The following is a 56,762-nucleotide window of genomic DNA, read 5'->3' as shown; positions in this document are numbered from 1 at the left end:
TGATCGGCACCACCATCGAATTCTTCGATTTCTACATCTATGCCACGGCGGCGGTGCTGGTGTTCCCGCACCTGTTCTTCCCGGACAGCAGCGAACAGGCGGCGCTGCTGCAGTCACTGGCGACCTTCGCGGTAGCGTTCATCGCACGCCCGGTCGGCTCGGCGGTGTTCGGTCACTTCGGTGATCGCATCGGCCGCAAGGCCACGCTGGTGGCCGCATTGCTGACCATGGGCCTGTCCACCGTGCTGATCGGCCTGCTGCCCACCCATGCCCAGATCGGGCTGTGGGCCCCCGCGCTGCTGGCGCTGTGCCGCTTCGGCCAGGGCCTGGGGCTGGGCGGTGAGTGGGGCGGTGCGGTGCTGCTGGCCACCGAGAATGCACCGCCGGGCAAGCGCGCCTGGTACGGCATGTTCCCGCAGCTGGGCGCACCGCTGGGCTTTCTGCTGTCGGCCGGCATCTTCCTCGTGCTTGGTCGTTGCCTGAGCCAGGACGACTTCCTGCAGTGGGGCTGGCGCATTCCGTTCGTGGCCAGCGCGCTGCTGGTCGGCCTTGGCCTGTGGGTGCGCCTGAACATCCACGAGACGCCCGATTTCAAGAAGGCGCTGGAGCGCAAGGCGCCGGTGCGGCTGCCGATCTGGACGGTGCTGCGTGACTACCCGGTGCCGATGCTGCTGGGCACACTGGGCGCGTTCGCCACCTTCGTGCTGTTCTACCTGATGACAGTATTCAGCCTTGGCCACGGTACCGCCGTGCTGGGCTACAGCCGCGAGCAGTTCCTGTTGATGCAGATGGCCGGCATGCTGTTCTTCGCGCTGGGTATCCCGCTGTCGGCGCGCTATGGCGACCGTTGGGGCACGCGGCGCACGATGATCGTTGCCAGCGTGCTGATCATTGGCTTCGGCGTGCTGTTCGCACCGTTGTTCCAGCCGCACAGCCCGTGGCTGGTCACTGGCTTCCTGTGCCTGGGCCTGTTCCTGATGGGCCTGACCTACGGCCCCTGCGGCACCTTCCTGGCCGAGATCTACCCGGTGGAGGTGCGCTACACCGGCGCCTCGCTGTCATTCAACCTGGCCGGCATCCTCGGCGCGGCACCGGCGCCGTACCTGGCCACCTGGCTGGCCGAACGCTTCGGCCTTGTCGCGGTGGGCTACTACCTGTGCCTGACCGCGGTGGCGACCCTGTGCGCGCTGGTGGCACTGCACCGGCGCGCACTGAGACTCAACCAAAGAAGCGCTTGAGTGTGCGCCCCAGCCAACCGCCGCCCTGATGTTCGCGTGCGAACTGGTTCAGGTGCGCCTTGACCTGTTCGGCATAGGCCTGGTCATCACCACGGATGTGGTTGAACAGCCAGCGCGAGAGCATGGTGCGTAGTTCATCGCTGATGTCCTCGCCGGCCTGGAAGCGCATGCGGTATTCCGATACCCGCTTGATGAAGACCTCATGCACGCGCTTGTGCGCGGCACAGAACGGATAGCCCGCTTCCTCCATCAGCTCCTCTTCGAACGCGAAGTGCGACATGGTGTAGTCCACCACCTCGTCGATCACTTCACCCACTGCCGCACGCTGCATGCTGGTCTGTGCTACGTGCAGGTGGTTGAGCATCTCGATGATGCGGCGGTGTTGTTGGTCGATCACATCGATGCCGATGTTCAGATCGTCCTGCCAGACCAGTAGTGCCATCCCCGGCTCCCCTTCATGCCTATGTCGGCGCCGACTGTAGAACTGCCGCGCGCGTGCGGCGTTGATCTGGATCAAAGCAGGCCGGTCAGGGCAGGGCAGGCTCGCGCGGTCGCAGTGGGCTGGCCACTGTGGTGCAGCTGACCCGGTTGCGGCCACCGGCCTTGGCCAGGTACAGCTGGCGGTCGGCTTCGGAAATCAGCCGGTGCAGTGCGTCGCGCTGCGGGCGCAGGCAGCACAGGCCGATGCTCACGGTCATGCGCAGGGTGGCGGTACCGATGTCCACTTCCAATGCGGCAATGCGCTGGCGCAGCTCCTCGAAGTACAGCAGCGCCTCGTCCTGTTCCATGTCCGGTACCAGCAGGCAGAATTCCTCGCCGCCGAAGCGTGCGATCAGGTCCTGGCTGCGTGCATGTGCGGCCACCGCGCCGGCCACTGCCCGCAGTGCATCGTCGCCGGCTTCATGGCCGTGGGTGTCATTGATGTGCTTGAAGTGGTCGATGTCGATCATCGCCACCGCCACGCACTGGCCATGCAGCTGCAGCTGCGGCAGCTGGCGCTGGCTCTGCTCCAGGAAGCAGCGGCGGTTGGGCAGACCGGTCAGGAAGTCGCGTGTGGCAAGATCCTGCAGGGTGCCGATCAGTTCCAGCTGGTCCACGTTCTGCGAGACGCGGCAGAAGAATTCCTCGCGCGAGAACGGCTTGCGCAGGAAATCGTTGGCGCCGTTCTTCAGGAAGCGTGGGATCAGCGAGGCATCGGTATTGCCGGAAATGCCGATCACCGCCACCTTGTCGCGCGAGCGCAGGGTACGCAGGCGGCGGGTGAACTCCACGCCCTGCATGCCAGGCATTTCCTGGTCGACCACCGCCAGGCGGATCGCCGGATGTGCCTCGATCGCGGCAAGGCCCTCGTTGCCGTCGGCCGCTTCGTACACCTCATGGCCGTACATGCGCAGCAGGGCCGCGGCATAGCCACGCGCGGACGGCGAATCGTCCACCACCAGCGCGGCGATGCGACGGTTGCGTTCCAGCCGCTGCACCAGCCACACCAGGTAGTCGATGCTGCCGGGGGTGTTCTTCAGCACATAGTCGATGATCTGCTGCTGCAGCACGCGCTTGCGCAGGTCCTCGTCGTACACGCCGCTGACCACCACGGTTGGAAGGTCACGCTTGAGGAAGAACTCGACCACCGCATCGCGGTCGCCATCGGCCAGCACCAGCCCGGTCAGTACCAGGAACCAGCCGCCTCCTTCGCTGAGCAGGCGGTCGGCCTCGGCCAGGGTGGAGGCAATCACCACCGGCAATTCCAAGCGCTGCTCGATGGCCTCGCGCAGCATGCCGGTGAAGGCACGGGAATTTTCGACCAGCAGAATCCGTTGTGGCAGGGGATCAGCCAGGTCTCCATCGACGGCGACCTGCGGCAGGACGGGCATGAGGCGGTGGCTCACGAAGGAGGGCTCGGCACGGATAGCGGCGGTTTCGGGCGTAACTTTAGCCGGAGCCCTCGCTTGTGGACATATCTGCCCTGCGCGGTTCGAAGAAGTACATCGGGTATCTTTGGGACAATTGGGTCAGGTTCGAAGGCACTCCCTTCATGGCGCTCACAGTGCGGCATGGTTATGCTGGGGTGCGTCACCCCTACTGGTGCATTGGACACGGCTGCGTCGAACGAAGGAACCCTTCAAGCGAGGTCGCGCGCCATCCAGTCGTGGGGTGGCGAAACGGAATTGCCTGGAGCTGTCTTTCCAACCATCCATGGGGGTGAGCGTGAGATTTTCTGAACTGCGAGTGTTGCTTCCTGCCGCTGTCCTGCTTTCTGTGTCCGCTTTCAGCGCATCAGCGTGTTGCCCCAGTGGCGACAACGGAATCCATATGGCTCGGAGCGGTCTGGGAGAATCTCTGCCGACAGCCACGAATCTGAGTTTGAACCCAAACTGGCTTGTCTATGGGTTCGAGCGTGATGGGATCAGTTACTACCAAGTGAATGATCTCTCGGGTCAGGTCGTGCTGATCGTGGGAAATGTCGACGCCACGTTCTGGACGCTGCCGGCTGGTAAGAGTGCTGCAAAGGTGTCTTTGCCTTCGCATCGACTGAGTTTGCCCGAGAAGGTTGTCCGACGCGTGGTGTTCCAGAGTGCTCAGTTCTCGTTGGTTGTCTATGGAGAAGGTGCGAGCGCTGTATGGGTCGTCGAGTCTGTGGATACCGCAGGCTGAGAACACTCTCGTTGGCGCCTCGATTGCGCATATCTACGAAGCAGGAGCCGGGGAGCGGCTCCTGTCATGATCTGATCATCTGGGCCTTCGGTTCTAGTGGCTGGCGACAGTCAGGCTATGTCCGCTCGGCTTGTCCAGGCAGCCTGCATGCTGCTTTGCGCGCTGCCGGCTGCTGTCTCCAGGAGCAGCACACGTACGCAGTTCCCTTCGCAGTGCACTTTCCCTCCATAGGCTTGTGCGCGGGAGCTCAGACGTTCAATAGCCAGCCTTGTTGTGTCGACGAGCAGATCGCGATCAGGGTCCAGCAGTGCGATTCTGAGCAGAATTCCTTGTTGCCCCTTCAGTGTCCCGCAACGAGCACGTATCTGGATCTGTCCCTGTTCCTGCTTGAGCAGCAATGAGACGGCCTCGGTGAGAGTGCGGTAGGCCGCCAGCTGCAACGCAATACTCAGTCTGCAGGGATCCCCGGTCAGGAAGGGAGAAGTGACCCTGTGTGTCTGATTCCAGCTTTCACGAATGCCGCTGACCTGCAGGGCCAGGTAGAGACCAACGTGCTCGACCTCGGTCGGATAGACCATGCTGGTCAATTCGCGGAACTGGCGGGAATGTGCGGTGGATGTGAGAAGTAGATCCAGTGCCGGCGAGTGATGGCCATGTGTCTTCAACAGGTCGGCTGTCCTGCTCAAGGAGGCTTCAATGCCATCCGCGATTCTCCTGAGATCCAGGGCACGCTCCCGTAGATCCATTTCGCTCGCCATATGAGCGGACCTTGATAGTCGAGCGGCCTGGTGCCCGTCTACGTCTCTACGCCCCCGCTGATGATAGTGCCGGCTGATACGTGAGCCGAGTGCCAGTAGCCCGGTGCCTGCAATGGCAATCAGCTGCTGTGTTGTGAAGGTTCGTTCATCGTATGAGCCAAGCAGGCCGGATGTAGGAGTAACCACTGCAATGAGAATGTTCAACAGGGGAACGCCAATGGCTGCTCCCTGCCAGCCATGAATACATGTCAACACGATCACTGGCAGCGCCATGGTCAACTGCAGACTTGTCTTGCTTGCATCCGACAAGCCCGGCGCCATTGCGGTAATCAGACCCAGCCCCAGCATTACTGCAAGAGCGGCGACTGTTGGAGGAGAGCGCCAGCGTCCCCATTCGTCCATTGCATGTCGCCTGCTCCAGAGAACTGCCAGTGGCGCAACCGTCAGGATGGCGATGTAGTCACCAAGGACGAAGCGTACGGCCCTTGTCGCAACCGGCACGCTTGAAGGGTTCTCTGAGAGCAGGTGAGACAGTCCAAGTTTCAGGGCAGTGGCAATCACGGCGGCTGACACTGCGAGCGAAAGCAGCCATCCATCTGCCCTGGCAGTCATGAATTTTCGATGCGCATACACAACCAGAGCAACGGCTGGCAGCAGGAATGCCGAACCCAGGATTACCCATGCCAGCCCATACTCATCTATCAACGGGTAGCGCAATTGTGCGAAGTACGCGTATTCGCCAATTAGCAGATAGGGCCAGAGGCGAGGTGGACACACAAGCAAAGCTGCTACACGAATGCCGGCAGGCAGGTAAAACTGGTCCAGCGAGACCCGCCAAGCGGCCCAACACGTAATCGCGTACATCACGGCAATCGCCAGCCCCAAGGGCCGCACGCGGAACGTCAGTTCAATTCCCCTCTTCCACCAATTCAACCCAAGCCTCCATTGCTCGTGACATGGCGGCGGCCCCATTGCTTGTTTGAACGCGCCATTGGGTGACAGTATCCATAGAAGCACGGGGGCGCAATCACACGAGCTGGACCGCCTTGGCGGGGGCAGGAGGGGGGGGCGAACAAAGATCACCCTTGAGTAGTGATCTGCATCCCGTTTCTATGGGGGGTGTCAGGTCGAGGCCCGCGGAGCACCTGGATCGATGGAGCGTGTAAGTCCCCCCAAAGCTTCGGTAGCGCTCGCTTGGCCGGAATCTCCCGGCGCTTCCGTCAACACGATCCTGAGTCTGTTGCCACTCATGTCCATATGGCCACCATGCACAAGAATTCGGCCCAGCAACTGCTCATTTGCCAGCTCCGTGGTCCGGATTCCCAACGATTCGTTCCGACCCACGAGGGCTACGCAGATGAATACACCAGGCTTTCGGGCGAAATATCCGCAGCGGATACTGACCGAAATCTGTCCGGATTCGCATCTCAGTAGAAGTGATACCGCGTCAACCACGAGCCGGTAGGCCGCAAGCTGCAGGCCAACCCCGAGCGCGCAGGGATCACCCATCAACCTGGGTTGCCCGATTCGATGCGTGGCGTTCCATGCCTCACGCACCCCGCCGGCCTGCAAGGCCACATACAAGCCCAGCCGTTCCAGAGCGGCGGGATAGATCATGCTGGCCTGGGCCCGGAACAGGCGCGAATGTACCTCCGTGGTATGCCGCAGGCTGTCGGCTACTGCGTGATGGCCCTGCGCATGCAGCCAGTTCACCATTTCGTTCAGCGACAGGTCCATGCCGTCGCCCAGCTGGCGTAGATGGGCCGCGCGCTCACGCAGGTCCATCTCGCTGGCCAGATGCGAGTTCCGCGCAAGCTGCATGGCCGCTCTTCCATCTTCCTCGCGTAACCGGTGCTGGCTCTGGAAGTGGGTGATGCGCGCGCCCAGCAACAACAGGGCGATGCTGGCGATAGCCATGGCCTGCTGGGTGGCGAAGGTGGCCGGATCGAATGCCGTCGGGTGGTCGGCAGGGGTGCTCAGGCCAAGAATCATGTTCACGGCAGCGACACCGATGGCCGCGCCGCGCCATCCCAGCAGGCAGGTCAGGGCGATTGCGGGAATAGGCAGGATCAACAATAACTGCAGCGAACCAGGGGCTGTGATCGAGGCAGGTACCGGCGTCGCCTGCAGGCCAATGACCAGCATTGCTCCGAGTGCTCCGACTGTGGCCGCAACAGACCGGGCCGTCCATTTTTCCTCGGCGCGGCGGATCCATAGCAATGCCAGGGGCGCGAGGATCAGGATGCCGGTGAAGTCGCCCAGCGCATAGCGCAACACATTGGTGAGAAATGTCCCTTCACGCAACGGGGCCCAGAGCAGGTACGAGATTCCCAGGTTGAGCAGACTGATGACCATCGCGGCGCATGCCGCGATGGAGATCACGCCGACGATCGTGGTGCGTGCCAGCAGCTTTTGGTGCAGGCGCACGATCAGCATCACAGCAGGCATCAGGAATACCGAGGCGAGGATCACCCAGGTCAGGTTGTATTTGCTGATCAGGGGGATGCGCAGATGCGCGAAGTAGGCGTATTCACCAATCAGCAGGTAGGGCCACAGTCGAGGCGGGCACAACAGCAATGCGGCCACCCGTACGCCAGCAGGCAGGAAAAACTGATCCAGCGACAGCTTGCGCGCGCCCCAGCAGGCGAGGGCATAGATCAGTGCCAGCGCCAGCCCTTGGGGGCTGACCCGTATCCTCACCAACAGGCCGTCCTTCCACCACTGCATCCACGTGCTCCCCCAGCTCCTGCGCTGATTATGTGGCTGGGAAGGGTCCCGCTACCACAACGCATCCCGCAGCTTGTACCAGGACATCGCCGCCACCAGCAGTGGCGTGCGCAGCAGCCGGCCGCCGGGGAAGGGGGCATGCCGCAGGCGCTGGAACACGTCCAGGCGCTCGCTCTGGCCGGCAATGGCGGCGGCGATCACCTCGCCGGCCAGCCCGGCAGCGGCCACCCCATGCCCGGAGAACCCTTGTGCGAAGTACAGGTTGCCGTCCAGCCGGCCCCAATGCGGGGCGCGGTTGCGGGTAATGTCCACATAACCGCCCCAGATCTGCTCCAGGGCCACGTCGGCCAGCTGCGGGAATACCTGGTGCATGCGCCGCTGCATCACCCCGCGCAGGCCGGGTGGGGGCAGTGCCGAATAGCTGGCGCGGCCACCAAACAGCAGGCGGTGGTCGTGGCTGAGACGGAAGTAGTCCAGTGCCCAGGCGGTGTCGGCCACGGCCATGTTGTTGCCGATCAGGGCGCGGGCGCGCTCGGCACCCAGCGGCGCGCTGGCGCCGATATAGGTGCCGACCGGCATGATCCGCCGTTCCAGCTCGGGCAGCAGGCCCTGCAGCCAGGCGTTGCCGGCCACCACCAGATGCGCGGCGCGCACGCTTCCCTGCGCGGTATGCAGGGTGGGCTGCGGTCCGCGTTGCACGCGGGTCACTACGGAGTTCTCGTGGATCACCACGCCGGCCGCGCGCGCCGCATCGGCCAGTCCGCGGGCATAGGCCAGGGGCTGCAGGTGCGCGCTGAGCGGATCGAACATCGCGGCGCGGTAGCGCGGGCTGTCCAGCTGTGCGCGCAGGGCATCACGGTCCCACCACTGCATGGGGTAGTCGTAGTGGCGTTGCAGATGCTCGCAGTTGGCCCGCAGGTCGCGCTCATGGCGTTCGCGGATCGCGACGCTGGCGTGGCCCTCCAGCCAATGGCAGTCGATGCCATGACGATCGATGCGCGTGCGCATCGCCTGCACCGCGTCGCGCGACCAGTCGAACAGGTGGCGCGCATCATCACGACCGAGCTGACGCTCCAGTTCGTCCACCTCGCAGCCATAGCCGACCAGCGCCTGGCCACCGTTGCGACCGGACGCGCCCCAGCCGATCCGCTGCGCGTCCAGCACCACCACGCGCTGGCCACGTGCGGCCAGTTCCAGGGCTGCGGTCAGGCCGGTGTAGCCCGCGCCAAGCACTGCGACATCGGCCTGCACACTACCCTGCAACGAAGGCAGCGCGGGTGGTTCGGGCAGGCTGGCGGCATACCAACTGGGCGGGAAGGCAGCGCTCACCGCGCGCCTCGCGGGCGCAGTGCGGGAGGGGACGGCGGGGGAGGACGATCAGCATTCACCCGCACAGTTTCGCCGATGCGTGACCGCCATGGCGTGATGGCGAAGACTTGCCGCCTTCGTTGGCCGGCGGGTAACGTGTTCGCACGCCAAGGAGTTTTCCCATGCGCCGCCTGCCCTGGGTCGGCCTGCCCACCGACAGTACCGTGCTCGGCCATCACCGTTTCGCGGTGGCCGGCGAGAAGTACGTGCGCGCGCTGGCCGATGCCGCCGAAGTGACCCCGTTGGTGTTGCCGAGCCTGCAGCCTCCTTTGCCGGCTGGCGACTGGCTGCAGGGGCTCGACGGACTGTTGTTGACCGGCGCGGTCAGCAACATCGAACCGCAACACTACGAGGGCGGCCGCAGCTGGCCGGGCAATCCGCATGACCCGGCCCGTGATGCCAATGCCTTCGCGTTGCTGCACGAGGCTTTGGCGCTGGACCTTCCGGTACTGGCGATCTGTCGAGGCTTCCAGGAATTGAATGTGGCGCTCGGTGGCAGCCTGCACCCGCAGGTGCACGCGGTGCCTGGCCTGGCCGACCATCGCGAAGACCCGCAGGCGCCGGTGGAAGTGCAGTACGGGCCGGCCCACGCGGTCACCCTGGCCGCCGATGGCTGGTTGGCGCAGTGGCACGGCAATGACTGGGCGCAGGTCAATTCGGTGCACGGGCCGGGCATTGCCCGCCTCGCGCAGGGCCTGCAGGTCGAGGCCGTGGCCGATGATGGGCTGGTCGAGGCGGCACGCAGCCTGCACCATGGTTTCGTGCTCGGCGTACAGTGGCACCCGGAGTGGCGTGTCATGCAGGCGCCGTTCTATCACGCTATTTTCCGTGCGTTCGGCCAAGCTTGCCGGCAGCACAAACAGAACCGACTGGATTCCCGATGAGTTCCCGAACGCGCCCGCGCAAGACGGCCACGCCCCCCGCACCCCAGGAAAGCAGCCTGCTGCGCTGGCTGAAGGAGCGGCGCATCACCGAGGTTGAATGCCTGGTGCCGGACATCACCGGCAATGCGCGCGGCAAGATCATTCCCGCCGACAAGTTCTCGCATGACTACGGTACACGGTTGCCGGAAGGCATCTTCGCCACCACGGTTACCGGCGAGTTCCCGGACGACTACTACGACCTGACCTCGCCATCGGATTCGGACATGATCCTGCGCCCGGACCCGGATACCGTGCGCATGGTGCCGTGGGCCACCGATCCGACCGCGCAGATCATCCACGATTGCTACACCAAGACCGGCGAGCCGCACGAACTGGCGCCACGCAATGTGCTGCGACGGGTGCTGGATGCCTACACCGCGCTGGGCCTTCGGCCTGTGGTGGCGCCGGAGCTGGAGTTCTTCCTGGTGCAGAAGAACACCGACCCGGACTTCCCGCTGCTGCCGCCGGCCGGCCGCTCGGGACGCCCGGAAACCGCGCGGCAGTCGTACTCGATTGATGCGGTCAACGAATTCGATCCCATCCTCGACCTGATGTACGACTACTGCGATGCGATGAAGCTGGACGTGGACACGTTGATCCACGAGTCCGGTGCAGCGCAGCTGGAAGTCAACTTCACCCATGCCAACGCGATGGACCTGGCAGACCAGGTGTTCCTGTTCAAGCGCACCATGCGCGAATCGGCGATGCGTCACGGGGTGTATGCCACCTTCCTGGCCAAGCCGATGGAGAACGAGCCGGGCAGTGCCATGCATATCCACCAGAGCCTGCTGCGCATCAGCGATGGGCAGAACGTGTTCACTGGCGAGCACGGCGGTGAGGATTTCAGCCCGCTGTTCGCCCATTACCTGGCTGGCCTGCAGAAGTACGTGCCGATGGCCATGGCGTTCTTCGCGCCGAACGTGAATTCCTATCGCCGGCTGGTGTTCGGCGAAGTCTCGCCAAGCAACGTGCACTGGGGCTTCGACAACCGCACCTGCGGCCTGCGTGTGCCGTTGGATACGCCGGAGAACATGCGTGTGGAAAGCCGCTTCGCCGGTTCCGACGCCAACCCCTACCTGGCGATGGCCGCGACCCTGGCCTGCGGCCTGTTGGGCATCCGCGAGCAGCTGGCACCGGATGCGCCGGTGACCGGCAGCGCCAAGGAACTGGGCTACAACCTGCCGCGCTCGCTGGGTGAAGCGCTGGACGGGCTGGAGCAGTGCAGCGAGCTGCAGGCGCTGCTGGGCGAGCGCTTCTGCCGCGCCTACATCTCGGTCAAGCGCAAGGAATACGAGACCTTCTTCCGTGTCATCAGCTCGTGGGAGCGCGAGTTCCTGCTGCTGAACGTCTGAGCATCTGGAATAGAAAAATCCGTCGCCGGGGGGTAGGCTGGCACCCGTTGCCGGCCCCGCCGGCCTCCCTTTCCCGCATTACTGGAGCACCCGATGAAGCTGCGTATCCTCACGCTCGGCCTGGCCTCGGCCATGCTTGCCGCCTGCAGCGGTGGCAACGGTGGCGCTCAGGACAGCCAGGTCCTGAACGTCTACAACTACAGCGACTACATCGCCGAAGACACCATTCCGACCTTCGAAAAGGAGAGCGGAATCAAGGTGACCTACGATGTGTTCGACAGCGATGAGATGGTCGAGACCAAGCTGCTGGCCGGCAACAGTGGCTACGACGTGGTGGTGCCGACCCTGAACTTCTTCGGTCGCCAGATCCAGGCCGGCGTGTTCCTGCCGCTGGACAAGAGCAAGATCCCGAACCTGGCCAACCTCGATCCGGCGGTGATGAAGCGCATCGCCACGCAGGATGAAGGCAACCAGTACGGCGTGCCGTACATGATCGGTACCACCGGCATCGGCTACAACGTGGAGATGCTGAAGCAGCGCTTTGGCGGCAGCGCCGACATCGCCAACAGCTGGGATCTGGTGTTCAAGCCGGAAAACATCAGCAAGATGAAGGACTGCGGCGTGACCATTCTGGACACGCCGGCCGACATGATTCCGATTGCGCTGCATTACCTCGGCCTGGACCCGCACAGTGGCGACCCGGCCGAGCTGCAGAAGGCGGCGGACCTGCTGAAGTCGATCCGCCCGTACGTGCAGAACTTCCACTCCTCGCAGTACGTGGGTTCGCTGGCCAACGGCGGCACCTGCCTGGTGGTGGGCTGGTCGGGTGACATCATCCAGGCCCGCGACCGCGCCGAGGAAGCCAGCAATGGCGTGCACGTGGCCTATTCGATCCCGAAGGAAGGTGCCCCGCAGTGGTTCGACATGCTGGCGATCCCGAAGGATGCCAAGCACCCGGAAGCGGCCTACGCGTTCATCAACTACCTGCTGCAGCCGAAGGTCGCCGCGGCCAACACCAACTTCATCCATTACGCCAACCCGGTGCCGACCGCGACCCCGCTGGTGGATGAGGCGATCCGTACCGACCCGACCATCTACCCGCCGGCCGACGTGGCCGAGAAGATGTTCACCTATTCGATCAACACGCCGGAGACCGACAAGCTCTACACCCGGCTGTGGACCGAGGTGAAGACCGGTCGTTAAGCGGCTCCGTTAGCGCCGGGCCATGCCCGGCGGCTCCCTTACCCTGCGCCGGAGCCGGTACTCCCGCTCCGGCCCAGGTGCTGCAGGATGGCCGGCAGCAGGTCGCGTGCATCGCGGCCGCCGTTGCACAGGAACGACGAGCTCATCCGCTGCAGGTTGTGCATGCCGATGAAGAACAGCCCCGGCTGCGGGGAAATACCAAACTCGCCGAGCGGATAGCCGTGCGCATCCAGCGCGTCCTGCACGTCGAGCCAGGGCCATTCGGCGACGAAACCGGTGGCCAGCACCGCCGAGCGGATGCCTGTGGCCTGCAGATCCAGTTCGCCCGGCGACGGTTGCGGCTCCCAGTGCAGATAGACCTCTTCGGGAATGTAGCGGGCATCGTCGGTGCGCGGTTCGGGCCGTGTGGCGTAGTACGCGCTGGCCAGCGAATCGAGATAGGCGTATTCGGCGCGCGTCGCCGCGATTGCGGTGTGCAGCTGCGGGCGGACATCGGCGAAGCGGGCGATGTTTCCATTGAATTCCTGCAACCGGCCCAGCAGCCTGATGCCAGCGCGGTGCATCGCCAGCAGGCTGATCGAGCTGCCCAGGCCGGCGCTTCCCTTGCCGGAGATCAGCGGGAACTCCGCGGTGCGGGCCTTGCGCAGCGCATCCGGTTGTTCGGCCAGTACGGCGGCCGCTTCACTCACATGCTGGTGGATGCGCCCGGCCATGTCCCACCAGGTCATCGAGTCCTTGCCGCGCAGCCGGCGGGTATGCGAATGACGCTGGGCCAGTGACCAGTACACGTTGCGACCGCTGTCGCGCAGGTCCTGGGCAATCTGTGCGCCGGACTGGCCACCCCCGATGACCAGCACTGCGCCATCGGGCAGCTGGTGGGCGCTGCGATAGTCGCCGGAGTGCAGCGCCGTAAGGCTTGGCGCGGGTGCGAACGGGACCCGGGGCATCCGCGCGCGGCGGTATTCACCGGTGGCGACCACCACCGCGCGGGCATGGATCGGCCCCTGGCTGCTGTCGATGGCGTAACCGCCGGATTCAGGCCTGACCCGCTGTACCACGCATCCCTCGCTGATCGGCAACGAGCGCTCGTGGGCATAGTCGCGCAGCCGGCGGATCACCTCCGGGGCACCCATGAAGCCGTCCGGGTCATCGCCGGCATAGGCATGACCGTGCAGGGCCATCGTCGCGTTGGCGGTGTTGGTCTGGAACGAATCCCAGCGCCGCTGCCAGCTGGCGCCCACGGTTTCGGCCTCCAGCACGCAATGCTCGACGCCGGCCTCCTGCAGGAGCGCACTGAGGGACAACCCAGCCTGGCCGGCGCCGATGATGACCAACGGCAGCCTCGCAGGCAGCGAGTCCGGCAGGCGGGACGGGAAAGGGGAGGGGCTGTCCGGGGAAATCACCAGGGTGGGTCCATGCAAGGCCTTGATCCGGGCCATTGCGCGGGGAATGCCCCGGGCCTTCAACAGATCCCGTTCTGAAAAACGTTGCAGATCGGGCCAACGCCCGTGGCGCCTGGCCGGGACGGCCGCATGGGCGACCGGGGAGCCTGGGCCTTTGAGCGGACAGGCCACCATGGCGGGGGAAAACCGACACCCCTCGGGCCCCCGGGACCGGCCAGCGGCCGCTTCCACCCACAGCGGGTGCAGCCGCCTTCCCCAGCCGAGAATTCCCTGGAGCAGGGTACAGTGCCAAAAATGCTGGAAAATGGCGAGTGGATCAGTATTCGCTCGTCGATTTCTTGCATTTTTATTCTCATGTCACAGATGCTTGTTGTCCATGCACATCAAGGAAGTGAATAATGAAAGCCATATCCTGGATCGGTTCGGCAATCATATTTCTGGCCGGGGCTGCTTCCGCAAATGCGCAGTTGTCCGTGCAGATGAAGCAGGCAGCTGGAGCCGCCATGGCTGACGTCGTGGTCCACGTCACCTACATCAATTCCGGCGCAGTGGCGCTCAGCATTCCCGAGAGGGGGCTGCCCAGAGTCCTGCAGGATGGAAGGCTGTGGAATGATGCGTTTCTTGTCGTTTCGCAGGATGGAGATGCAGCCGCATATCGTGGAATCATCGCCCACCTGAGTACCGCAGCTCGGGAGAAAACGCTGACGCTGGAGCCTGGGCAGCGACTTGTTCGACAGGTCAATCTTTCCCTGAACTATGAGCTTCGTCCGGGTCAGACATATAAGATTTCCGCTCCGATTCTTAGATACAGGATTCTTGACGGTACGGAGGCCGCAGGAGCGACTGCGATCGACAAGGAGGCTTCCACCTCTCCCGTCTCGATGCTGATCGTCGCTCCGCTGCCTCGTGCAGGCCAGAGCGCCGAAACTGTGCTGCAGGAGGCATCCCGAGTGACATCCTGCCCGCCAGCCCGATTGAAGGAGGTAACGGCGGGGATTGCCGCCGCGGCGGGTATTGCCCGCAGTTCGAAGAACTATCTGGAGTCGCTTTATGGGTATGAGGTCGGAGAATCATCCATTCTCGTGACTTTCAAAGAGACTGCTCGCTACAGGTCGTGGTTCGGTGAGCATGGTGATCCCAACATCGCAAATCCGGTGAATGACCGGATCAGAAAGACAGTCTCGGGAGTCGCTACCCGGTTCGCATTGCTCAAGCCACCTTCTTGCGATTGCCCGGAAGAGATGGTTGGAGACACCAATGCCTGGATCTCCACTGCAGTTCCTTATGTTGTGAATTACTGCCCGCGTTTTTTCGATCTCCCGGTAGGTCCCAATGTGCCCTCTGGGTCAAAGGCGGCGACCATCTACCATGAGGCAACTCATTTTTCCGATACCTACGCACTTGGAACGACCGATTTGGACGAGCAGTTTCCAAGCCCGGAAGACGCGCGCTACGTCGCTAGGACGGCACGTGATCTGGCATCTGAGCACTCATACGGATACGAGTACTTTGCTGACAATCATGGCAATGAGAACTGATTGGCGGCGCGTGAAGGGTGGTGTTACTTTGTAACACTCGTATTGGTGCGTAGGTAGGGGCGGGAATGGCGGGGCCGCGGGCCAATGCCTCAGCGTCCTCTTGCCAGCTCCCGTCATATCCCCAGCGGCCCCCGGCCGTTAGAATGGCGGCCGCTGTCCACCGCCCGCTCCCGGAGCCCCCATGCCCGTTGAAGCCCAGCCGGTAGCCACCGTCGTCGACACGACCGGTGCGCCCGGCTATCTCTCCATTCGTGACCTGCGCAAGGAATTCGACGGTTTCGTCGCCGTCGACGACGTCAATCTGGACGTGCGCAAGGGCGAGATCTTTGCCCTGCTCGGTGGCTCCGGCAGTGGCAAGTCGACCCTGCTGCGCTGCCTGGGTGGCTTCGAGACGCCCACCAAGGGCAGCATCACCCTCGATGGCCAGCGCCTGGACGCGCTGCCGCCGTACCAGCGGCCGGTCAACATGATGTTCCAGTCCTATGCGCTGTTCCCGCACATGACGGTCGAGCAGAACATCGCCTTCGGCCTGAAGCAGGACGGCCTGGGCAAGGATGTGATCAGCAAGCGCGTCGGCGAGATGCTCGACCTGGTGCAGATGGGCCACCTGGGCAAGCGCAAGCCGCACCAGCTGTCCGGCGGCCAGCAGCAGCGCGTGGCGCTGGCGCGGTCGCTGGCCAAGGGGCCCAAGCTGTTGCTGCTGGACGAACCGATGGGCGCGCTGGACAAGAAGCTGCGCTCGCAGATGCAGCTGGAACTGGTCAGCATCATCGAGTCGTCGGGCGTGACCTGCGTGATGGTCACCCACGACCAGGAAGAAGCGATGACCATGGCCACCCGCATCGCGGTGATGGATGCCGGCTGGATCCAGCAGGTCGGCAAGCCCGATGAGGTCTATGAGCAGCCGGCCAACCGCTTCGTCGCCGAGTTCATCGGTTCGGTCAACCTGTTCGACGGCGTGATCGACGAGGATCTGCCCGAGTACGTGACCGTGCGTTCGCCGCTGTTCCCGGCACCGGTCTACATCGCCCACGGCATCACCGGTTATGAAGGGCAGCCGGTCGCGTTCGCGCTGCGTCCGGAGAAGGTGATGATCGGCAAGGATGAACCGGAAGGGCATACCAACAAGGCGCAGGGCGTGATCGAAGACATCGCCTATTTCGGCAGCCACTCGGTCTACCACGTCCGCCTGCCCAGCGGCGCCAAAGTGCTGGCCAACTTCGCCAACTCGCAGCGATGGGCCAGCGATGGCCTGACCTGGGGCGACGAGGTGTGGGTGCACTGGCGTGACAACGACGGCGTGGTGCTGACCTCATGAGCACGGCGGGCCTGAAGCGCTGGCTGCCGGGCACGCGTGCCACGGTCATCGGAATTCCGTACCTGTGGCTGCTGCTGTTCTTCGCGGTGCCGTTCCTGATCGTGCTGATGATCAGTTTCTCGCACAGCCGGGTTGGTTCGCCGCCGTACACCTGGCTGCTGCAGTACGTGGACGGCGCGTTTTCGCTGAAGCTCAATCTCGAGAATTATCTCGCGCTGTTCCGTGATTCGATCTACGCGCAGGCGTTCCTGAGTTCGATCAAGATCGCGGCCATCTCTACCTTCTTCACGCTGCTGATCGGCTACCCGATGGCCTATGCCATCGCCCGACTGTCGCCGGCCGCGCGCAACGTGGCGATGATGCTGGTGGTGCTGCCGTCGTGGACCTCGTTCCTGATCCGTGTGTATGCGTGGAAGGCGATCCTGGACCGCAACGGCCTGCTCGACCAGTTCCTGCAGTACACCGGCCTGCAGTCGCTGATGACGTCGATGGGCCTGCCGAAACTGCAGCTGATCGACACCCCAACGGCGGCCTACATCGGCATCGTCTACTGCTATCTGCCGTTCATGGTGCTGCCGCTGTACGCCAACCTGGTCAAGCATGACCACCGTCTGCTGGAAGCGGCCTACGACCTCGGCGCCAAGCCGTGGCAGGCGTTTCTGCGCATCACCCTGCCGCTGTCGAAGGCGGGCATCATCGCCGGCTGCATGCTGGTGATGATTCCGGCCATCGGTGAGTTCGTGATCCCCGAGATGCTGGGTGGGTCGGAGACGCTGATGGTCGGCCGTCAGTTGTGGAACGAGTTCTTCAACAACCGCAACTGGCCGGGCGCCTCGGCGATGGCGGTGGCGATGATCCTGTTGCTGCTGGTGCCGATCCTGCTGTTCAACCGTTCCCAACAGCGCCTGCTGGAAGGGAAGCAGGCATGAGCCCACGTAGCGCTAAGGGCCTGGGGCTGGGGGTGCTGCTGCTCGGCTTCGCCTTCCTGTACCTGCCGATCCTGCTGTTGATGTTCTATTCGTTCAACAGCTCGCGGCTGGCGATGGTCTGGGCCGGGTTCTCCACCCGCGCCTACAGCGACCTGTTCGCCGACCGCGCGCTGATGGATGCGATGTGGACCAGCCTGGTGATCGCGTTCTGGACCGCCTGCACGGCCACCGTGCTCGGCACGCTGGCGGCGATGGTGATGACCCGCTTCAAGCGCTTTCGTGGCAAACCGCTGTTCGGTGCGCTGGTGACCGCGCCGCTGGTGATGCCGGATGTGATCCTGGGCTTCTCGTTGATGGCGCTGCTCGCCTCGATGGGGGCGATTCCCGGCTTCCCGGCGCGCGGGCTTGCCACCATCTGGATCGCCCACGTCACCTTCACCCTGTGCTTCGTCACCGTGGTGGTGTCTTCGCGGCTGCAGGAAATGGACCTGTCGCTGGAAGAAGCGGCGATGGATCTGGGGGCCAGCCGGTTGACCGTGTTCGGCCGCATCACCCTGCCGATCATCGCGCCGGCGCTGGTGGCAGGCTGGCTGCTGGCGTTCACCCTGTCGCTGGATGACGTGGTGGTGGCCAGCTTCGTCGCCACGCCGGGCTCGACCACGCTGCCGATGAAGGTGTTCGCCTCGGTGCGCATGGGCATCAGCCCGAAGATCAATGCGTTGGCCACGCTGCTGGTGTCGGCGGTGTCGATCGCCGCGGTGATCGGCTGGTACATCAACGCGCGCGCGGAGAAGCGACGCCAGCGCGACCTGCAGCTGGCACGTCAGGACAACGGCTGATCCGGCAACATCCGGCTCACGGCCGGCGGCGCACAATGGGGGTCTTCCAGATGGAGACCCCCCATGACCGTCGAGATCATCAACCCGGCCACCGGTCAGGTGACCTACCGCCATGAACTGATGGGCGCAGCCGACATCGAGCAGCGCCTGCAGGCCGCTGCCGATGCCTTCCCCGGCTGGGCCGATCACTCGCTGCAGGAACGCGGCGCCATCCTGCGCCAGATCGCTGCACAGTTGCGGGCCCGTCGCGATGACCTGCAGCAGGCCATGACCCACGAGATGGGCAAGCTCAAGGCCGAGGCTCTGGCCGAAGTCGACAAGTGCGCAGCGGCCTGCGAGTACTACGCCGACCACGCCGCCGACTACCTGAAGCCGCAGCTGATCGACACCGAAGCCCAGCGCAGCTATGTGCGCTACGAGCCGATCGGCTGCGTGTTCGCGGTGATGCCGTGGAACTTCCCGATCTGGCAGGTGTTTCGTTTCCTGGCTCCGGCCTTCATGGCCGGCAACGTGGCCCTGCTGAAGCACGCCAGCAACGTGCCGCAGTGCGCCGACCTGATCCTGGCAGTGTGCCGTGACGGCGGCCTGCCGGACGGCGTGTTCGACGTGCTGCACATCGACAACGACCAGGCCGCCGACGTGCTGCGCGATGCACGGGTGAAGGCCGTGACCCTGACCGGCAGCGAGCGGGCAGGGCGCTCGATTGCCTCCAATGCCGGCAGCCAACTGAAGAAGTCGGTGATGGAGCTGGGCGGCAGCGATGCCTTCGTAGTGCTCGACGATGCCGACCTGGACAAAACCGTAGCGGCGGCCGTGAAGTCGCGCTTCGACAACAGCGGGCAGACCTGCATCGCGGCCAAGCGCTTCATCGTGGTCGAGGCGGTGGCTGATGAATTCACCCGACGATTCGTGGACGCTGCGGGCGAGCGCCAGTACGGCGACCCCAACGAGCGTGGCACCACGCTGGCACCGATGGCACGTGCCGACCTGCGCGACGAACTGCACAAGCAGGTGCAGGCCAGCGTGGCCAAGGGCGCGCGGGCGCTGGTGGGTGGTGAGCCGATTGCGGGCACGCACGCCGGTTACCCGGCCACTGTGCTCGATCAGGTCGGCCCGGGTATGCCGGCGTACGACGAGGAACTGTTCGGTCCGGTGGCTGCGGTGATCCGGGTTGCTGACGAGGCCGAGGCACTGCGGGTAGCCAACGACACTCGATTCGGACTGGGCGGCAGCGTGTGGACGGGCGACCCAGTGCGCGGCGAACGTTTCGCCCAGCGCATGGAATGCGGCGCGGCTTTCGTCAATGCCATCGTCAAGAGCGATGCGCGGTTGCCGTTCGGCGGCAGCAAGCAGTCCGGCTTCGGCCGCGAACTGGCCGACCATGGCATCCATGAGTTCATGAACATCAAGACCGTCTACGTAGCTTGATGCCGAACGGTAGTGCCGGCCGCTGGCCGGCATTGCCTGGTTGCCGGCCAGCGGCCGGCACTACCAGAAGCGGGTCACAACCACTTCGCGCGCTTGAACAACCGGTACAACCCCACGCACACACCACCCACGCCGACAATCATCAGCGGGTAGGACCAGGGCTGGCTCAGCTCCGGCATGTGGCTGAAGTTCATGCCGTACCAGCTGGTGATCAGCGTCGGCGCCGCCAGCAGCGCGGCCCATGCACCGAGGCGCTTGACGGTCTCGCCCTGCGCCAGCGTCACCAGCGACAGGTTCACGCTCAGTGCCGTACCCAGCATCTCGCGCAGGGTGTCGATCACATCGCTGATGCGTACCGCATGGTCGTGCACGTCTCGGATGTACAGCTTCACTTCGTCCGGAATCAGTTCGCCCTGGTAGCGGCGCAGCTGCGCCAACACGTCCTGCAGCGGCGCCACCGCCATCCGCATCTTGTTCAGTTCGCGCTTGAGCTCGTACAGCCGTACCACCGTGCTGCGCTTGTAGGTGTCGGCGAAGATGTCCTTTTCCAGCAGGTCCAGGGTGTCGCGGAAGCGGTGCACGATCGGCAGATAGTTGTCGACCACGAAGTCGGTCACCGCGTACAGGCAGTACGACGGGCCCATCTTCAGTAGCTGCGGCTCGCGTTCCACTCGCGCACGCACAGGCGCGTAGGACAGCGACGCACCATGGCGCACCGTCACCAGGAAGCGTGGGCCGAGGAAGGCATGGGTTTCGCCGTACTGGATGCGCTCGTCGACCATCTGCGCGGTGGTCACCACCACGAACATCGAGTTGCCGTAGGTTTCCACCTTGGGCCGCTGGTGCGCATTGCGCGCATCCTCGATGGCCAGGTCGTGCAGGCAGAATTCTTCCTGCAGTTTCAGCAGCACATCCTCGTTGGGATCGTACAGGCCGACCCAGACAAAGCCATTGCCACTGGCAATGACATCGCTGATGGTATCCAGGCTGATGTCGTGGCGTTTGCCCTCGTCATCGTAGTGGACGCAGTTGATGACGCAGGCGGGGTTGGCCGAGGCGGGAGCGGCAGCAGAGGCGGGCAATGACATGCCCGCCATCGTGCGTCAGGGCTGTGTTTTGGACAAGTGAGGACGGCGCCCCAGCACCCACGCCAGTGCGACGTGGACAGGCAGCAGCAGCACGATCCACTGCACGTTGTACTGCGCCTGCAGGCTCAGCCAGTGCAGCACCAGCGCGGCCACGGCCTGCACTGCCAGCAGCCACAGCACGACCCTGAACATGCGCCCGGGCACGCGTCGGCTCAGCAGGGCGATGGCCCCTGGCAGCAGCAGAACAGCCAGCGGCGAAAGCAGCAGCAGGTTGCGGTTTGCCCAGGCGGCGTAGTGGGTACTGAAGCCCCAAAGGAATACCAGCAGGCCGCCAGCGACGGCACACAGCAGCCAGAACGGCAGCGCCAGCCCGGCCAGCAGGCGCGGGCGGCGGCGCAGCGCCAGCACGCCGCCGGCGACGACCAGCCCGAGCAGCAGCCACGGCCACCAACGGCGCGCGAATTCCTTCGGCTCCGCATCGATACGGTGCGGCAGCAGCTCCTGTTCGGACTGCACCAGCGGACGCCCATCGCTGTTGCGTGCCTGGCGCAGTGCATCGGCCAGCCGCATCGGCACGAAGGCTTCCTGCCAGCGCGACAGCGGCTGGTCGGCGAACGGCCCGAGGCCGACGTCGAAGCCCAGCCACATCCACGGTGCCGGCGACGCCAGGCGCACCGATTCACTGCGGTAAGTATTGCCACGCGAGCGCCCCGACAGCTGCGACTGCAGGCCGCCGCTCAGTGCCTTGTCCACCGTGTCGCGCACCATCGTGGCGCAGTTGGCGGTGTAGTAGTCGTAGTGGTAGCGCGCGTTTTCCGGCTTGGCCCGCTCGGCCAGATCGGCAGCGAGCGCACGTGCCTGGTCCGGGCGCAGGTCCAGCCACTGCACGCTGGCACCGCGGCCGGTCTCGTCGTAGTACGACAGGTCCTGCTGCAGCGGCAGCGCCACCAGGTAATACATCATGTCGCCGCGCACGAAGCGGCCGATGAAATCATCCTCGGACGGATCGAAGTAGCCGAAGTTGTACGACGTCGCCTCGCCGCTGACCGGATCGATCACGACGATGGCATCGTGACCGAAGCGCTCGAAGAACACCGTGCCCGGCTGCATGGTGACCACGCCGATGCGCGGGGCAGGGGCTTCGATGCTGGCCGGCGCTGGCGTGGCCGGCGAGGGCTGGGCAAACGCAGCCAGCGGAACGGCCATGGCCAGCACACACAGCGCCAGCCACACGGTCAGGATCAGTCCGCGGCGCTTCAAGCGTCGTCCTGCGCGTCCGGCGGCAGCACGGTCACGTGGAAGGCCTGCACCCGGCGCGCATCTGCGCGGGCCACGCGGAACAGGAAGCGGTCCAGCGCCAGCTCGTCACCGACTTCCGGCAGATGCCCAACCGCCTCGGTGACCAGGCCGCCGATGGTGTCGTAGTCCTCGTCGGAGAAGGTGGCACCGAAGCGCTCATTGAAGTCGCCGATCGCGGTCAGCGCGTCGACCACGTACTGGCCATCGGACTGGATGGCGATCTGCGCCGACTGGTCCTCGGCCTCGTCGTGCTCGTCGTCGATGTCGCCGACAATCTGCTCCAGCACGTCCTCGATGGTGACCAGGCCGGCGACACCGCCGTACTCGTCCACCACGATGGCCATGTGGTTGCGCGACAGGCGGAATTCCTTCAACAGCACGTTGAGCTTCTTTGCCTCGGGGATCAGCACCGCCGGGCGCAGCAGCTCGCGTACGTTGGCCGGACCATTGTCGGCGACGACGCCGCGCAGCAGGTCCTTGGCCAGCAGGATGCCAAGGATGTCGTCCTTGTTCTCGCCGTGCACCGGGAAGCGCGAATGGCCGGATTCGACCACCTGCTTCATCAGTTCCAGGAAGGGCGCTTCGACCGGCAGCGAGACCATCTGCGAGCGCGAGATCATCACGTCGCCCACGGTCAGCTCGGCTACCGAAATGGCGCCTTCCATCATCTTCAGGGTATCGGCGGCGATCAGACCCTCTTCCTGCGCGGTGTGCAGGACAGCGACCAGCTCGTCGCGGGTATGGGGTTCGCCGGAGAAGGCGGAAGTCAGGCGTTCAAGCCAGCCGCGCTTCTTTTCACTGTGCTCCGCGGGGGAGCTACTACTGTCGTCTTCTGACATCTCTGGAAAAAAGGCACCCGGCAGGCCGGGCGTTGGCCCAAGTCTAGCAGGATGTGGCGGCCTGTCAGTGGCGGTCGCTGCCCGGCCCGGTGATCGGCGCCGGTGCCAGTTCAGGCCGGGGGGCTTCTTCTTCGGGCAGGTCCAGACTGTAGGTGCACCCGGCCAGGGTTCTGCCGGGGTGGGAGGCCACGGTGGAGACGCTGAGGATGACCGACTCGATCTGGGCCTCGCCGGTCTTCGGGTCGGTGACGTCGCGGCTGACCAGCTCGCGGCCGGCCATGAACTTGCCGTCCTGGTCGTAGCCGGTCTCCAGTGCCAGCCGCTTGGCCAGCGGCCGTGGATCGGCCTGGTCGAGGATCGCCATGACGCTGGCCCCGGCCACCGCCACACGCTCGGTGGTCGTGCCAAATACGCTGATCGGCTGGGCCAGGCGGTACTCGCTCATGAACTGGTTGCCCTGCGGCAGCGGCTGCAGGCCCTGGGCCACGGCCTTTAGCGGGTCGGCCAGCAGCGGCGCCAGCGCGGCCTGCTCGGCCACGCCCTGGCGGCATTCGATCAGGGCCGGAAGGTCAAGACTTGAGGCGAGGGCCGAAGGCACCGCAAAGGCACACAGCAGAGGCAGGCAGCAACGCAGGGACACGGGCAGGTTCCGCAGGCGGGCCGGACATCATAGCGTTGACGGGCGCGGGTTCTCAGCCTTGCTGCTGCGGCGGCCGCGGGTCAGCAGGGCGCGTAGCCCCATCACCGGCAGGGTGAGCAGCACCGCCTTCATGGAGGCGTGGAGGACCGTGAGCAGCCCCTGGGCCACCAACTGTAGCGGGCCCGGCTGTTCGAGCCAGGGCATCAGCGCGGGTTCGGCGGCCCTTGCCAGCGGCATGTACATCGCGCAGAGCGCGTACAACAGCCAGAGTGAGGCGGTTGACGCATGGAAGAACGGCAACGTCGCCGCCGAGCGTCGCAGGCGCTGCTGGACCACCACACGCCAGGCCACCGGCGCGGTGAGCGCGCCAATCAGCATCAGCAGCAGCGCGCTCGTCACCAGGCCCATCGTGGTGCTCATCCCGTGCCGCTGTTGCAGCAGGTGAGGCCCGATCACGCCGACCGCCAGGCTGGCAATGACGCACGCCGGTGACAGCAGTGCCAGCGTGCGCAGCAGCCAGTGCTGCCCGCTGGGGTCGCGCGCGCTTACACGGCGAACTGCACGCGCGCCCAGCACCAGCAGAATGGCGAAAAGGCCGGCAGCCATCGTAATCGTCATGAAGCCGTTCCCTGGGTTCATCCTTTTTCCTTCCGCGTCCTGGCCGGTGTTGAACAATAGCGCAGCGCGTGGGGTGGCACTCCAGCCCGGGCGCAGTCAGGGCGAATTCCAGCGCGTGGTCGCCGGGTACCAGCGCAGCCTGACCGGGTAGCCCAGCTGCACCTGCAGGTGGTCACGCACGGCCGCTGCCGTCGCGCGGTTGGCTTGGGTATCCCGCAGCTCAACCTCCAGCTCCCCGGTCTTGACATCCAGGCTATAGCCGAACAGGTCGGGCAGCTGGGCCCGCAGCCAGTCCCGCTGTGCGTGCAGGCGGCGCTTCATCTCCGCTTCGGTCATCGCGGCACCGGTGATGTAGTGCACACGTTGCGGGCCATCCGCCCCTGGATGTGCCTCATCGGCCTCGGGTGCGGTGCCTGTCAGTCGCACCACAACGTTCCAGCCCCTCGCATTGTCCACCCAGATGCCGGCCAGACGTGCCGCGTGCCGCGCTTCCAGGCGCTCGATCAGCGCCCGTTGCTGGGCAGTGGCGACGATGTTGCGAGTGTCGCGCTCGCTGCTGCCGAAGAACGCCCGTAGTTCGACGATCTTTGCGGCGATGTCGGCCTCGCTGTCGCTGGTGGGGAGCGGTGAGGGACGGTCAGGATCGGGCATCAGGCCTGCCCCGGACTGCAGTAGCGCGGCAAGCACAAGTGCGGGCAGGGTCATGCTGCGCTCCTCTTCCGTGAGTGCGTGGGCTCGGAACAGAGCCCGGTGTCAGCGCTCGCCTGCGTACGGATCGGCGATGCCGAGCTCGGCCAGGATGTCGCGCTCCAGCTGCTCCATCGCCTCGGCTTCCTTGTCGTCCTCGTGGTCCCAGCCGAGCAGGTGCAGTACGCCGTGCACGGTCAGGTGCGCGTAATGGGCGTTGAGCGCCTTGCCCTGTTCGTCGGCCTCCCGCGCCACCACCGGTGCACAGATCACCAGGTCGCCCAGCAGCGGGAACTTGACGCCCTTGGGCAGGCCTTCGGGGACGTCAGCGGGGAAGCTGAGGACGTTGGTCGCGTAGTCCTTGCCGCGGTAGTGGCGGTTCAGCGACTGGCCTTCCTTGGCGTCTACCACGCGGATGGCCAGGTCGGCCTCGCGGATGCGGCCCTTCAGTGCGGCGGCCACCCACTTGCGGAAGCTCACGGCCGCCGGCAGGCCGGCACGCGGCAATGCATAACTGACGGCGACGTCCAGTCGCACGGGACCACGGGTCATGGAGTCGCTCCAGGTTGGATCTGATGCAGGTCGCGGCGGTCGTAGGCGCTGACGATACGTGCCACCAGCGGATGGCGGACCACGTCGCGGGATTCGAAGAAGGTGAAGCTGACGCCCTCGACCTCGCGCAGCACGTCGATGGCATCGCGCAGCCCCGACTTCAGGTGCTTGGGCAGGTCGGTCTGGGTCAGGTCACCGGTAACCACTGCGGTGGAGCCATAGCCCAGACGAGTCAGGAACATCTTCATCTGTTCGATGGTGGTGTTCTGCGCTTCGTCCAGGATCACGAACGCGTCGTTGAGCGTGCGGCCACGCATATAGGCCAGCGGCGCAATCTCGATGACGTTGCGCTCGAGCAGCTTGACCACCTTCTCCACGCCCATCATTTCGTACAGGGCGTCGTACAGCGGTCGCAGGTAGGGGTCGACTTTCTGGCTCAGGTCTCCGGGCAGGAAGCCGAGCTTCTCGCCGGCTTCGACCGCCGGGCGCACCAGGATCAGGCGCTGCACCCGCGATTCATTCAGGGCTTCAACCGCGCTGGCCACGGCCAGGAAGGTCTTGCCGGTGCCGGCCGGACCGACGCCGAAATTGATGTCGTGGCTGGCGATCTGGTGCAGGTAGCGGGACTGGTTGGCGCCGCGGCCACGCACGGTGCCGCGCTTGACCTTGATCGCCACGTCCTGCGCTTCATAGGACCGTTCGGCGATCTGCTCGACGTTGGCCTGGGCCAGGCGCAGGTGGATGGCATGGTTGTCGAAGGTGGTCTCGCCGGCTTCGGCGTACAGCGCCTCAACCAGCTTCTGCGCCTCGACGATGGCCTCGTTCGGCCCGCTGATGCGGAACACGAAGCCACGGTTGGCGATCTCCACACCGAGCTTCAGCTCGATCTGGCGCAGGTGGCCGTCGAAGGGGCCGCTCAGGTTGGCCAGTCGCTCGTTGTCTTCCGGCGACAGGGTGAAGTCTCGATGATCGATGCTTTTCATTGCTTTGGGTGGGGCGGGCGCCTTCCACCGCAGTGTATTCAGGGAGGACAAGGGTAGCGCGCGCACGGGCCGCGCGGCCAGCAGGCGGTCGATACAGCGTTTTCCACACCCGGTGTGGACGGGGCGCGCGGAAACCTGTGGATAGACCGTCGCAATGCTTGTGCCACAAGGCCCATGAGGTCGTGGTGAAAAAAGCGTCAAGGCCGGCCGCTGTCTTGGCATCCGATCGCGGCGGGCATGTGCGCGCAGGTTCGTCGTGATGGCAGCGCATGTTTCGTTGCCGGGCGAGCAACCCGGCTGCATGTGGCCGGTTCTCCACACGGGCTGTGGAATGATGCTGAATCAACCTGTGGACAGGTGCCGCGGAGCCTTGCAGCAAAAGGCCTGCGTGCACGTGGTGAAAAAACCGTCAGGGCTGATCGGAATCATTGAGGGTGCACGGGGCGCATGGCACCGTGGCGCCGTCGCAGGAGGGGATGGCATGGGCATCAGCAACGGGATGCGTGGAATCGGGTTGGCGGGTATCGGCCTGCTGGCGGGGTGTGGGCAGTCAACGCCGACTGCGCTGGGCACGCTGGAGTGGGACCGGATCACGGTGCCGGCACCGGCGTCCGAAGTGATCGCCACGGTGGAGGTGCGCGAAGGCCAGCAGGTCAAGGCCGGGGCTGTGCTGATGCAGCTGGACCCGGCCCGCGGCGACGCGCAGTTCGCTGCAGCGCAGGCCGACACGGTGCGTGCACAGGCGCAGTTGGAAGAGCTGAAGATCGGCCCGCGCCAGGAACAGGTCGCGCAGGCCCAGGCCCAACTGGCCGCGTTGCGCGCGCAGTCTGCCGAAGCCGTTGCCTACTACCGACGCGTGCAGCCGCTGGCACGCCAGCGCCTGATCGCCGCCGCCGAGCTGGATCGTGCGCGCGCCGCCGCTGGCAACGCCGAGGCCAGCGTACGTGCCGCCGAGCAGGCCTGGCTGGAGTTGGTGCACGGCAGCCGCGTGCAGGACATTGCCCAGGGCCAGGCGGCCGCCGATGCCGCGCAGGCACAGCAGGTGGTGCAGGGCGTCAACCGGCAGAAGCTGCAACTGCGTGCGCCGCGCGATGGCGTGGTCGATGCCTTGCCGTACCGGCAGGGCGACCAGGCGCCGGTCGGGGCGCCGCTGGCGGTGATGCTGGTCGGCGAGCGCCCCTATGCACGCGTCTACCTGCCGCAGCCGCTGCGGCTGCAGGTCAAGGTCGGACAGACCGCGCAGATACAGCTGGAGGGGGGAAGCACCCTCCTGAAGGGGCACGTACGCGCGATCCGCAGCGAACCGTCGTTCACCCCGTACTACGCATTGACCGGCGATGACGTCGAACGCTTGAGCTATCTCGCCGAGATCGAAGTTGACGCGACCGCTGACATGCAGAAGCTGCCCGCCGGCCTGCCAGTGCAGGTGCGCTTCTGAACACCAGTGCGGACATCGCGGTGCATGCGCAGGGCCTGACCCGCCGCTTCGGCGATCTGCTGGCCGTGGACAACGTCGACCTGACCGTGCCGCGCGGGCAGGTGTACGGCTTTCTCGGCCCGAACGGGTCCGGCAAGTCGACCACCATCCGCATGCTGTGCGGCCTGCTTGAACCGAGTGCGGGGCAGATTGAAGTGCTTGGCCTGGCGGTGCCGGAGCAGGCCGAGGCACTGCGCCGGCGCATTGGTTACATGACCCAGCGCTTCTCGTTGTATGAAGACCTGTCGGTGCGCGAGAACCTGGAGTTCCTCGCCGCCATCCAGGACCTGCCACGTACGCAGGCGCGGCAACGGATCGACGCGCTGCTGCAGCAGTACCGCCTGCAGGACCGGCAACCGCAGCTGGCCGGTACCCTCAGTGGTGGACAGAAGCAGCGGCTGGCGCTGGCTGGCGCGGTGATACATGGGCCGGAACTGCTGTTCCTGGACGAGCCGACCAGCGCGGTCGATCCTGAATCGCGCCGCGATTTCTGGGAGGCCCTGTTCGAGCTTGCCGACGCCGGTACCACCGTGCTGGTATCGACCCACTACATGGACGAGGCCGAACGCTGCCACCGGCTGGCGATCCTCGATCGCGGCGCGCTGGTCGCCGATGGCACGCCGGCCGAACTGTGTGCACAGCTGGACGGCCGCACGTTGCAGGTCACGTCGGCGCAGCCGCGCAAGGCCGCCCGCGCATTGGCCGAACTGCCCGGCGTGCTGAGCGTGGCGCAGATCGGTACCCAGCTACGCGTGCTGTGCAGCCAGGGAGCCGCCGACACGCCGGCATTGCGGCAGGCACTGGCCAGTGCCGATCCACAGGCCCGGATCGACGCAGTCGCACCGAACCTGGAAGATGTATTCGTGGCCGCCACCCGCGGCCGAGGCCGGGAGCCAGCGGCATGAACCTGCGCCGGCTGTGGGCGATCATGCTCAAGGAGCTGCGGCAGCTGCGCCGCGACCGCATCACGCTGGCGATGATCGTCGGCATTCCGGTGATGCAGCTGCTGCTGTTCGGCTATGCGATCAACCTCAACCTGCGCCACCTCGACGCCGGTGTCGCCGACCAGGCCAACAGTGCCGCCTCGCGCGCGCTGGTGCAGGACATGGTGGCCACCGGCGTGATCACGCCGCGCAGCGAAGCCTACACGCCCGACCAGCTGATGCAGGCGCTGCGCCGTGGCGAGATCAGTGTCGGCGTCGTGGTGCCGGCCGACTTCGAGCGTCGTCGCTTCGATGGACGCGAGGCGGTGCAGGTGCTGGTCGATGGCAGCGACACCGTGGTGCAGAGCGCGGCGATCCAGCTGGCGCAGGTGCCGCTGGACACGCGCCCGACCAGCAATACGCGACCGCTGCGCGAGGGCAGCATCGCCAGCGGCCCGATCAGCGTGACCAGCTTCTACAACCCGCAGCGGCGCTCAGCGGTGAACATCGTGCCGGGCCTGATCGGGGTGATCCTGACCATGACCCTGGTGATGTTCACCGCAGTGGCGGTGGTGCGCGAACGCGAGCGCGGCAACATGGAGCTGCTGATTGCCACGCCGGTGTCGCGCAGCGAACTGATGGTCGGCAAGGTGCTGCCCTATGCGGCCATCGGCCTGCTGCAGACCACCTTGGTGTTGGTGCTGGGTACCTGGCTGTTCCAGGTGCCGATCCGCGGCAGCCTGCTCGATATCTACCTGGCGGCGGTGCTGCTGGTGCTGGCCAACCTGGCGCTGGGGCTGCTGATTTCCACGCGCGCGCGGTCGCAGTTCCAGGCGATGCAGATGACGTTGTTCCTGTTCCTGCCGTCCATCCTGCTGTCGGGCTTCATGTTCCCGTTCGCGGGCATGCCGCGGCCGGTGCAATGGCTGGCCGAAGTACTGCCGCTGACCCATTTCCTGCGCCTGGTGCGCGGCATCATGCTGCGCGGCGCCTCGCTGTGGGAGCTATGGCACGATGCGCTGGCACTGCTGGCCTTCATCGTGGTGATGATGACGCTGGCAATCCTGCGTTTCCGCAAGCGGCTGGATTGAGGCATGCCGACCAACGGTCGGCATCCACCCCGGTAGGTGCCGACCGTTGGTCGGCACACCTTATTCCGCCACCACCCGCGCGCGCAGCGAATTGGTCAGCGCTTCGGTGATCACCACGTCCACGAACTGGCCGATCAGGCGCGCCGGCGCCGGGAAGTTCACCGAACGCATGTTCTCGGTCTTGCCGGTCAGCTCGTTCGGGTTCTTGCGCGAGGGCCCTTCCACCAGCACGGTCTGCACGGTGCCGACCATCTTCTCGGAAATGCCGGCGGCATGCGCATTGATTCGCTCCTGCAAGCGCGACAGGCGCGCATGCTTCTCGGCATCGCTGATCGTGTCCTCCAGGTCCGCAGCCGGGGTGCCCGGGCGACGCGAATAGATGAAGGAGAAGCTGTGGTCGAAGCCGATGTCTTCGATCAGCTTCATGGTCTTCTCGAAATCGGCATCGGTCTCGCCGGGGAAACCAACGATGAAGTCCGAGCTGATCGAGATGTCCGGGCGCACCGCGCGCAGCTTGCGGATCTTCGACTTGAATTCCAGCGCGGTGTAGCCGCGCTTCATCGCCGACAGCACGCGGTCGCTGCCGGCCTGCACCGGCAGATGCAGGAAGTTCGCCAGCTGCGGCACGTCGCGGAACGCGTCGATCAGCGAATCGCTGAACTCCAGCGGGTGCGAGGTGGTGAAGCGGATGCGGCCGACGCCGTCAATCTCGGCGATGGTGCGGATCAGCAGGCCCAGATCGGCGAATTCGCCATCACCGTAGGGACCACGGTAGGCGTTGACGTTCTGCCCGAGCAGGTTGATTTCGCGCACGCCCTGCGCGGCCAGCTGTGCCACTTCCACCACCACGTCCTCGAACGGGCGGCTGACTTCGGTACCGCGGGTGTAGGGCACCACGCAGAACGAGCAGTACTTGGAACAGCCTTCCATGATCGACACGAAGGCCGAAGCGCCGTCGGCGCGAGGCTCGGGCAGGCGGTCGAACTTCTCGATCTCGGGGAAGCTGATGTCCACCTGCGGGCGCTTCTGCTCACGCCGGGCGCGGATCAACTCGGGCAGGCGATGCAGGGTCTGCGGGCCGAACACCAGGTCGACGAACGGCGCGCGCTTGATGATCGCCTCGCCTTCCTGCGAGGCCACGCAGCCGCCCACGCCGATGATGACTTCGCGGCCCTTGTTCTTCAGGCCCTTCCACACGCCGAGCTGGCTGAACACCTTCTCCTGCGCCTTCTCGCGGATGGAGCAGGTGTTGACCAGGATGACGTCGGCGTCGTCCGGGCTGTCGGTCAGTTCCAGGCCATCGCTGGCGGCGAGCACGTCGGCCATCTTGGCCGAGTCGTACTCGTTCATCTGGCAACCGTGGGTCTTGATGTACAGCTTGCCCTTGACCTGGTCAGGCTTGCGCGGACCAGCGGGCAGGGCAACGAGCGGGGTACCGCCCGGCGTGGCGGGCGGAAAGACGTCTGGCGTCCCGGTCATGGCGCTTAATCCATTCGGGTGGCGGGAAAGCGGGCAATTCTACCCGCATCCCGCGCCACCCGCCGCGCCCGTTTGGAGCCGAGCCCACGCTCGGCTGGCTTCAGTAGAGCCACGCCATGCCTGGCTGCGTTCCGTCCCTGGGCGCGGCGGACAGGTCCATCCACGCATGGCGTGGATCTACTGCAACCCCGGTCAAGCCGCCAGCAGCTCCGCATCGATCTCTTAGAGCCGAGCCCACGCTCGGCTGGCTTCAGTAGAGCCACGCCATGCCTGGCTGCGTTCCGTCCCTGGGCGCGGCGGACAGGTCCATCCACGCATGGCGTGGATCTACTGCAACCCCGGTCAAGCCGCCAGCAGCTCCGCATCGATCTCTTAGAGCCGAGCCCACGCTCGGCTGGTTTCAGTAGAGCCAGGCCATGCCTGGCTGCGTTCCGTCCCTGGGCGCGGCGGACAGGTCCATCCATGCATGGCGTGGATCTACTGCAATCCCGGTCAAGCCGCCAGCAGCTCCGCATCGATCTTTTAGAGCCGAGCCCACGCTCGGCTGGCTTCAGTAGAGCCAGGTCATACCTGGCTGCGTTCCGTCCCTTGGGCGCGGCGGACAGGTCCATCCACGCATGGCGTGGATCTACTGCAACTGCGGTCAAGCCGCCAGCAGCTCCGCATCGATCTGGCGCGAACGCTCGAACGCGGTCAGCGCGCCGATCCGGGCCACGTAGTCCTTGGTAGCCGGGGCCAGCTGCAGCAGGCCGAAATCGCTGGTCCAGAACAGCGCATTGCCCCAGAGCACGTCGGCGGCGCTCATCATCTCGCCGAGCAGGTATGGCCCCTGCGCCAGCTGGGCCTCGACCACCTGCAGCACGGTCTCAGCATCGTTGTACGGCGACATCAGGCGCGGTGGCGGCTCGCGATGCATCGCCTTGTCGATCATCGCCGGCTCGAAACAGGCGCCATAGAAGGCCATCCAGCGCAGGTAGGGGCCGCGCAGGGCGTCGCCGATCGGCGGGGCCAGCCCGGCTTCCGGGTACAGGTCGGCCAGGTACAGGTAGATCGCCACCTGCTCGGTCACCAGCGCGCCGTTGTGGACGATGGCCGGCACCTTGCCCATCGGATTGATGGCCAGGTAGGCCGGGGCCAGGTTGGCGCCGGCCTTCAGGTCCAGCACCTGCATGCGGTAGTCGGCACCCAGCGCTTCGAGCAGGGCCACGGCGCCGCTCGAGCGCGAACGGGCGGCGTGGTACAGGGTGATCTGGCGTGAAGTCATGGCATTGCTCCTTGCGGTGGGTGGTGAACTGGAGCCCATCCTGAGGCACTATTGCGGACGACTTCTGTCCTCGATCCTTCATGCGCCATACCGCCCATCGACTGCTGCGGCTGATCGCCCTGCTGCAGGCCCGCCGCCAGTGGTCCGGGGCCGAACTGGCCGAGCGCATGGGCGTGGACCGGCGCAGTATCCGCCGCGATATCGAGCGACTGCGTGAACTGGGCTACCCGGTGCAGGCCTCGTCCGGCGTCGGCGGCGGCTACCAGCTGGGGGCAGGGGCACCGGTACTGCCGATGCTGCTGGACGAGGAGGAGGCGACCACTCTGGCGATCGCCCTGCGCGCGGCCTCGGCCACGGTGGCCGGCATCGACGACACCGCGCGTGGCCTGCTGTCCAAGCTCGATCCGCTGGTGCCGACCCGTCGTCGCCAGCAGGCGGGCGAGGTGCATGCAGCCACCGCCACCCTGTCCGATCTTCCGTCCACCGATGCACGCCTGCTCGGGCGGCTGGCCCAGCACTGCCGGCAGGCGTCACGGCTGGCCTTTGAATACCGCAGCGCACAGGATGCGGTGACCCAGCGCGAGGTCGAGGCCCAGCACCTGGTCAACTACGGCCGGCGCTGGTACCTGCTGGCCTGGGACCTGGGCCGGCAGGACTGGCGCACCCTGCGCGTGGACCGGATGGGCGTGGTACGCGAATGTTCCGAGCCCGGCCTGCACCGCCGCACCCCGGCGCCGCCGGATGTGATGGTGAGGCAGGCAGTCAGCCAGGCACCGTTCGCGCTGCAGGCCGTCATCCGCCTGGCCGGCAGCCGCGCCGAGCTGGAAGGTCGCATTCCGCCGTGGTGCGGGGTGCTGGAGGCGGACGGTGCCGACCATTGCCTGTTGCGCATGGGCGCCGAGAGCCGCGGCATGATGCTGGCGCAGATCCTCAGTCTGGACCGCCTGCCGGTGGCGCTGTGGACCACGCCACCGGGCCTGCGTGATGAGTTGGCGCAGCGCTTGACCGGGTTGGGCCAGGTGTTGGCTGTGCCGCCGGTCACAGGCTGAGCCGCGTCGCTTGGCAAGCCCGGGCGAAGCTGGGACACTCGCCGGCATGAAGGGGATACTGGGGACAACGGCGATCATCATCGCTGCGCTGACCGCTGCGCCGGCCAGCGCCGGAAGCCTGTACAAGTGCCAGGGTGCCGACGGTGTCACCAGTTATGTGAGCAAGCGTGTGGCCGGGGCCCGTTGCAGCACCATCAGCTACAGCCGCGATAGTCGCCCGGCACCGCGCCCGGTGGCAGCCGTGCCGAAGCCCGCGGCGACCACCGTGGCAAGCATCGAGCGCAATCCGGTCGCGGTGGCAGCCAGCGTCGCGGTGCCGGCAACGGTCGCGCCTGCGCCGGCGCCCGCAGCCGCTCCAGCACAGCCGGTCACCTCGCGCGCCGGGCGCATGGTCAGCGGTCAGGTCTATTCCTTCATGAAGGATGGCGTGCGCCACTACACCAGTGCCCGCCCAACCCAGGTGGCCAATCTCGGCCCGGTTCGGACCATCCGCTACAGTTTCATGGAGCGCTGCTACGCCTGCGGCGTCAACCCGCGCGTGGACTTCGGCACCGTGCGCCTGAACACCTCGGCCTTCCAGACCGAGATCACCTCGGCCGCACGCGAGTTCGGTGTGGAGGAGGCCGTGGTGCGGGCCATCATCCACGCCGAGTCGGCCTACAACCCGACCGCGCTCAGCCGCGCCGGCGCGCAGGGCCTGATGCAGTTGATGCCTCCCACCGCCGCCCGCTTCGGGGTCAGTGATTCCTACGACGCCGGGCAGAACATCCGCGGCGGCGTGCAGTATCTTGCGTGGTTGTTGAAGCGCTTCAATGGCGACCTGACCCTTGCCGCCGCCGGCTACAACGCTGGCGAAGGCGCGGTCGACCGCCACCGTGGCGTGCCGCCCTACAGCGAAACCCAGTACTACGTGCGCCGGGTCGGCCAGTTGGCCGAGCGCTACCGCACCGCCCTGAGTCACCAGTAGGTGCCGACCGTTGGTCGGCACACCTTTGAAAGGTAGTGCCGGCCGCTGGCCGGCAACCCCGTAATTCAATGTTGTTGCAATGCGTTGTGTGGCGCGCGACGGTTCCGCTACACTCGGCCATGATTCAATGCGGCTCTGGCCCCCACCGGAACCGTTGGCAGCCTTAAAGCTACCTAATCAATATCGGAGTGCCGGATGGCCAACGATGGGGTACACGATCCAGTCAACACCGGACGTCGGCGTTTTCTTTCTGCCACCACAGCCGTGGTGGGCGCCGTCGGCGTCGGATTCACCGCAGTCCCTTTCATCAAATCCTGGAATCCCAGTGCGCGGGCCAAGCTTGCCGGTGCCCCCGTGGTGGCCGACATCAGCGCCCTGCAGGAAGGCCAACGCCTGATCGTGGAATGGCGTGGCCAGCCGATCTGGATCGTCAAACGGTCCAAGGCCATTCTTGATGCACTGCACGGGCTGGATGGCCGTCTCAAGGACCCCGAGTCCGGCGAGAAGGACCAGCAGCCGGAGTATGTGATCAAGCAGAACCCCGAGCTGCGCTCGATCAAGCCGGAGATTTCGGTGCTGGTCGGCCTGTGCACGCACCTGGGCTGCTCGCCGGAAATGGTCGGTGAAATCCGCCCCGAGCCCTACGACCCGCAGTGGAAGGGCGGCTACTTCTGTCCCTGCCACAAGTCGCGCTTCGACATGTCCGGCCGCGTCTTCAAGGACGTGCCGGCGCCGATCAACCTGAAGGTGCCCGCGCACCACTACCAGGACGACAACACCATCATCATCGGTGTCGATCCGCAGGGGGCTGCCTGATGGCCAATATCCTCAGCCGTACCGCCAGCGGCGTGGCCGACTGGGTCAACGCCCGCGCACCGGGCCTGATGCCGGTCTACCGCAAGCATGTCAGCGAGTACTACGCGCCGAAGAACTTCAACATCTGGTACTACTTCGGTTCGCTGGCGCTGCTGGTGCTGGTCAACCAGATCGTCACCGGCATCTTCCTGACGATGCACTACAAGACCAACGCCGCCGAGGCGTTCGGCTCCATCGAATACATCATGCGTGATGTGGAGTGGGGCTGGCTGATCCGTTACATGCATTCCACCGGGGCCTCGCTGTTCTTCATCGTGGTCTACCTGCACATGTTCCGCGGCTTGCTGTACGGCAGTTACCAGAAGCCGCGCGAGCTGGTGTGGATCCTGGGCATGCTGATCTACCTGGTGCTGATGGCCGAAGCCTTCATGGGCTACGTGCTGCCGTGGGGCCAGATGTCGTTCTGGGGCGCGAAGGTCATCATCTCGCTGTTCGGCGCGATACCGGTGATCGGCAACGGCCTGACCGAATGGATCATGGGCGACTACCTGCCCAGTGACGCCACGCTCAACCGTTTCTTCGCCCTGCACGTCATCGCCCTGCCGCTGGTGCTGCTGTTGCTGGTGGTGCTGCATCTGGGCGCTCTGCACGAAGTGGGGTCGAACAACCCCGATGGCGTGGAAATCAAGAAGGGCCCGAAGGGCAACCGCTGGTCGCCGAACGCACCGGCCGACGGCATTCCATTCCACCCGTACTACACGCTCAAGGACGGTGTCGGCGCCGGCTTCCTGCTGATCATCGCCGCTTTCATCATCTTCTTCGCACCCGCATTTGGTGGCCTGTTCCTGGAGCACGACAACTTCACCGAGGCCAACCGCCTGGTCACCCCCGAACACATCAAACCGGTCTGGTACTACACGCCGTACTACGCGATGTTGCGCGTGGTACCGAACAAGCTGGGCGGCGTGCTGGTGATGTTCTCGGCCATCGCCATCCTGTTCCTGGTGCCTTGGCTGGACCGCGCGCGGGTGAAGTCCTACCGCTACCGCGGCGTGCTGTCGCGGGTGCTGCTGGGGGTGTTCGCGGTGTGCTTCGTCTGGCTCGGCGTGATCGGCTCCGGCCCGGGCACTGACGCGCACGAGACCTATGTCGGGCGGGTGCTGACCTTCCTGTACTTCGCGTTCTTCATCACCATGCCGCTATGGACACGGTTGGACAAGACAAAGCCGGTACCGGAGAGGGTGACCACCCATGACTGAGCGCTGGATGGTCCGGCTGGCCCTGACGGCCACCCTGATGCTGGGCAGTTTCCTGGCCTCCGCTGCCGAAGGCGGCACCAAGCTGCTGCAGGCCGGCAACGACCTCGGTGACCGCGCATCGCTGCAGCGCGGTGCGCAGCTGTACATGAACTACTGCTCCGGCTGCCATGCGCTGAAGTACCTGCGCTATTCGCGGATGGCACAGGACCTGGGCCTGACCGAAGAAGAGGTGATGAACAACCTCAACTTCACCGGCTCGGCGATCGGTGACCCGATTCCAGTGGCGATGCCCAAGGAAAATGCCGAAAAGTGGTTCGGCAAGATGCCGCCGGACCTCAGCCTGATCTCGCGTGTGCGGGGCAGTGACTGGGTCTATACCTACCTCAAGTCGTTCTACCTGGACACCAGCCGGCCGCTGGGCTGGAACAACGCGCTGTTCGCCAACGCGTCCATGCCCAACCCGCTGTGGGAGATGCAGGGCCTGCAGCACGCCGTGCATGGCAAGCCGGAAGCGCCGGGCATGGATCCGCCGGTGACCGGCCTGCGCCTGGAGACGCCAGGCAACGTCGATGCAGGCCAGTACGACCAGGCCGTGCGTGACATCACCAACTTCCTCGAGTATGCCGGCGAACCGGCCGCGCTCAAGCGCCAGCAGCTGGGCGTGTGGGTGATCCTGTTCCTGGCCCTGTTGACCTTCCTGCTGTACCTGCTGAAGAAGGAATACTGGAAGGACGTTCACTGATTCTGCCGCCGGCCATCGCACGGGCCTATTGGCTTTTGTGATGGTCGGTTGCACACTCGGGGAGGAGTCGATCGCTGGCACGGTGCCGGCGGCGCCGATGCGGCAGGCGGTCTCCTGTCGTGGGAGAGCCTTTGATGGCGGCGAGCGTACGCATGCGCAATACACTGACGCTGTTTTCCTCGAACGACGATGTACTGTGCCACCGTGTACGCCTGGTGCTGGCGGCCAAGGGTGTGAATTTCGACTTCGTACCGGTCGATCCCCAGAACCCGCCCGAAGACCTGATCGACCTCAATCCGTACCACTCGGTGCCGACACTGGTCGAGCGCGAGTTGGTGCTGTACGCGGCATCGGTGGTCAGCGAATACCTCGATGAGCGCTATCCGCATCCGCCGCTGATGCCGGTTGATCCGCTGTCGCGTGCCCGCATCCGATTGGCCATGCTGCGCATCGAGCACGACTGGGTGCCGCAGGTGCAGGCCATCCAGCTGGGCAACAAGACCCAGGCCGAAGCGGGGCGCAAGCGCCTGAAAGAACTGCTGACCGCCTCGCTGCCGCTGTTCAAGGCCAGCAAGTTCTTCCTCAACCCGGAAATGAGCCTGGCCGACTGCGCGATGGCCCCGATCATCTGGCGCCTGCAGTCGCTGGATGTGCCGCTGCCGAAGGACGGCAAGGCGATCGAGGACTACGGCAACCGTATCTTCCGTCACCCTGGTTTCATCCGCAGCCTGACCGATCAGGAAAAGAAACTGCGCGATCTGCCGGTCTGATCTCGGGCTGGATTACCCGTCTGCACGCCGACCGGCGTGCAGGCGATCTGCCCCGGCAGGGCGCCGGGCGCGTACACTTCACGCATGACCGAAGACTTCTTCCACATGACCAGCCACCGCCCGTACCTGCTGCGGGCGCTGGTGGAATGGATCAACGACAACCAGCTGACCCCGCACATCCTGGTCGACGCCGGCGTTCCCGGCGTGCAGGTCCCGCCTTCGGCGGTCAAGGATGGCCGGGTCGTGCTCAACATCGCCGAACGCGCCGTCGTGCGGCTGATGATCGACAACGAGATGGTGAGCTTCTCGGCGCGCTTCTCCGGTACCAGCTACCCGGTGCAGGTGCCGATCAGCGCCGTGCTGGCCGTCTACGCCCGCGAGACCGGGCAGGGCATGGCGTTGCCGGATGACATTCCGGGTGCCGACACCGCGCCGGCCAGCGACGAACTGCTGCACGACGAAGACACGCCGCCGGACGATACACCGCCAGCCAGCCCGCCGCCGAAGGGGCGCCCGAACCTGCGCGTGGTCAAGTAACGGTGGGTGCCGACCGTTGGTCGGCACACTTCTGCCGCTGCGCTCGCCGGGCATGGCCCGGCGCTACCAGCTAGACATCCTCTGCGTCATCCACATCCGCACGGATCTGGCTGATCCGTGCGGCGCCCGGGCCGGTGAACGAGATCAGCTGGTCGCCGCGCAGCACCATGCGCCCCACATGGCGGTCGATGCCATCGTAGGAATACTCGAACTTGAAGGTGCGCTCGAAACCGAGCCGGCCATCCTCGCCGCGCGACAGGCGCAGGCCGGTGGCGTGCACCGCCTGGTCCAGCCACTGCACATCGGCGGCGCGGCAGGCATTGCGTCCAAGCTCGATCGCGCGCTCGGCGGCCGAACGCGCTGCGTTCCAGAAGAAATAGATGATTCCGCCAGCAATGAGCAACAGCAGCAGGGTGGGCATGGCGTCAGCCGTCAGAGGTCGATCCCGCAAAGATGGCGGCGAACGCGCGCTGGATCAAGCGCGGGGTTCAACGCGTTGGCTGCGGGCCGCCAGAGACCGGTTGTGACGGTATGACGACCGGTTGCGATGCAGGTGCAGGCTGCAGTGGCGTTGTTGACGGCGAGGGCATCACCAGCGGCGCGGTTGCGGTCAACTGCAACAGTGCCGCCCAGTCCTGACGGTTGAAGCTGCATTCGTCCTCGCGGCCCGGCGTGCAGCTGGGGTCGATGCCGGTGCTGTTGCGCTCACGGGCCGGTGGCAGCTGGATCAGGCCGGTGCGGTCGAGTGGCAGCAGGCGCATCGCCACGGTATTCATGACGTTGCCGCCGACCAGGTACAACGTCTGGTCACCGCCGAGATTGGCCGCGACCACCACCTCGCAGTGCGACTTCCAGTGGCCGACCGACCCATTGCCCAGCGCCTGCACCAGCCCGCTGTAGCTGAGCGTGGTGCTGCGGTCGCGCAGGAAGCAGAGCAGATCGCCTGGCGCCGGCTTGGCGGTGGCAGGGTCGACCAGCCGGTACGGCACGCCCGAGGGACCGCCCTGGTACGCGGCGCGGATGTAGTCGATGTGGCGCGGCGACGTGTTGAAGCCAGGAACACGGGCCTGCACCATCACCCAGGAAATGAAGGCCGCCGACCACGGATTGTCGACCAGGAACGCGCGGCAGTCGCTGTCGGTGTAGCGCGTGCCCAGCGGGGCCGCGCAGCTGCTGGCACCGGCGATGCTGCCCATCGCGTTGAGCGTGCCGCTGTTGCGCCAGTAGCCGGCCACGCGCTGCCAGGCGATCAGGCCGTTGTCCGCCAGATGATCACTTTCAGCTTCGGTGACGCTGAGGCTGGCGGCGCGCCCATCGCGGTCGATGAAGGGCCGGTACCAGAGCCGATGCTCATTGCAAGCAGTGTTGCGGATGGCTATCGCCAATGGGCTCAGGCCAAAGCGTGGCGGCACATCGCAGGCTTCGGCGGCCGCTGCAGACAAGGGTGCCGTGGCCAGCAGCAGGCAGGAAGGCAAGAGCATCCGGCGCATGCACGGCTCCTGTGGGGGATGGCCGCAGCGTCGCAGTGCCGTCGTGAACGCCGGGTGTGAGAATGGGGTCAGATCCCTCTTCCTGTGGAAAAAGGATCTGACCCCGGGCCCGGCCTCAGCCCGGTGGCGGGCCCAGCTTCAACGACAGGTCAATCGCCTGCACATGCTTGGTCAGGCCGCCGATCGAGATGCAGTCCACGCCGTCCTCGGCGATCGAGCGCAGGCCGCCGAGGCCAACACTGCCGGACACTTCCAGCGGAATGCGGCCCGCCGTGATGCGCACTGCCTCGCGGCGCAGATCGGGGCTGAAGTCATCCAGCAGGATGCGCTCGCAGCCGGCTTCCAGTGCCTGGCGCAACTGCTCCAGATCCTCGACTTCCACTACCAGCGGAAGCTGCGGCCACTGCCGGCGAGCAGCGGCCACGGCGGCGGCCAGCGAACCAGCAGCACGAATATGGTTTTCCTTCAGCATCACCGTGTCGTACAGGCCGAAGCGGTGGTTCTCGCCGCCACCGCAGCGCACTGCGTACTTCTGCGCCAGGCGCAGGCCGGGCAGGGTCTTGCGGGTGTCGAGGATGCGCGTGCCGGTGCCTTCCACGGCCGCCACGTAGCGGGCGGTGGTGGTGGCGGTACCGGACAGCGTCTGCAGGAAGTTCAGCGAGGTGCGCTCGGCGCTGACCAGGCTGCGGCTGCGCCCATGCAGCAGGGCCAGCACGGTGCCGGCGGTGACCGCGTCCCCCTCGGAGACATGCCATTCGATGCGCACGTCCGGATCGAGGGCGCGGTGGGTGGCGTCGAACCACGGACGGCCGGCGATCACCCCGTCCTGCTTGCACAGCAGGTAGGCGCTGTCGGCCTGGTCGGGCAGCAGGGCGGCGGTGACGTCGCCGCTGCCCAGGTCCTCGGCCAGCGCACGCGCGACATCGGCGGCGACTACAGCCGCATCCGGCGTCGGCAGCGTGCTCATGCGGCCGGGAAGTCGGCGATCTGAGCGGTCGGGATGGCTTCCTCGGCCAGCAGCACCGGGATGCCGTCGTCAACGCGGAACACCTGCTTGCGGTCGCGGGTGACCAGCGCCTCGCGCAGCGGCTGCGCCAGCGGGTTGCCATCGGCCTTGTTCACCGCGCCGGTGGAAATGGCCTTGTTGAGGGCTTCCAGGCCCTTGCCATCCAGCAGGGACAGGGGCTGGCGGGTGTCCGGTGACACCAGCAGGTCGAGCAGCTTGCGATCCATGGTTCTTCGTCTTGCGTGGAAGATGGCTAGAATACGTCTTTAAGGCAGGTGACGGCCAATGACCCCCAACCCGATCGCGCCGCTCGTCGGCATCGTCATGGGTTCCCGTTCCGACTGGGAAACCATGCAGCACGCCGCTCAGAAGCTTGAAGCTCTGGGTGTTCCGTTCGAAGTGAAGGTGGTGTCCGCACATCGGACGCCGGATGTGTTGTTCAGTTACGCCGAGCAGGCGGGCCCGCGTGGCCTGCGCGCGATCATCGCCGGTGCCGGCGGGGCCGCGCACCTGCCGGGCATGATCGCGGCCAAGACCGCGGTGCCGGTGCTGGGCGTGCCGGTCCAGTCCAAGGCCCTCAACGGCATGGATTCGCTGCTGTCGATCGTGCAGATGCCGGCCGGCATTCCGGTTGCCACCTTCGCCATCGGCAATGCCGGCGCCTCCAACGCAGCGCTGTTCGCCGCTGCGATGCTGGCCAGCGACCAGCCGGCGATCGGCCAGGCGCTCGACGCGTTCCGCGCGCGCCAGACCGAAGACGTGATGGCCCACGACGATCCGCGCCAATGAGCTTGACCGTCGGCATCCTGGGCGGCGGCCAGCTCGCCCGCATGATGGTCCTCGCCGGTGCACCGCTGGGGCTGCGATTCGAGCTGTATGATCCGGCGGCCGACGCCTGCAGTGGTCCGCTGGCGCCGCTTACCGTCGGCGCCTTCGATGACCGGCAGGCGTTGGCGGACTTCGCGGCCAAGGTCGACGTGGTCACCTTCGATTTCGAGAACGTGCCGGCCGACAGCGCGCTGTGGCTGGCCGAGCGCGTGCCGGTGTATCCGCCGCCGTCGGCACTGGCCGTGGCACAGGACCGGTTGAGCGAGAAGACCCTGTTCCAGCAGCTGGACATTCCGCTGCCCCCCTTCGCCGATATCCGCAGCCGTGACGAGCTGGCAGCGAAGGCCGCTGAGTTCGGCCTGCCATGCATTCTCAAGACCCGACGCCTCGGTTACGACGGCAAGGGCCAGTTCCGCCTGCGCAGCGAAGCCGACATCGACGCTGCATGGGACGCGCTGGGCGCACAGGTCGAGCGCACCGGGCTGATCCTGGAGGGCTTCGTGGCCTTCCAGCGCGAGGTCAGCGTGGTTGCCGTGCGTGGCCGCGATGGCAGCTTCGAGGCCTGGCCGGTCACCGGCAACTGGCATGTCGACGGCGTGCTGTCGGCCAGCGTGGCCCCGGCGGTGCTGTCGGCGGCCGAGCAGGACGCGGCGATCGGCTATGCCCGCCGCGTTGCCGAACACCTGCAATACGTCGGTGTGTTCGCGCTGGAACTGTTCTGCCGCGATGGCGAACTGCTGGCCAATGAGATGGCGCCGCGCGTGCACAACTCCGGCCACTGGACCATTGAAGGCAGCGAGACTTCGCAGTTCGAGAATCACCTGCGTGCCGTGCTGGATCTGCCGCTGGGCAGCACCCGCATGCTGGGCCATGCCTGCATGCTGAACTGGCTGGGGGCGATGCCGGACCCGGCACCCGTACTGGCCCAGGCCAGCGGCCATTGGCATGACTATGGCAAGGAGTCGCGCGAAGGCCGCAAGGTGGGTCATGCCACGTTGCGCGATGACGATGCCGCTGCACTGGCCGATGCGCTGGACCAGGTCGGCCTGGAGCTGGACCGTCAGGCCCAGGTTGCACCCGCGGTGCACGCGCTGCGCAATCGCTGAACCCGGTAGTGCCGGCCGCTGGCCGGCATTGCAACGCTGTGGCGCGCCGGTGCAGGCATCGGCGCAACATTCCCGGTGGTAGCGTGGAGCTCCTTTCTCAGGAGTCACCCCCATGCTCGACTGGAATGCCTACCGCAAGGAACTGAAGGGTCGCATCGGCGAGATCGGCAAGCTCTCGCCGGATACGGTCAAGGGTTACGCCACCCTGTCCAATGCTGGCGCCCAGACCAACCATCTCGATGCCAAGACCCGTGAGCTGATCGCGTTGGCGGTGGCCGTCACCACCCGCTGCGATGGCTGCATCACCGTGCACGTGGATGCGGCGCTGAAGCACGGCGCGAGCCGCGAGGAGATCGCCGAGGCGTTGGGCGTGGCGGTGTCGCTCAATGCCGGCGCGGCGCTGGTGTATTCGGCGCGGGTGATGGACGCGGTGGCCGCGCACGAGAGCGCGTGATGCTGCGCCCAGTTTCCCGGTAGTGCCGGCCGCTGGCCGGCAGATCCGGTATGTCTGTGCGCGTATGGGGACGCCGGCCAGCGGCCGGCACTACCCCGAGGCCGAGCGCTGCCTCAGCGCAACTGGCTTTCGGCGAATTCCCAGTTGACCATCTGCCAGAACGCGTCCAGATAACGCGCGCGATCATTCTGGTAGTCGGTGTAATAGGCATGCTCCCAGACGTCGCAGCACAGCAGCGGCGTGCTTTCACCGGTCAGCGGCGTGCCCGCATTGCGGGTGGCCTGCAGGCCCAGCTGTCCGCCTGGATGCTGCACCAGCCACACCCAGCCGGAGCCGAACAGGCCCAGCGCGGCACGGTTGAACTCCTCGCGCAGGCGCTGCACGTCGCCGAACTGGCGCTTGATCAGCTCGCCCAGCCGGCCCTGTGGCTCACCACCACCTCGCGGGCGCAGGCACTGCCAGTAGAAGCCGTGGTTCCAGGCTTGGGCGGCAGCGTCGAACAGCCTGCCCTGGGTGTGGCGGACAATCTCTTCCAGTGACGCCTCCTCCCACTCGGTGCCGAGGATGCCGGCATTGACCGCATCCACGTACGCGCGATGGTGGCGGCCGTGGTGCAGTTCCACGGTCTGCGCGGACAGGTGCGGCTGCAGGGAGCCGGGAAGGTAGGGCAGGGCGGGCAATTCGACAGGCATGGACAGGTTCGTGGCCAAGGGGCGGCGGCAGCCGGTTCCATCCGCTTACAATGGCGGCTACCGTGGGCAGTCTAGCCGACCATCACGGTCGGTTTGTCCGGCGAAGCAAGGAGTGTGGTTGTGGCGGTAATGCAGCAAATCCAGGCCGAGGTCGATCGTTACCCGCTCGTCTTGTTCATGAAGGGCACCCCGCAATACCCGATGTGTGGCTTCTCCAGCCGCGCCGTGCAGGCGTTGATGGCCGCCGGCGCCGTCAGCCTGCGCACCGTCAACGTGCTGGAGGAACCGGAGATCCGCGCCAATCTGCCGCGCTTTTCCAACCTGCCCACCTTCCCGCAGCTGTTCATCAACGGTGAGTTGATCGGCGGCTGTGACATCGTCATGGAACTGTTCGAAGCCGGCGAGCTCAAGCGCATCGTCGAAGAGGCGACCCAGGGATGAGCGCCTGGCCATCGACGTCACCGACTGACGGGGCGCTCGATGGCCGCCCGTTGCAGGACCGCGTGGTGCTGGTTGCCGGCGCGGGTGGTGGCTTGGGCAGTGCGGCGGCGGTGGCTGCCGCTGCGGCCGGAGCGACCGTGGTCCTGATGGGCCGCAAGCCGCGTCGGCTGGACCGTGTCTATGCCCAGGTCCAGGCGGTTGGCCCGGAACCCCTGCTGTACCCGCTGGATCTGGAAGGGGCCGGTCCTGATGACTATGCCGAGCTGGTCCAGGCCCTGCAGCGCGAGTTGGGCCGCCTGGACGGCCTGCTGGTCTGCGCTGCCCACTTCCCCGGGCTGACCCCGTTCGAGCTTGCCGATCCGGCCAGTTTCGCCCGCGCCGTCCACGTGACACTGACCGCACCGGCCTGGCTGGCCCAGGCCTGCCTGCCACTGTTGCGGCAGCGCGAGGATGCGGCGCTGGTGTTCGCTGTCGACGCGCCGGAGCGGGTCGGGCAGGCCTATTGGGGTGGCTACGGCGTGGCGCAGCATGGGTTGCGCGGCCTGATCGCCAGCCTGCACGATGAACTCGGCCGCAGCCCGGTACGGGTCAGTGGCCTGTATCCCGGCCCCCTGCGCACGGCGCTGCGCGCCCGTGCGTACTCGGTGGACCAGGATCCGGCCGCCCAAGGGCCGGAAGCTGCCGCGGCGGCGGCCGTGACCCTGCTGTCCAGCGCGGGAAGCGCATGGCGCGGGCAGGTCCTTGACGCCAGTGGAATGACCCCGGTCGAGTAAGTCCCGGGGAAAGACGGAGTGAAGAACCCGTCACGATTGCGTTGCGATCCGGTGCCGTTTGTCGCACAACCGTCACATCCGTGGCGTAGCGTGTTAATCTAGTGTTAACCGTAGCGGCAGCTGCCGTTCACGGTAGGGAACCCCAGATAAATGTCCGATCAGCCACCCGCAGGGCTGCTTGGATGCGCTTTTTTTCCGCCATCGCCAACTCGCATCGAGGCTACCGAAAAATGACCCACCCACTCCGGATGTCCAAGCTCACCCTTGGTCTCGTGGCTGCGCTTGCCGCCGCTCCCGCCTTCGCCCAGAGCACCTCTGCCGGTGTCGGCGGCCAGGTGATGTCCTCTGCAGGCCAGCCTGTGGTCGGCGCTGAAGTCACCATCACCCACACCGAGTCGGGCACCGTTTCGCGTGCTACCACCGACGCATCGGGTCGTTACAACGCGCGCGGCCTGCGCGTGGGTGGCCCGTACACCATCACCATCACCAAGTCCGGTGAAGGCACCAAGACCGAGGAGGGTGTCTTCCTGAACCTGAACCAGGTCAACACGATCAACGCCAATCTGGGCGGCGATCTGGCTGCCACCAACCTGGATGCCGTGAACGTTGTCGCCACCGCCGGCGGCCTGGACCTGTTCAGCGCCACCAAGATGGGCAGCGGCACCAACGTGACCCGCGAAACCATGGACGCGCTGCCGTCGGCCAACCGCAACATCCAGGACTACATCCGTCTGGACCCGCGCATCTCGCAGGTCAGCAAGGCTGACGGCGCGATCTCGGCCGGTGGTCAGAACACCCGCTACAACGCCATCCGCATCGACGGCATCAGCGCCTCCGATCCGTTCGGCCTGGGCTCCAACAACCTGCCGACCGAGCGTCAGCCGGTGTCGATGGACGCCATCCAGGAAATCAACATCGACCTGGCCAACTACGACACCACCATCGCTGGTGGTACCGGCGCGGTGATCAACGCCGTGACCAAGTCGGGTACCAACGAATTCCACGGCACCGTGTACGGTTCGTACCGCGACAAGGACATGGTCCGTTCGCGCCTGGAAGGTGATCGTACGGACTTCAACGGCTTCAAGGACGAGAAGACCTACGGCATGACCTTCGGCGGCCCGATCGTCAAGGACAAGCTGTTCTTCTTCACCAACTACGAAAAGTACGAGCGTAGCGGCGGTGGTGTCAGCCTGAGCGAAAGCCCGTACAACAAGGATCCGGCGAAGGGTGGCATCAGCGACGCCGACATCTCGGCCGTTCAGAAGCGCATGGCGGAACTGGGTCATCCGGTGGGTAGCGTCAGCGACCTGAACAACAAGACCGAGATCGAAGAGTACGCGGTCAAGCTGGACTGGAACATCAACGAGAACCACCGTGCTGCCCTGCGCTACAACAAGATGAAGCAGGACGTCGTCCGCTTCCCGCAGGTCAGCAGCAGCGCGTTGTCGCTGAGCGATTTCTGGTACACCCAGCCGACCCAGTACGAAACCTGGATGGGTGAGCTGTTCAGTGACTGGTCCGAGAACTTCTCGACCGAGTTCAAGGTCTCGCACAAGGACTACTCGTCCAACCGTGTCGCTGCCTCGCACCTGCCGCAGATGCGCGTCCGCTTCGGCAACAATTCGCTGTACCTGGGTACCGAGCAGAACACCCACACCAACCTGGTCGAGTCGAAGGAACTGAGCGCCTTCGGTGCCGGTACCTGGTACGTCGGTGACCACACCATCAAGTTCGGTTTCGATTACACCGACAACGACCTGATGAACTTCTACGGCCGTAACCTGTACGGCGCGTACGACTTCCGTGACCTGGCCTCGTTCCTGAAGGGCACCGCCAACGGTTACCAGCTGCGCGTTCCGCGTCCGGGCGGCAGCCTGGATGACATTCCGGCCAAGTTCCACCTGAAGAACACCGGCCTGTTCATCCAGGATACCTGGGCGGTCAACTACAACCTGAGCCTGATGTTCGGCGTCCGCGTAGACATCCCGGACTTCACCAGCCAGAGCAAGTACAACGCCGACATCCAGGCGATGTATGGCTACAACAACACCAAGCTGGTGGACAAGAGCCTGATCCAGCCGCGCGTTGGCTTCAACTACACCTTCGACAGCGATCGTCCGACCCAGCTGCGCGGTGGCGTGGGCCTGTTCGGCGGTGCTGCACCGAATGTGTGGCTGGCAGGTGCCTACCAGAACACCGGCCTGAACTACGTCGAGTACAACGTTCCGGGTAATCCGGGTGGCTTCAGCGTCGACGCCGACAATCCGTTCATTCCGGACCCGTCGCGTATCGTTGCGCGCCAGAACGTGGACATCATCAACCCGGGCACCCGCCTGCCGTCGGTGTGGAAGGCCAACCTGGCCTTCGACCACGAACTGCCGTGGTACGGCATCGTGGCGTCGGCCGAACTGCTGTTCACCAAGGTCAAGGATGGCCTGTACTTCGAGCGTCTGGACCTGACCGATGGCAAGGGCAATGGCCCGACCTTCGTGTCCGCACAGGACGGTCGTGAGATCTACTGGAACAAGCAGGGCCTGAACCAGGCCAACAGCAAGATCGACAACCGTACCGGTGACAACCTGGGCATGGAGAACGGCACCAACGGCGTGCTGAACCGCAACTACCGCCCGAACAACATCGGCGACGTGCTGCTCCTGCGCAACACCGACAAGGGTCGTGGCAGCCAGGCCACCTTCTCGCTGGCCAAGCCGCTGACCGAGAACTGGGGCTGGTCGCTGGGTTACACCTACACCCAGTCCAAGGAAGTGAGCCCGCTGACCAGCTCGCAGAACACCTCGAACTGGAACAACACCCAGATCCTGAACGCCAACGAGAACATCGCGTACAACTCGCGCTATGCGATCAAGGACCGTATCACCGGTACCCTGGAGTGGAAGCACAACTTCTTCGGTGACAACGCCACCCGCGTCGGCCTGTTCTATGAAGGCCGTTCGGGCCGTCCGTACAGCTACGTGTTCTACAACGATGCCAATGGCGACAGCGCAATCGGCAACGACCTGTTCTACGTGCCGAAGGGCCCGGGCGACGTGCTGTTCGTGGGTGGTGCAACCATGGAGCAGAAGTTCTTCGACTGGCTGGCGCAGAATCCGGAACTCGATGCCTACCGTGGCAGCACGGTGCCGGCCAACCAGCACCGCGCCAAGTGGGTCAACAGCTTCGATGTCCGCATCAGCCAGGAGTTCCCGGGCTTCGCGAAGACCCACAAGGGTGAGATCGCGCTGGACATCATGAATGTCGGCAATCTGCTCAACAAGAAGTGGGGCCTGATCGACGACTACGGCTTCTACGCCACCCGTCGCGTGGGCAACTTCGCGGGTATCGATCCGGCCACCGGCAAGTACGTGTACTCGTTCACCGGTGCGGATGATTCGTCGATCCAGGAAAACAACAACGACAAGGGCAACACCGCCGTGTCGCGCTGGTCGATGCAGCTGACCGTGAAGTACAAGTTCTGATCCGTCAGAGCCTGAAGCAGTAAGTGGAAACGGCCGGGGAAACCCGGCCGTTTTCCGTTCATGCGAAAGTCCTTGCAGGTCACCTGGCATCGGCGTAGCATCCAGAAATGTGCGCGGTGCCAACGCCGCCGATGCGGTCCCGGAAAGGCGAACGCGGGAAGCACACATCCAACGGTCGGGCTTCCCGGCCGTTTTGCTTTTTAAGGGGGCGGCAGTACAGTCGGAAACCTTGAAGGAAGCGAAAAATTGGACATGACCACGAACGAAAAATCAGCCCGTGCACTGCCGGTGCAGGACGCGCGGATCTACCCGCGCGGTGGGCTGGATGTGCTGTCGCGGGCCGAAGTGGCCCGCCTGCGCGATGCGTCTGCCGGCGGCATGCACGAGCTGCTGCGCCGTTGCGCGCTGGCCGTGCTGACCAGCGGCAGTGCCTCTGACGATCCGCGTGCGGCGCGCGATCTGTATCCCGATTTCGACATCCAGGTGGCGCAGCAGGATCGCGGTGTGCGCATCGACCTGGTCAACGCACCGGCGATGGCCTTCGTCGATGGCGAGATCATCCGCGGCGTTGCCGAACTGTTGTTCGCCGTGGTGCGTGACCTGGCCTACATGGCCATCGAGATGGGCCCGGCCTACGCGGCCGAGCTGGAGTCGTCCGAAGGCATCACCAATGCGGTGTTCGGCCTGTTGCGCAACGCGCGCATCCTCAACCCGGGCGACCCGAACCTGGTCGTCTGCTGGGGTGGCCATTCGATCTCGCGCGACGAATACCTGTACACCAAGCAGGTGGGTTACGAGCTGGGCCTGCGCGGTCTGGACATCTGCACCGGCTGCGGTCCGGGCGCGATGAAGGGCCCGATGAAGGGCGCCACCATTGCCCATGCCAAGCAGCGCCGCACCGTGACGCGTTACATCGGCCTGACCGAGCCGGGCATCATCGCGGCCGAGTCGCCGAACCCGATCGTCAACCACCTGGTGATCATGCCGGACATCGAGAAGCGCCTGGAGGCCTTCGTCCGCATCGGTCACGGCATCATCGTGTTCGCCGGTGGCGTCGGTACCGCCGAGGAGATCCTGTACCTGCTCGGCATCCTGCTGCGCGAGGAAAACAAGGACCTGCCGTTCCCGCTGATCCTGACCGGCCCGACCGTGGCGGCACCGTACTTCGAGCAGATCGATCGCTTCATCCGCCTGACCCTGGGCGATGAAGCCGCCGAGCGCTACGAGATCATCATCGGCGACCCGGTGGCGGTGGCCAAGAAGATGTCGGCCGGCATCAAGCGCGTGCGCGAGCACCGGCTGGCGCAGAAGGACTCGTTCTTCTTCAACTGGTCGATCGAGATCCCGTGGGAGTACCAGCAGCCGTTCGTGCCGACCCATGAGGCGATGGCCGCGCTGGATCTGCACCATGGCCGTGCCCCGCACGCGCTGGCAGCCGATCTGCGCCGGGCGTTCTCGGGCATCGTGGCCGGCAACGTGAAGGAAGACGGCATGCACCGCATCGAGCAGTTCGGGCCGTTCCAGATCCACGGCGACCCGGACATGATGCAGGCCCTGGACGGGCTGCTGCGCGCCTTCGTCGAGCAGCGCCGGATGAAGATCTCCGGCGAATACCAGCCCTGCTACCAGGTGCTGGCCTGACAGGCCGGGGTCGGATCCCATCGGGCTCCGACCCCCGCCACGGGCGGCCGACAGGGCAGCGGCTGTCAACCCTTTGACGCCCGTCGCCCCGGATTGACCGTTCATCCTGTCGCCGCTTGCCGGTGGCAGGGCGATGGCCCATCGTGGCCATCAACACGCTGGGGAGCGTCCAATGTCTTTGCGCCGGCAAAACGGCTTCACGCTGGTCGAGTTGATGATCACGCTGGTCATCCTGGTCATTCTGGCCAGCATCTCCTATCCCAGTTTCCGCACTGCGATGCGCTCCAACCGCCTGACCACCACCAACAACGAGGTGATCGGTCTGCTGTCGCTCGCCCGCAGCGAGGCCATCCGCAACCGGCACGGTGGCGGGGTCTGTGGCAGCAGCAACGGCACGTCCTGCGACGGTGACTGGAGCAAGGGCATGCTGGCCTGGGGTGACGCGGATGGCGATGGCTCCATCAGCGGCAGCGAAAGCGTGCTGCGCTTTTCCAAAGGCAGCAGCAGCCTGAGCGTCGAGGTTCCCAGCCAGGCCGTCATCGCCTTCGATTCCCAGGGGCGCCGGCGCGCGTCCGCCGACCAGACCGTGAGCCTGGTGCCGCAAGGCTGCAAGGCCGGTGACCCCATGCGGACCCTGACCGTGCTGTTCTCCGGGCAGGTCCGCTCCACCGCAGGAACCTGCAAATGAAACGTCGTCGTTCCGGCCTGGGTGGGCATGCCCGCAATCGTGGCTTCAGCCTGATCGAGGTGCTGATCGCGCTGCTGGTGTTGGCGTTCGGCCTGCTGGGCTTCGCGCTGCTGCAGACCATGAACGTCCGCTTCGTGCAGAGCGCCAGCCAGCGTACCCAGGCCACCAGCCTGGCCTACGACCTGATCGAACTGATGCGCGTGCAGCGCAGTGAAACCCTCAAGGGGGGCGAGTACACCAAGGCTTCCTTCACTGCAGGCTCGGTCACTGCGCCGGCCGGTCCATGCACCTGGCCCAACAGTACCGATCAGACAACATCCAAGGCCAACGTAGCGCGTTGGCAGTGCCAGGTCGTCAAGGTGCTGGGCGGCAAGGCCAGCGCCAACGTGACCGTCAACGACGGCCTGGTTACCGTCGGCATCGGCTGGGGAGATGAGCGCTGGAATGCAGCCAACCCCGACAGCATCACCACGTTCACCCTGGTTACCCGTCTATGAAGCGCGCGCCTTCCGCTGCCAGCCATGCGGCCGGCCTTTCGCTGGTTGAACTGCTGATCTCACTGGTGATCGGCCTGGTGCTGATGCTGGGCGTGACCCAGATTTTCATGGCCTCGCGGGCAGCGTCACAGCTGTCCGAAGGTGTGGCGCGCACCCAGGAGAACGCGCGCTTCGCAATGGAGTTCCTCGAGCGGGATATCCGCATGGCCGGGCACATGGGCTGCGTGAACGACCAGGCCCACGTAGTCCGTGGCCAGAACAGCGTCAAGGTCAACATCACCGGCGTGAAGGCGGGTGACGGCAGCCCGCTGGATTTCTCGGTGCCGATCCAAGGCTACGAGGCGCAGAGTACGGCGCCGGGCAACAAGCTGACCCTGGGCGCAAGCTGGGGGGCGGCTGGCAGTACGCCATCGGCCATCACCAATCTGAAGCCCGCACCGCGTGGCGGCAGCGACATCATCGTGATGCGCTACCTGGCACCTGAAGGCTCGCCGGTCCTGACCATTGGTTCCGGGGTTTCGCCGGACATCACCATTGCCGCGGATGCGGCCGCACGCCTGTCGGCCGGCGCCGTCACCTCGCCCTCGGCGTTTGCGGTGGCCGATTGCAGCCGGGTGGATGTATTCGCCGGGAAAATTGCCGGCAGCACGATCACGGCCAACAAGTCCGATCTGTCGATGTACTCGGCCAACAACGCGGTGACCATGGTTTACCGTGTGGAATCGATGGCGTATTACATCGCCACCAATCCGGCCGGCGAACCCGCGCTGTATCGCGCACGTGGTGCCGGCGACAACACGTTCGCCACCGGCGAGGAACTGGTGGAGGGCATCGAGAACCTGCAGTTCCTGTATGGCCAGGACACCCAGACCGCGATCAGCAGCACTGCGCCGCCGACCGGTGCGATCACCTTCCAGAAGACCGCCAGCGGTGTCAGTACCGGTACCGATGATGCCGCCGTTGCCGCATGGCGCCGGGTTGGTCTGGTGCAGTTCGGTCTGCTGGTGCGCAGCCCACAGCGGGCCGCCGCCGAGCAGGCCAACACCGCGGTGGCCCAGCTGGGCGTGCTGGGCGTGGGTTTCAATCCGCCCGCGACTTACGACGATCGCTATCGCGCCTCGTATGAGGTGTCCGTGGCGCTGCGCAACCGACTGTTCGGAAATTGACCCATGAAGCCCTCCGTCTCCCGTCGTTTCCAGGGGCGCGCGCAGCAGCGTGGCGCGGTGCTGTATGTGGCCCTGATGCTGTTGATCCTGCTGTCGCTGATCGGTGTGGTCGGCATGCAGGTGGCCAGCATGCAGGAGCGCATGTCATCCAATTACCGGGCGGCCAACGTCGCGTTCCAGGCGACTGAGCGCGCGGTACGCGACGCCGAGCGGTCGATCGAACAGATCGACAACAATACCGGCGATGGTGGCGCGTTGACGGCTGATGCGATCAAGCGCATCTGCGATGACGGCTTCGATCCCACTCGCTGGGTGGGCCAGCAGAAACTGTCGGCGGCACCGGTGGTCAGCGTGCGCCGTATCGACAGCTGCATCCTGGGTGAGACGCCGCTCGGCATGGGTACGCCGGAAAGCGAAGAGCCCACGCGCGTCTACCAGATCACCGCGTTCGGTTCCGACCGCGATGCCGCCACCAGCAACGAGGGGACCTCCTCGGCGGCTGTCGACACTGTTTTCAAGCTTTGAGGAACCCGGTCATGGCAACCCGAAAGATCAAGATCCTGGCCGGCTCCGGGCTGCTGCTGGCAGTGGCCGGCGGTACCTGGCTTGCGATGAGCCTGTTCGCCGCGCAGGCGCAGGGCACGCTGTCGCAGCGTCCGATGAACCTGAAGGTGTCCGCGCCGCCGTCGTTCATCATGGCAGTGGATGATTCGGGCTCGATGACCTTCCAGACCCAGTTCCCGGGCCAGGATGGTACGGCGTGCTGGAGCAACGCGCGTAAGAGTTTCTTCAGGTCGGCCGGCGTCCTCAACAAACCGGATGACATCATCGCTTACGATTCGCGGAACAGGCCCTACAACGATGGGCAGTGCAACTATTTCTACCTTTTGCCAGGGCCACGGATCAACACCAGCTATCTCGGAATTCCCGCGTTGGACGTGTTCGGGTTTGCCCGATCCGCTGCCTACAATCCGGCCTATTACGATCCCTCGATCCCGTATCAACCCTGGCTCCGGATCGTTAATGAGGCTGTTGAATCCTACCCAACATCCATCGCCAGTGCCGCGCTCATTGATCCGCGTAACCAGAATGAAAGTGACTATGTCGTAGATGTTTCGAGTAGTTACCTGGGAACTCGATCCTGGGATGTGCAACGCATGCAGGACGGCATGTATGCCCCGCCGGGACAGAAGTACAGGACCGTATCCGATTCCGGACGGTTTAGTGCCGTGCAGGACAATAAATATGGGGCCTCATGGTCGTCCGCGGCCAATGCGTCGTTGGAGTACACGCCTGCGACGTTCTACATGCCTTTCAAGAGCGATGGCGACCCTTCTCCGCAGTTGGCGGGGACGCCCAATGCCTACGCCAACGCAGGCAAGGATCGGACCAAGGTCCTGGATGCCTGTGGCAAGGGCTGCCACATGTGGAAGTACGTGCTCACGACCAGTGATGCGGCTGCAATGCAGAACTTCGCCAACTGGTTTACCTATTATGGAAACCGCAACCGCGCGATGATCGCTGGCATGACGCATGCGTTGAATGTCAACGACATGTACGTGGGCTACTTCAGGATCAATGACTTCCTGAAGTACAACAGCTCGACGGATGATGCGAAGCGTCTCACGATCCAGGACATGAGCCTGATCGGCCAGAAGACCCAGCTGTATAGCGACATGATCGCGCTGACGGCCAGTGGTGGCACGCCAAACCGCAATGCAGTAAATGCGGCTGGCCTGCAGTTCATGCGAACCGACAATGCGGCTCCCATCAAGCTTTCCTGCCAGAAAAATGCGGTGATGCTGTTCACCGATGGCTACAGCAACAACGGCAACGGGTTCCCGACGAGCTCCATTCCCACACCGGGGAACATTGACGGTGCCATGGGGGCTCCGTTCAAGGACGGCAATTCGGATACGATGGCCGACATCGCGGCGTACTACTACGTCAATCCATTGCGTACCGACGACAGGATGCCGCTGGGACAGGTGCCGGTGCCGGAGCAGTGTGCGACCAGCTCGGACAAGTCGCTGGACTGCAAGAAAGACCTGCATATCAACTTCTATGGAATCACGCTGGGCGCGCGCGGCAACCTGTTCGATCCTGATAGGCAGCAGAACCCGTACACCGATTCGGCCGTCTACAACAACTGGCCGGATCGCCAGAACGACAACCCCAGCACCGTGGACGACATCTGGCACGCCGCGACCAATACCCGTGGCGAGTACATCAACGCGCGCACGCCGGCCGACATCACCACGGCCATGCGCCGGGTGCTGTCGTCGGTTACGTCCGGACCGGCGCCTTCGGGCAGCCAGGGCCTGACCGGCGCGCGCATTGGTACCGGCTCGTTGGCGGTCACGCCGCAGTTCGAGGTAGCCAACGAGGAAACCGATTGGTTCAGTCGCCTGAAGGCCTCCAAGCTCGCGGTGAACAACACGACCCACCAGACCGAGTACACGCAGGTGTGGGATGCGGCCGAGAAACTGGGTGCGCAGCGTTCGCGCACCATCGTTGCGACCAAGGGCAATGCGGCGGTTGACTTCAGCAGCACCAACATCGCCTTCACCGACCTCTGCAACAAGGACGAGAAGCAGTATCCGGGTATTGCGCGCTGTTCCGCCACCGAGGCTGAAAAGCTGGGCGGCGACATCGCCACGGCCATGTCCTATCTGCGTGGCGATGCATCACGTGAAGTGCGCAACTCCGGCGGTATCTACCGTACCCGCACCACCGTGCTGGGTGACATCGTGAACTCCAGCCCGGTGATCAGCTCGCCGCGCGATGACTATGGTTACCAGCGCATCAGCACGGGCATGGCCACGTCGTATGCCACGTATCTGACCCGCAAGCGCAACAACGGCCGCTACATGGTCTATGTCGGCGCCAATGACGGCATGCTGCATGCCTTCGATGGTGGCATGAACGGCAACGGCGTAAGTGACAGTGCCGGCGGCGGCGAGACCTTCGCCTACATTCCCGGCACGGCGCTGGGGCACATGGCAAACCTGCTGTATCCCTATGTGGCGTCGCAGAAGTCCGACCAGCGCTTCCGCCATCGCTACTACGTGGATGGACCGATTGCGGTGGCGGACGCGCAGATCGGTGGCAACTGGGCCACCGCGCTGGTGGGCACGGCTGGTGCCGGTGGACGCTCGGTGTTCGCGCTGGATGTGACCACCCCGTCCAGCTTCGGCACCACCAACCGCCTGTGGGAAATCAGTGACGTGGCGCCGGGTCTGGACTCCACCGTCAAGGCCAACATCGGCCACGTTCTCGGCAAGCCGGTGATCGTGCCGGTGAAGGACGGAAATGGCGTAGCGTGGAAGGCGATCTTCGGCAACGGTTACAACAGCCTCAACCGCAAGGCCGTGCTGTTCGTGGTCGACCTGGGATCGGGCGCCGTGCGGATGATCAGCGCTACCGAGGCTGCTGCAACCGCTCCGGCAGGTGACAATGGCCTGGGCAACATCGTGGCCGTTGACCGTTGGCGTGCCGACAGCAGTGGTGGAGCAGGGCGTGTGCGCGGTCGTGACGGCCTGGCCGACACGGTCTACGCGGCCGACCAGCGCGGTGCCTTGTGGAAATTCGATCTGGAAGATGCGGCCACCTCGGTCACCAAGCCGGTGTTCACCACCGCGCGCCAGACCAACAACAACAACCAAGTGTACCGCCAGCCGATCACCGGCGGCATGACTGCGGTGACCGGGTCCGGCGGCGGTGTGATGCTGGTACTGGGCACCGG

General features: G+C 65.3%; 53 protein-coding genes (2 of these 53 running past the window's edge). 32 read left to right on the top strand and 21 right to left on the bottom strand.

Annotated elements, in window-relative coordinates; genetic code table 11:
* Window positions 1-1,238, top strand: the 3' portion of a protein-coding gene (locus tag ABR323_RS07085; RefSeq protein ID WP_439448775.1) for an MFS transporter. It extends 64 nt beyond the left edge of the window; the window shows 1,238 of its 1,302 coding nt (coding positions 65-1,302); the start codon falls outside the window, past its left edge; its stop codon occupies window positions 1,236-1,238.
* Here ABR323_RS07085 and ABR323_RS07080 read toward each other — a convergent pair.
* Together ABR323_RS07080 and ABR323_RS07075 are read right to left on the bottom strand one after the other, a co-directional pair.
* Window positions 1,219-1,680, bottom strand: a complete 462-nt coding sequence (locus ABR323_RS07080) for a bacteriohemerythrin (RefSeq protein WP_065722369.1) — start codon at window positions 1,678-1,680, stop codon at window positions 1,219-1,221. The genes ABR323_RS07085 and ABR323_RS07080 overlap by 20 nt on opposite strands.
* Window positions 1,681-1,765: 85 nt before the next feature.
* The gene (locus tag ABR323_RS07075) at window positions 1,766-3,109 is read right to left on the bottom strand and encodes a diguanylate cyclase (RefSeq protein WP_125430833.1); all 1,344 of its coding nucleotides are present in this window, start codon (window positions 3,107-3,109) and stop codon (window positions 1,766-1,768) included.
* Window positions 3,110-3,443: 334 nt separating this feature from the next.
* Here ABR323_RS07075 and ABR323_RS07070 point away from each other — a divergent pair, with 334 nt between their 5' ends.
* Window positions 3,444-3,890 carry a hypothetical protein gene (locus ABR323_RS07070; protein ID WP_240796952.1) on the top strand — a complete coding sequence of 149 codons (447 nt, stop codon included), beginning with the start codon at window positions 3,444-3,446 and terminating at the stop codon, window positions 3,888-3,890.
* 110 nt (window positions 3,891-4,000) lie between these two features.
* Here the strand turns inward: ABR323_RS07070 and ABR323_RS07065 are convergent, their stop codons facing one another.
* From ABR323_RS07065 to ABR323_RS07055, 3 genes are all read right to left on the bottom strand, one after another.
* Window positions 4,001-5,581 (bottom strand): MASE1 domain-containing protein, encoded by a 1,581-nt coding sequence (locus ABR323_RS07065; protein WP_439448774.1) that lies wholly within the window; start codon window positions 5,579-5,581, stop codon window positions 4,001-4,003.
* 189 nt (window positions 5,582-5,770) lie between these two features.
* A complete protein-coding gene (locus tag ABR323_RS07060) occupies window positions 5,771-7,375 on the bottom strand; it encodes an MASE1 domain-containing protein (protein WP_439448773.1) in 1,605 nt (534 codons plus the stop codon).
* A 51-nt stretch (window positions 7,376-7,426) separates the two neighbouring features.
* Entirely contained in the window at window positions 7,427-8,704 is a 1,278-nt protein-coding gene (locus tag ABR323_RS07055; protein ID WP_439448772.1) for an NAD(P)/FAD-dependent oxidoreductase, read from the bottom strand.
* Between the two features lie 161 nt (window positions 8,705-8,865).
* On the opposite strand from ABR323_RS07055, the gene ABR323_RS07050 reads away from it, so the two are divergent.
* From ABR323_RS07050 to ABR323_RS07040, 3 genes are all read left to right on the top strand, one after another.
* Window positions 8,866-9,627, top strand: a complete 762-nt coding sequence (locus ABR323_RS07050) for a gamma-glutamyl-gamma-aminobutyrate hydrolase family protein (protein WP_439448771.1) — start codon at window positions 8,866-8,868, stop codon at window positions 9,625-9,627.
* Window positions 9,624-11,018, top strand: coding sequence for a glutamine synthetase family protein (locus tag ABR323_RS07045; RefSeq protein ID WP_439448770.1), 1,395 nt, complete (start codon window positions 9,624-9,626; stop codon window positions 11,016-11,018). The genes ABR323_RS07050 and ABR323_RS07045 overlap by 4 nt, the downstream gene beginning before the upstream one ends.
* A 93-nt stretch (window positions 11,019-11,111) precedes the next feature.
* Window positions 11,112-12,221, top strand: a complete 1,110-nt coding sequence (locus ABR323_RS07040; RefSeq protein WP_135272942.1) for a polyamine ABC transporter substrate-binding protein — start codon at window positions 11,112-11,114, stop codon at window positions 12,219-12,221.
* A gap of 38 nt (window positions 12,222-12,259) precedes the next feature.
* On the opposite strand, the gene ABR323_RS07035 is transcribed toward ABR323_RS07040, so the two are convergent.
* Window positions 12,260-13,660 carry a flavin-containing monooxygenase gene (locus ABR323_RS07035; protein ID WP_439448769.1) on the bottom strand — a complete coding sequence of 467 codons (1,401 nt, stop codon included), beginning with the start codon at window positions 13,658-13,660 and terminating at the stop codon, window positions 12,260-12,262.
* A 362-nt stretch (window positions 13,661-14,022) separates the two neighbouring features.
* Between ABR323_RS07035 and ABR323_RS07030 the strand changes: the two genes are divergently transcribed.
* From ABR323_RS07030 to ABR323_RS07010, 5 genes are all read left to right on the top strand, one after another.
* Window positions 14,023-15,162: a M35 family metallo-endopeptidase gene (locus ABR323_RS07030; RefSeq protein WP_439448768.1), complete on the top strand. Its 1,140-nt coding sequence runs from the start codon at window positions 14,023-14,025 to the stop codon at window positions 15,160-15,162.
* 181 nt (window positions 15,163-15,343) lie between these two features.
* Window positions 15,344-16,480 (top strand): ABC transporter ATP-binding protein, encoded by a 1,137-nt coding sequence (locus tag ABR323_RS07025; protein ID WP_439448767.1) that lies wholly within the window; start codon window positions 15,344-15,346, stop codon window positions 16,478-16,480.
* Complete coding sequence (locus ABR323_RS07020; protein ID WP_135272946.1) at window positions 16,477-17,409, top strand: ABC transporter permease subunit; 933 nt, start codon at window positions 16,477-16,479, stop codon at window positions 17,407-17,409. Before ABR323_RS07025 ends, ABR323_RS07020 begins: the two co-directional genes overlap by 4 nt.
* On the top strand, window positions 17,406-18,248 hold the full coding sequence (locus tag ABR323_RS07015) for an ABC transporter permease subunit (protein ID WP_439448766.1): 843 nt from the start codon (window positions 17,406-17,408) through the stop codon (window positions 18,246-18,248). The genes ABR323_RS07020 and ABR323_RS07015 overlap by 4 nt, the downstream gene beginning before the upstream one ends.
* 63 nt (window positions 18,249-18,311) lie before the next feature.
* Window positions 18,312-19,676 carry an NAD-dependent succinate-semialdehyde dehydrogenase gene (locus ABR323_RS07010; RefSeq protein ID WP_439448765.1) on the top strand — a complete coding sequence of 455 codons (1,365 nt, stop codon included), beginning with the start codon at window positions 18,312-18,314 and terminating at the stop codon, window positions 19,674-19,676.
* A 74-nt stretch (window positions 19,677-19,750) separates the two neighbouring features.
* Here ABR323_RS07010 and ABR323_RS07005 read toward each other — a convergent pair whose 3' ends face one another.
* The 8 genes from ABR323_RS07005 to ABR323_RS06970 form a co-directional block, all read right to left on the bottom strand.
* Window positions 19,751-20,773 (bottom strand): magnesium and cobalt transport protein CorA, encoded by a 1,023-nt coding sequence (locus tag ABR323_RS07005; RefSeq protein ID WP_439448764.1) that lies wholly within the window; start codon window positions 20,771-20,773, stop codon window positions 19,751-19,753.
* Window positions 20,774-20,779: 6 nt separating this feature from the next.
* Entirely contained in the window at window positions 20,780-22,024 is a 1,245-nt protein-coding gene (locus tag ABR323_RS07000) for a lipoprotein N-acyltransferase Lnb domain-containing protein (RefSeq protein WP_439448763.1), read from the bottom strand.
* Window positions 22,021-22,902, bottom strand: a complete 882-nt coding sequence (locus ABR323_RS06995) for an HlyC/CorC family transporter (protein WP_135272953.1) — start codon at window positions 22,900-22,902, stop codon at window positions 22,021-22,023. The genes ABR323_RS07000 and ABR323_RS06995 overlap by 4 nt, the downstream gene beginning before the upstream one ends.
* Before the next feature lie 64 nt (window positions 22,903-22,966).
* A complete protein-coding gene (locus ABR323_RS06990; protein WP_439448762.1) occupies window positions 22,967-23,542 on the bottom strand; it encodes a hypothetical protein in 576 nt (191 codons plus the stop codon).
* Window positions 23,543-23,569: 27 nt separating this feature from the next.
* The gene (locus ABR323_RS06985; protein WP_439448761.1) at window positions 23,570-24,181 is read right to left on the bottom strand and encodes a hypothetical protein; all 612 of its coding nucleotides are present in this window, start codon (window positions 24,179-24,181) and stop codon (window positions 23,570-23,572) included.
* 75 nt (window positions 24,182-24,256) lie between these two features.
* On the bottom strand, window positions 24,257-24,865 hold the full coding sequence (locus ABR323_RS06980) for a hypothetical protein (protein WP_439448760.1): 609 nt from the start codon (window positions 24,863-24,865) through the stop codon (window positions 24,257-24,259).
* Between the two features lie 48 nt (window positions 24,866-24,913).
* The gene (gene ybeY / locus ABR323_RS06975; protein ID WP_134734918.1) at window positions 24,914-25,399 is read right to left on the bottom strand and encodes an rRNA maturation RNase YbeY; all 486 of its coding nucleotides are present in this window, start codon (window positions 25,397-25,399) and stop codon (window positions 24,914-24,916) included.
* Window positions 25,396-26,382 (bottom strand): PhoH family protein, encoded by a 987-nt coding sequence (locus ABR323_RS06970; protein WP_135272956.1) that lies wholly within the window; start codon window positions 26,380-26,382, stop codon window positions 25,396-25,398. The genes ybeY and ABR323_RS06970 overlap by 4 nt, the downstream gene beginning before the upstream one ends.
* A 481-nt stretch (window positions 26,383-26,863) precedes the next feature.
* On the opposite strand from ABR323_RS06970, the gene ABR323_RS06965 reads away from it, so the two are divergent.
* From ABR323_RS06965 to ABR323_RS06955, 3 genes are read left to right on the top strand one after another with little or no spacing between them, the layout of a single operon-like run.
* Window positions 26,864-27,820: an HlyD family secretion protein gene (locus ABR323_RS06965; protein ID WP_439448759.1), complete on the top strand. Its 957-nt coding sequence runs from the start codon at window positions 26,864-26,866 to the stop codon at window positions 27,818-27,820.
* Between the two features lie 20 nt (window positions 27,821-27,840).
* Window positions 27,841-28,764 carry an ATP-binding cassette domain-containing protein gene (locus tag ABR323_RS06960; RefSeq protein ID WP_439448758.1) on the top strand — a complete coding sequence of 308 codons (924 nt, stop codon included), beginning with the start codon at window positions 27,841-27,843 and terminating at the stop codon, window positions 28,762-28,764.
* Window positions 28,761-29,873 (top strand): ABC transporter permease, encoded by a 1,113-nt coding sequence (locus ABR323_RS06955; RefSeq protein ID WP_439448757.1) that lies wholly within the window; start codon window positions 28,761-28,763, stop codon window positions 29,871-29,873. Before ABR323_RS06960 ends, ABR323_RS06955 begins: the two co-directional genes overlap by 4 nt.
* Window positions 29,874-29,933: 60 nt before the next feature.
* On the opposite strand, the gene miaB is transcribed toward ABR323_RS06955, so the two are convergent.
* Window positions 29,934-31,352 (bottom strand): tRNA (N6-isopentenyl adenosine(37)-C2)-methylthiotransferase MiaB, encoded by a 1,419-nt coding sequence (gene miaB, locus ABR323_RS06950; protein ID WP_004151967.1) that lies wholly within the window; start codon window positions 31,350-31,352, stop codon window positions 29,934-29,936.
* A 643-nt stretch (window positions 31,353-31,995) separates the two neighbouring features.
* On the bottom strand, window positions 31,996-32,616 hold the full coding sequence (locus ABR323_RS06945) for a glutathione S-transferase family protein (protein ID WP_439448756.1): 621 nt from the start codon (window positions 32,614-32,616) through the stop codon (window positions 31,996-31,998).
* A gap of 80 nt (window positions 32,617-32,696) precedes the next feature.
* On the opposite strand from ABR323_RS06945, the gene ABR323_RS06940 reads away from it, so the two are divergent.
* The 7 genes from ABR323_RS06940 (at window position 32,697) to ABR323_RS06910 (ending at window position 38,756) form a co-directional block, all read left to right on the top strand.
* Window positions 32,697-33,665 (top strand): helix-turn-helix transcriptional regulator, encoded by a 969-nt coding sequence (locus ABR323_RS06940; protein ID WP_135272962.1) that lies wholly within the window; start codon window positions 32,697-32,699, stop codon window positions 33,663-33,665.
* Between the two features lie 46 nt (window positions 33,666-33,711).
* Window positions 33,712-34,632 carry a lytic transglycosylase domain-containing protein gene (locus ABR323_RS06935; protein ID WP_439448755.1) on the top strand — a complete coding sequence of 307 codons (921 nt, stop codon included), beginning with the start codon at window positions 33,712-33,714 and terminating at the stop codon, window positions 34,630-34,632.
* A gap of 195 nt (window positions 34,633-34,827) precedes the next feature.
* Window positions 34,828-35,448, top strand: coding sequence for a ubiquinol-cytochrome c reductase iron-sulfur subunit (gene petA, locus ABR323_RS06930; protein ID WP_439448754.1), 621 nt, complete (start codon window positions 34,828-34,830; stop codon window positions 35,446-35,448).
* Window positions 35,448-36,707 carry a cytochrome b gene (locus ABR323_RS06925; protein WP_135272964.1) on the top strand — a complete coding sequence of 420 codons (1,260 nt, stop codon included), beginning with the start codon at window positions 35,448-35,450 and terminating at the stop codon, window positions 36,705-36,707. Before petA ends, ABR323_RS06925 begins: the two co-directional genes overlap by 1 nt.
* Window positions 36,700-37,449: a cytochrome c1 gene (locus ABR323_RS06920; protein ID WP_439448753.1), complete on the top strand. Its 750-nt coding sequence runs from the start codon at window positions 36,700-36,702 to the stop codon at window positions 37,447-37,449. The genes ABR323_RS06925 and ABR323_RS06920 overlap by 8 nt, the downstream gene beginning before the upstream one ends.
* Window positions 37,450-37,583: 134 nt before the next feature.
* Window positions 37,584-38,219: a glutathione S-transferase N-terminal domain-containing protein gene (locus ABR323_RS06915; RefSeq protein ID WP_439448752.1), complete on the top strand. Its 636-nt coding sequence runs from the start codon at window positions 37,584-37,586 to the stop codon at window positions 38,217-38,219.
* 84 nt (window positions 38,220-38,303) lie between these two features.
* Window positions 38,304-38,756 carry a ClpXP protease specificity-enhancing factor gene (locus ABR323_RS06910; protein WP_135272965.1) on the top strand — a complete coding sequence of 151 codons (453 nt, stop codon included), beginning with the start codon at window positions 38,304-38,306 and terminating at the stop codon, window positions 38,754-38,756.
* Window positions 38,757-38,826: 70 nt separating this feature from the next.
* Here ABR323_RS06910 and ABR323_RS06905 read toward each other — a convergent pair whose 3' ends face one another.
* The 4 genes from ABR323_RS06905 to ABR323_RS06890 all read right to left on the bottom strand — a co-directional run bounded on the left by ABR323_RS06905 (window position 38,827) and on the right by ABR323_RS06890 (window position 41,479).
* Window positions 38,827-39,177 (bottom strand): DUF3301 domain-containing protein, encoded by a 351-nt coding sequence (locus ABR323_RS06905; protein WP_439448751.1) that lies wholly within the window; start codon window positions 39,175-39,177, stop codon window positions 38,827-38,829.
* Window positions 39,178-39,244: 67 nt separating this feature from the next.
* Window positions 39,245-40,246 (bottom strand): DUF2272 domain-containing protein, encoded by a 1,002-nt coding sequence (locus ABR323_RS06900; protein ID WP_439448750.1) that lies wholly within the window; start codon window positions 40,244-40,246, stop codon window positions 39,245-39,247.
* Between the two features lie 115 nt (window positions 40,247-40,361).
* On the bottom strand, window positions 40,362-41,213 hold the full coding sequence (gene nadC, locus ABR323_RS06895) for a carboxylating nicotinate-nucleotide diphosphorylase (RefSeq protein WP_439448749.1): 852 nt from the start codon (window positions 41,211-41,213) through the stop codon (window positions 40,362-40,364).
* Window positions 41,210-41,479 carry a Trm112 family protein gene (locus ABR323_RS06890; protein WP_032128883.1) on the bottom strand — a complete coding sequence of 90 codons (270 nt, stop codon included), beginning with the start codon at window positions 41,477-41,479 and terminating at the stop codon, window positions 41,210-41,212. Before ABR323_RS06890 ends, nadC begins: the two co-directional genes overlap by 4 nt.
* A 58-nt stretch (window positions 41,480-41,537) precedes the next feature.
* Here ABR323_RS06890 and purE point away from each other — a divergent pair, with 58 nt between their 5' ends.
* The 3 genes from purE to ABR323_RS06875 all read left to right on the top strand — a co-directional run bounded on the left by purE (window position 41,538) and on the right by ABR323_RS06875 (window position 43,640).
* Complete coding sequence (gene purE, locus ABR323_RS06885; protein ID WP_005412808.1) at window positions 41,538-42,041, top strand: 5-(carboxyamino)imidazole ribonucleotide mutase; 504 nt, start codon at window positions 41,538-41,540, stop codon at window positions 42,039-42,041.
* Window positions 42,038-43,186 carry a 5-(carboxyamino)imidazole ribonucleotide synthase gene (locus ABR323_RS06880; protein WP_439448748.1) on the top strand — a complete coding sequence of 383 codons (1,149 nt, stop codon included), beginning with the start codon at window positions 42,038-42,040 and terminating at the stop codon, window positions 43,184-43,186. Before purE ends, ABR323_RS06880 begins: the two co-directional genes overlap by 4 nt.
* Before the next feature lie 112 nt (window positions 43,187-43,298).
* The gene (locus tag ABR323_RS06875; protein ID WP_008268125.1) at window positions 43,299-43,640 is read left to right on the top strand and encodes a carboxymuconolactone decarboxylase family protein; all 342 of its coding nucleotides are present in this window, start codon (window positions 43,299-43,301) and stop codon (window positions 43,638-43,640) included.
* 113 nt (window positions 43,641-43,753) lie between these two features.
* Here the strand turns inward: ABR323_RS06875 and ABR323_RS06870 are convergent, their stop codons facing one another.
* The gene (locus tag ABR323_RS06870; RefSeq protein ID WP_439448747.1) at window positions 43,754-44,332 is read right to left on the bottom strand and encodes a superoxide dismutase; all 579 of its coding nucleotides are present in this window, start codon (window positions 44,330-44,332) and stop codon (window positions 43,754-43,756) included.
* Between the two features lie 120 nt (window positions 44,333-44,452).
* On the opposite strand from ABR323_RS06870, the gene grxD reads away from it, so the two are divergent.
* The 9 genes from grxD to ABR323_RS06825 form a co-directional block, all read left to right on the top strand.
* Window positions 44,453-44,773, top strand: coding sequence for a Grx4 family monothiol glutaredoxin (gene grxD / locus ABR323_RS06865; RefSeq protein ID WP_135272971.1), 321 nt, complete (start codon window positions 44,453-44,455; stop codon window positions 44,771-44,773).
* A complete protein-coding gene (locus ABR323_RS06860) occupies window positions 44,770-45,546 on the top strand; it encodes an SDR family NAD(P)-dependent oxidoreductase (protein WP_135272972.1) in 777 nt (258 codons plus the stop codon). Before grxD ends, ABR323_RS06860 begins: the two co-directional genes overlap by 4 nt.
* Before the next feature lie 230 nt (window positions 45,547-45,776).
* Window positions 45,777-49,025, top strand: coding sequence for a TonB-dependent receptor (locus ABR323_RS06855; protein ID WP_439448746.1), 3,249 nt, complete (start codon window positions 45,777-45,779; stop codon window positions 49,023-49,025).
* 252 nt (window positions 49,026-49,277) lie between these two features.
* Entirely contained in the window at window positions 49,278-50,666 is a 1,389-nt protein-coding gene (gene ppnN / locus ABR323_RS06850) for a nucleotide 5'-monophosphate nucleosidase PpnN (protein ID WP_439448745.1), read from the top strand.
* 172 nt (window positions 50,667-50,838) lie between these two features.
* Complete coding sequence (locus ABR323_RS06845) at window positions 50,839-51,354, top strand: GspH/FimT family pseudopilin (protein WP_135273139.1); 516 nt, start codon at window positions 50,839-50,841, stop codon at window positions 51,352-51,354.
* The gene (gene pilV, locus ABR323_RS06840; RefSeq protein ID WP_439448744.1) at window positions 51,351-51,851 is read left to right on the top strand and encodes a type IV pilus modification protein PilV; all 501 of its coding nucleotides are present in this window, start codon (window positions 51,351-51,353) and stop codon (window positions 51,849-51,851) included. Before ABR323_RS06845 ends, pilV begins: the two co-directional genes overlap by 4 nt.
* Complete coding sequence (locus tag ABR323_RS06835) at window positions 51,848-53,017, top strand: PilW family protein (protein ID WP_439448743.1); 1,170 nt, start codon at window positions 51,848-51,850, stop codon at window positions 53,015-53,017. The genes pilV and ABR323_RS06835 overlap by 4 nt, the downstream gene beginning before the upstream one ends.
* Before the next feature lie 3 nt (window positions 53,018-53,020).
* Complete coding sequence (locus ABR323_RS06830; protein ID WP_439448742.1) at window positions 53,021-53,542, top strand: pilus assembly PilX family protein; 522 nt, start codon at window positions 53,021-53,023, stop codon at window positions 53,540-53,542.
* Between the two features lie 11 nt (window positions 53,543-53,553).
* Window positions 53,554-56,762, top strand: partial view of a pilus assembly protein gene (locus ABR323_RS06825; protein ID WP_439448741.1) — the 5' portion only. The gene runs 586 nt beyond the window's last position; only the first 3,209 of its 3,795 coding nucleotides appear in the window; it begins with the start codon at window positions 53,554-53,556; its stop codon lies beyond the right edge, outside the window.

Origin of the sequence: Stenotrophomonas sp. ATs4, from assembly GCF_051861585.1 — a bacterium.
Taxonomy (GTDB): Bacteria; Pseudomonadota; Gammaproteobacteria; order Xanthomonadales; family Xanthomonadaceae; genus Stenotrophomonas; species Stenotrophomonas maltophilia_AS.
This window is presented reverse-complemented; position numbering and strand designations above follow the sequence as displayed.

Coding starts and splice junctions, on each gene's coding strand:
- ABR323_RS07080 (WP_065722369.1), bottom strand. CDS start 1,680: ATGGCACTACTGGTCTGGCAGGACGATCTGAACATCGGCATCGATGTG.
- ABR323_RS07075 (WP_125430833.1), bottom strand. CDS start 3,109: ATGCCCGTCCTGCCGCAGGTCGCCGTCGATGGAGACCTGGCTGATCCC.
- ABR323_RS07060 (WP_439448773.1), bottom strand. CDS start 7,375: ATGCAGTGGTGGAAGGACGGCCTGTTGGTGAGGATACGGGTCAGCCCC.
- ABR323_RS07050 (WP_439448771.1), top strand. CDS start 8,866: ATGCGCCGCCTGCCCTGGGTCGGCCTGCCCACCGACAGTACCGTGCTC.
- ABR323_RS07045 (WP_439448770.1), top strand. CDS start 9,624: ATGAGTTCCCGAACGCGCCCGCGCAAGACGGCCACGCCCCCCGCACCC.
- ABR323_RS07040 (WP_135272942.1), top strand. CDS start 11,112: ATGAAGCTGCGTATCCTCACGCTCGGCCTGGCCTCGGCCATGCTTGCC.
- ABR323_RS07035 (WP_439448769.1), bottom strand. CDS start 13,660: ATGGCCCGGATCAAGGCCTTGCATGGACCCACCCTGGTGATTTCCCCG.
- ABR323_RS07030 (WP_439448768.1), top strand. CDS start 14,023: ATGAAAGCCATATCCTGGATCGGTTCGGCAATCATATTTCTGGCCGGG.
- ABR323_RS07025 (WP_439448767.1), top strand. CDS start 15,344: ATGCCCGTTGAAGCCCAGCCGGTAGCCACCGTCGTCGACACGACCGGT.
- ABR323_RS07020 (WP_135272946.1), top strand. CDS start 16,477: ATGAGCACGGCGGGCCTGAAGCGCTGGCTGCCGGGCACGCGTGCCACG.
- ABR323_RS07015 (WP_439448766.1), top strand. CDS start 17,406: ATGAGCCCACGTAGCGCTAAGGGCCTGGGGCTGGGGGTGCTGCTGCTC.
- ABR323_RS07010 (WP_439448765.1), top strand. CDS start 18,312: ATGACCGTCGAGATCATCAACCCGGCCACCGGTCAGGTGACCTACCGC.
- ABR323_RS07005 (WP_439448764.1), bottom strand. CDS start 20,773: ATGGCGGGCATGTCATTGCCCGCCTCTGCTGCCGCTCCCGCCTCGGCC.
- ABR323_RS06995 (WP_135272953.1), bottom strand. CDS start 22,902: ATGTCAGAAGACGACAGTAGTAGCTCCCCCGCGGAGCACAGTGAAAAG.
- ABR323_RS06985 (WP_439448761.1), bottom strand. CDS start 24,181: ATGAACCCAGGGAACGGCTTCATGACGATTACGATGGCTGCCGGCCTT.
- ABR323_RS06980 (WP_439448760.1), bottom strand. CDS start 24,865: ATGACCCTGCCCGCACTTGTGCTTGCCGCGCTACTGCAGTCCGGGGCA.
- ybeY (WP_134734918.1), bottom strand. CDS start 25,399: ATGACCCGTGGTCCCGTGCGACTGGACGTCGCCGTCAGTTATGCATTG.
- ABR323_RS06970 (WP_135272956.1), bottom strand. CDS start 26,382: ATGAAAAGCATCGATCATCGAGACTTCACCCTGTCGCCGGAAGACAAC.
- ABR323_RS06965 (WP_439448759.1), top strand. CDS start 26,864: ATGGGCATCAGCAACGGGATGCGTGGAATCGGGTTGGCGGGTATCGGC.
- ABR323_RS06955 (WP_439448757.1), top strand. CDS start 28,761: ATGAACCTGCGCCGGCTGTGGGCGATCATGCTCAAGGAGCTGCGGCAG.
- miaB (WP_004151967.1), bottom strand. CDS start 31,352: ATGACCGGGACGCCAGACGTCTTTCCGCCCGCCACGCCGGGCGGTACC.
- ABR323_RS06945 (WP_439448756.1), bottom strand. CDS start 32,616: ATGACTTCACGCCAGATCACCCTGTACCACGCCGCCCGTTCGCGCTCG.
- ABR323_RS06940 (WP_135272962.1), top strand. CDS start 32,697: ATGCGCCATACCGCCCATCGACTGCTGCGGCTGATCGCCCTGCTGCAG.
- ABR323_RS06935 (WP_439448755.1), top strand. CDS start 33,712: ATGAAGGGGATACTGGGGACAACGGCGATCATCATCGCTGCGCTGACC.
- petA (WP_439448754.1), top strand. CDS start 34,828: ATGGCCAACGATGGGGTACACGATCCAGTCAACACCGGACGTCGGCGT.
- ABR323_RS06925 (WP_135272964.1), top strand. CDS start 35,448: ATGGCCAATATCCTCAGCCGTACCGCCAGCGGCGTGGCCGACTGGGTC.
- ABR323_RS06920 (WP_439448753.1), top strand. CDS start 36,700: ATGACTGAGCGCTGGATGGTCCGGCTGGCCCTGACGGCCACCCTGATG.
- ABR323_RS06915 (WP_439448752.1), top strand. CDS start 37,584: ATGGCGGCGAGCGTACGCATGCGCAATACACTGACGCTGTTTTCCTCG.
- ABR323_RS06910 (WP_135272965.1), top strand. CDS start 38,304: ATGACCGAAGACTTCTTCCACATGACCAGCCACCGCCCGTACCTGCTG.
- ABR323_RS06905 (WP_439448751.1), bottom strand. CDS start 39,177: ATGCCCACCCTGCTGCTGTTGCTCATTGCTGGCGGAATCATCTATTTC.
- ABR323_RS06900 (WP_439448750.1), bottom strand. CDS start 40,246: ATGCGCCGGATGCTCTTGCCTTCCTGCCTGCTGCTGGCCACGGCACCC.
- nadC (WP_439448749.1), bottom strand. CDS start 41,213: ATGAGCACGCTGCCGACGCCGGATGCGGCTGTAGTCGCCGCCGATGTC.
- ABR323_RS06890 (WP_032128883.1), bottom strand. CDS start 41,479: ATGGATCGCAAGCTGCTCGACCTGCTGGTGTCACCGGACACCCGCCAG.
- purE (WP_005412808.1), top strand. CDS start 41,538: ATGACCCCCAACCCGATCGCGCCGCTCGTCGGCATCGTCATGGGTTCC.
- ABR323_RS06880 (WP_439448748.1), top strand. CDS start 42,038: ATGAGCTTGACCGTCGGCATCCTGGGCGGCGGCCAGCTCGCCCGCATG.
- ABR323_RS06875 (WP_008268125.1), top strand. CDS start 43,299: ATGCTCGACTGGAATGCCTACCGCAAGGAACTGAAGGGTCGCATCGGC.
- ABR323_RS06870 (WP_439448747.1), bottom strand. CDS start 44,332: ATGCCTGTCGAATTGCCCGCCCTGCCCTACCTTCCCGGCTCCCTGCAG.
- ABR323_RS06860 (WP_135272972.1), top strand. CDS start 44,770: ATGAGCGCCTGGCCATCGACGTCACCGACTGACGGGGCGCTCGATGGC.
- ABR323_RS06855 (WP_439448746.1), top strand. CDS start 45,777: ATGACCCACCCACTCCGGATGTCCAAGCTCACCCTTGGTCTCGTGGCT.
- ppnN (WP_439448745.1), top strand. CDS start 49,278: ATGACCACGAACGAAAAATCAGCCCGTGCACTGCCGGTGCAGGACGCG.
- ABR323_RS06845 (WP_135273139.1), top strand. CDS start 50,839: ATGTCTTTGCGCCGGCAAAACGGCTTCACGCTGGTCGAGTTGATGATC.
- pilV (WP_439448744.1), top strand. CDS start 51,351: ATGAAACGTCGTCGTTCCGGCCTGGGTGGGCATGCCCGCAATCGTGGC.
- ABR323_RS06835 (WP_439448743.1), top strand. CDS start 51,848: ATGAAGCGCGCGCCTTCCGCTGCCAGCCATGCGGCCGGCCTTTCGCTG.
- ABR323_RS06830 (WP_439448742.1), top strand. CDS start 53,021: ATGAAGCCCTCCGTCTCCCGTCGTTTCCAGGGGCGCGCGCAGCAGCGT.